This is a genomic window from Phreatobacter sp., from assembly GCF_016793595.1.
Classification (GTDB): domain Bacteria; phylum Pseudomonadota; class Alphaproteobacteria; order Rhizobiales; family Phreatobacteraceae; genus Phreatobacter.
In genome coordinates this window covers 337100-390989 of sequence record NZ_JAEULY010000002.1, presented here as the reverse complement: position 1 = coordinate 390989, position 53890 = coordinate 337100, and the positions used below count along the sequence as shown (strand labels likewise).

Below are 53890 nucleotides of genomic sequence, written 5' to 3'. Positions count from 1 at the left end.
GCGCGCGCCAACTGGCCGCCCATCTTTTGAATGATCGGGACAACGATCATGTCACGGTGCAGGAGCTTCGCGGTTTCGCATCGGGCGATCTGTTCGGCGCGATGGCGGAAGTCGAGGCGATCTGCAAAGGCACGAAGGCGAAGCAGCCGGTTTTCTCGCTCAGCCTGAACCCGCCGAAGAACGCGGTCATAGACGTGGCGACCCTTGTTGCCGCTGCCGACCGCGCGGAAGCTGCTCTTGGTCTTTCGGGACAGCCACGCGCGATCGTCGTCCACGAGAAGGCCGGACGCAGGCACGCACATGTCGTCTGGTCGCGGCTCGACGCCGACACGATGACGGCGATCAACATGCCGTTCTTCAAGACGAAGCTCATGGGTCTGGCCAAGGAGCTGTATCTCGAACACGGCTGGGATTTGCCGGACGGCTACAAGACGCAGGGCTGGAAGAATCCCCTGAACTTCACCCTGGCCGAATGGCAGCAGGCACAGCGGACGGGCCTCGATCCCCGCGAAATCAAGCAGATGTTCCGCGAAGCGTGGGAACAGAGCGACGGTCAGGCCAGCCTTGCCGCTGCGCTGGAAGACCATGGCTTCTATCTGGCGCGGGGCGACCGGCGCGGCGTGGTGGCAGTCGATGCGCATGGCGAAGTCTATGCGCTGGCCCGCTGGACCGGCCTGCGCACGAAGGATTTGGCCGGAAAGGTCAAGCATCCGGAGACACTGCCCGACGTCGCCGCCACGAAGGCTAAAATCCAAAGCCTGATGTCCCGGCAGTTGCGCGGCTTTCTGCGCGAAGACCGCGAAGCCAAGGACCGCGAACTCAAGCCGCTTGCCGATCGGGCCAAAGCGATAGTGGCCAGCCAGCGGGCCGAACGGGTCAGGCTGGATCAGGGCCAGCGCAGACGCTTCGACGCCGAAGCCAAGGATCGCGCGGGCCGCTTCCGCACCGGTCTTGGGGCACTGCTGGATTTTCTGAGCGGCAAGAGCGCGCGCATCCGGCGCGAGAACGAACACGACGCCTACCGGGGCTATCTGCGCGACCGCGCGCAGCGGGAAGCCCTGTTCCGGGATCAGGCGAAGGAACGGCAGGCTTTGCAGGTTCAGCTCGACCGCATGCGCCAGCGCCACCGGGACGAGCGCCGCCAACTGGCCCGCCAGCTCGCGGCGGCATGGCGCGGGATCGGCGAGGAGCGTCAGCAGTCGCAGGAACGCACCCGACAACGCGGTCGCGGTCCCGGTCTCGAACTATAGGAGGCACCGATGAGTGTTCCGGCCGTTCCGGAAGACAGAATGCAGCCCGTGCCCATCACGGAGCGCGTGTCGGACGTGCCGCTCGGCTCGGCCGCATGGTGCCGCTGGCGCGACATCAATCCCAATCCTTTCAACGCGGGCGATTTCTGGCTCGGGCGCGACGACAGGGGACAGACGGCGGGGTTGGCCGACGACCGCCATGTCCTCGTGGTCGGCGGCAGCCGGACGGGCAAGGGTGTCGGCCTGCTGGTCAACAACGTTGCGCTTTGGGCCGGAAGCCTGCTGGTGGTCGATCCCAAGGGCGAAAACGCCATGGTCGCGGCCCGCAGGCGCGGCAACGGTTCACCGTATTGCGTGGGCATGGGCCAGCGGGTGCATATCCTCGATCCCTTCGACATCGTGAAGGGTCCGGAGGATGATTTCGCGGACGTGAAGGCCTGCTTCAATCCGCTGGACGGCCTAAGCGCCGAACGCGAAGACTCCATTGACGAAGCAGCCCGGATCGCGGAAGCGCTGATCGTGTCCGAGAACGCGGCCGATCCCTTCTGGGACGATTCCGCGCGCGGTTTCGTCAAGTTCATCATCCTGCATCTGGTCACGTCGCAGGACTACGCGCCGAAAGACCGCACGCTGGTGACGCTGCGCCGCCTTCTGATGGCGGGCAATGCGGATGCCCAGCGTCTGGCCGCTCTGTCCGCAGGCGACAAACCGCCACCGTCCGGCCTGAAGCTGCTGTTCGGCGCGATGAAGCGCAACCGGGCCTTCGGCGGGATCATCGCCCATGCGGGCGAGATGTTCGAGAATGCCGAAAAGACCGCGCCGCGTCTGCTCGGCAGCATGGTGCAGGTGGCGGTCACCAACACGGATTTCATCGACAGCCCCGGCATGCGCCGCTGCCTGTCGAAATCGGATTTCGCCTTGAGCGATCTGAAAACCGATCCACGCGGGACATCCATCTTCATCAGCCTGCCGCAGCGCTATGCCGAGACGCATTTCCGATGGGTGCGAATGCTGGTCAACCTGACAATCGGCGAAATGGAGCGGGTGCGCGGCCGTCCGGCATCAGGTCATCAGGTCATGGCCCTGCTGGACGAGTTTGCGTCCCTGCGCCGGATGAAGAGCGTCGAGACAGCCGTCGCGCAAAGCGCCGGACAGGGGCTGAAGCTGGTCATGGCGGTGCAGTCGCTGGCCCAGCTCAAGGATGTCTACAAGGACAGCTTCGAGACGTTCATCGCGAACAGCGGTCTGAAGGTCTTTTTCGGCCTTGAGGACAATTTCACCCGCGACTACGTGTCGAAGCTGGCGGGCGAACAGGAGGTCTATCGGCGCAGCGATAGCGACAGTGCGACGGACGGCAGTTCGCGCACCCATTCGACGGCCTTCACGGAGGGCTGGACGACGGGGGGATCGTCGGGCGGCGGATCGTCCGGCATCAGCAACGGTTCGACGTGGAGCTACAGTTCTTCAACCACGGAAACGTTCGGGCAGACGCAAAGCCGGTCGCGCACGCGCGGCACGTCCGACGCCCCGCATAAGCGTCCGCTGGTCACGCCGGACGAGGTGGGCCGTCTGTTCGGCGACCGCCGCAATCCGTTGGCGCTGGTGATGGTGTCCGGCTATCAGCCGACCATCGTGCGGCGGGTGACGTATTTTGCGGACAAGGGGTTCGCGGGGTATTTCGACCCGCATACCGATCACCCGAAACCGCCGACGCTGGCCGAGCGGGCAAGGGCGGCCAAAGCCGTTCCGCTCGTAAAGGCTTCGCCCCGGCTGCCGCAGCCGGAACCGCCAACTGCGCCCCCGCCGGAAAAGGCATCGGCCGTCATGGCGGCTTTCGTACTGGGGACGGTCGGAGCCTTGGGCATCCTGTCGGTCATATGGCCGGACATCCTGCGCCATATGGCGCCCGAACATCGACCGTTGGCGGTGATGCAGGAAAGACCGCAACCACGCCCTGCCGCAAAGCCCCGCCCAAATGTGGAAACGGGAAAGGATGATTTCGACCGTCGCCTTCGCTAAGGCCGGGAAGCACGGCGGACCGCGCTCCCCGGCCGGCATCAGCTTCGCGCCGCCGCGCTATCGTCGGGATCGTAGGCCCGCAGCACCGTGCGGCCGGTCAGGGGGATCGCGTCGTATTTGAGGGAATAACCGCGCCGATCGGCGTTCTCCCACGATGCGCCGATGCGGGTCCAGCGGGCATTGTCGCCTTCGCCGATAACCTGCCAGAGGATGTGGGTGGGACGTTTGCCGGATTCAGTGGTCATGATGGGCTCCTTTCGCTTAAGGGCGGCACCGCGCCGTCCTCATGGGAGCCAGAAAGGCCGGGGCCATCGGGACAGGGATCACACCCCGCGCGCCAGCGCGCCGGAACGGGGCGGAGCTGCACAAGCGACCGTCAGGGAGCGCGGAAGCGAGCCGGGTTGAAGCCTGTCCGGACCCGGCCAGCAATCCCATGGTGAGGACGGAAGGGAATACGGTCGCCTAGCGCAAAGGTGATGACCCCCACATGCGCGCGGCAATCTCGCGCTCGTCCGGCCCCATCACGTCGAGATAGATCGCGGTGGTGGCCATGGAGGCATGGCCCAGCCAGCGCTGGACAAGGCTCAACGGCACACCGCTGCGCACGGCATTGATCCCGAAGGCATGGCGCAGCCCCTTGGGCGACGCATGCAGGCCCGGTCCGATCCCGGCTTCGCGCATGATGCGCTTGACGATCTGCCACGCCCGGCTGCGGGTGATCGGCCACAGGCGTTTGTCGGGCTGCCCGGCGTCGAACGCCGATCCGGTTTCGATGGCCCCGAACAGGGGAAAGGGCACCGGCACGTCGCGGAACTTCAAGGCCTTGCGCTTCTTCAGGCTGCGGATGGTGATGAAGCCTTCCATCGCATGCAGCGTTGCTGCGGTCAGCGCCAGCACTTCCGACACCCGCGCGCCCGTATAGGCCAGCGTCAGACACAGTGCCCGGTCACGGGGCGGCGCTGCATTGGCGGCGGCGATGAACCGTCTGCGCTCGTCGGCATCGAGATATTTGCGCTGGCCGGTGGGACCATACAGACAGCCGGTTTCGATGCGTCGCGCGCCCATGACAACCTCCTTCCCGGCTGACGCCGGAAGCGGTCCGCGCGACCGTATGACCGATTGTGTTGAATCCCCGCTAAGCCTTTGGAGCGCTGCCGTCTTTGCGGCACTCGCAGGTTGAATCTAGCAACCCCACCTGCCACGGGCAACAGAAAAACTCTGCGTGATCAGGCCGATTCTACAGTTTCGGTCAAACCGTCAAATAATTCCCGCAGCCCCCGATCAGAAAAAACAGGTCCAGATCACGGCAATTGTTCCAGAAGGAGCGATGAATGCTCTCCGATGACGATAAGAAGCGCATCGAAGCGGAGGAAGCCTACCGCGCATCGCTGCGTGCGCCGCCGCCGCAACCCCAGCCTTCCGAATTTTCAACCGGCGCGAAACGCGAGGCGGGCGCGGTGATGACCAAAGCCATCGGGCTAACGGTCGTCCTGCTGGTCGGCCTTGTCGGCTGCGCGTTGCTCTCTGCCGGCGGGCGCTGAAACAGCCTCGACCCACCCCAATCGACCCCACCCATCCTTTGGAGCGTCCCATGACGCAGAACCTGTCCCGGCGTCTTCGCCTGTCCATGCTTGCTGTTTCCGCCCTTGGCCTGTCCGGCTGCTTCGGCGGCGGGCCAGTGATGACGGATTTCGACAGCGAGAAATCCCGCATCCGCAAGGCCCTGTCTTCGTCCATTCCGTGCATGGAACGTCCCGGTCAGGGCAACACCAAAGACCTCATATGCGGCGCAGGCAGTATGAGGGTTACCCTGACGCAAGAGCCGGGAACTCTTCGGTTCTATGCGGTCTACAACGACCACGGCGACAGCGGCAGGCAGTTGTATGCCGAATTCCAAAAGCTGATGAGCGCCTACGAGTTCACCGCAGACGATCTGAGCCGGTGCGGCAGCCAGCGCTCGTCGCGCAGGCAGCTCGAAGGGCACATCGTGTCATGCACCAACGCCTCGATGATGCGAGGCGTCGATCTGAACGTGTCGATCACCAGCGCGCGTCGGGTGTAACGCATCTAAACTGCTAGCTATTGCCGATATGCGCCCCATATCTCACGAGCAGCATGGGGAGGTCACCAATGGCAAACGATGAAAAGCTAACTGATCTTCTGGTCCAGTTGAAATCGCATCTAGACCCCCAAGAATTTGAGCGGGTCGTGGTTTTCGGCTCTTCTGCAATAGCGCTCCATGGTGTCCCGCTAGGCCGTGACATTGACGATCTGGACGTTTTTGTATCACCCGACACTTTTTCTCTGCTGGCCAAGCGTCTGCCGGTCAGCGAGAAAAACGCCAGCGAAGGCGGCACCATACAGACGATCAAGATTGGAAAAATCGAGATACTGCAATCGTTTCCCGGTGTTGAGTTTGAACCTGTTTTTGCGGCAGCGCTTCCGACCGCAAGCTCCCACGGATTTAGGGTTGGGTCGCTGGACGCGCTGACGGCTTGGAAAACGGTCCAAGGCCGGGAAAAAGATCGAAAAGATCTCGAAGCGATCGAGCGCTACAAGGCCGGCCCTAGCTGACCTTCGTTACGCTCTCTTTCCAATTCGCTTTCAATCTGTTCGTGAACGCAGCCTCTTTAGCTGTCTTGTCGGCGGGACCGGCTGATTCAAATTCCGCAATCACCCAGTTCGTGACGGCCTTCAATTGATCCGTCGTTGCCTTCGATGTGTCGAGGTGGGGCATCTTCAACGCTGGCAACGTCGTGCCACCATTGAGCGCCCACCCCAAAACCATCAGCGTATGAAAGCGCAGATTGTTTCTGTGTATCTGCGCCGTCGTGCCCGCGAGTGATTTGAAATACTCATCTACAGCCGATAACAGCTTCGTTGCTACGCCGTAGAGCGGTAACGGATGCTGGGCCTTGTCGCCGGAAAAAATCCGTTTGTAGTCGGCATCATCGCGAATGGCAGTTGTAGGGCGGGCACGGGCTGTGTGGGGTTCTTGAAGCAAGACGGCCAGAACGGCTTGGGCCAGTCGATCGATCCCGATGATCTTGTCCGCAGGTTTACCTTCCCGTTTGTAATGGTTGCGGCGTCGATCATAAAAATATCCCTGCGTCAGGAAATAATCTTCGATCTCTTTGTGGACAGGCTCGGTCGCCCGGAAGGAGGAATGTTTTAGACCTGTCTGGCGATTGGTCGCCCTGATAATCTCGTCACGCTTTATCTGATCATTCTCAACGATAACACGCACAAGAACCATTCTTTCGTCGGTATCGACAATTGATTTTCCATTATTATATAGCTCATACGATGTTTGAAGACCGTTGACGATCAAAGGATTTTCAATAACCAGTCGATTGCTCATGAAAGTGGCCTTATCTGCCACTATCGTGACGCCATTGTTGAGCCACCAAAAATCAACGCCTGCGCTCGGCTCCTTTACTGACTTGGCGATCTCTTTATTCACTTCAACGCCGCCCTGATAGGCGCGCACATTGGCGTCGAATATGCGGGAGATAAGCTCCCCTTTTGCATCAGAGATAAAATCCACGTAGTTCTTCAATCGGCAAAGCGTGACGTAAGAGTTTGTCCCTGACATCGGGCTGCCGACGGTGGGAAGCTCTTTAACAAGACGCTTTTGCGCGCCTGATCTTTCATAAAGTTGCTGCGCGCCCAGTGTGGAGAATTCGACATTCTTAAAGCTGGTGCCTAGGTTCGCTGCCAGTGCGTCTGCCTTCGTCGTTACAGCGACTGGCACAGCATCACCCTTGCAACAGTAATAGATGCGGATGCCCACGGTCGGGAACTCACCTGCCAACTGATGCATCGCATCCAAGAACGACCGAAATATCTTTATCACTTCGGGCTTGAAGGTCGCTTCGAGGTCTTTTGGGTCTACGTCATGGCTTAAGAGCAAAGGGACTGACGCGGTCAGCTTATCTACCGGCGCTTCTTTGAAATTCGCAACATTCTTGGCCTGAATAACAATGAGTTCAATCTCCACAGGCCCCTTAATCGTATCAAATTTAAAATCTTCTGTAAGGAGTATGCGATTTACGAAGACATACGCCGCATCAATGCCGCCGTCCTGCGATCCATCGACAATGCCCGACTGGACTTCGGTATGATCAAGATCATAGTTGGCAAGGATATTGTCTGCGCAATAGAATTCAAAAAGATCGTCATCCGAAAGCCCAGACGGATAACTTGGGGCCAATTTTTCCAAAACAGAGTTTAGAAGGATCATACTGCTCACAATACATCTCCCTTGGCCCGCTTACTACCGACGAATTCAATCAACCGGCTGCGGACGCTTTGCTTATCCCGTAGCTCGCACTCCCAGATGATTTCAGCGCGCCATCCAGCCGCTTCGAAAGCCGCGGCTGTTTTTCCGTCGCGGGCCTTGTTTTTCTCAATCTTGGACTGCCAGTAATCTGCATTCGCCTTTGGCTTTCTAGCCCCCCGCGCGCAGTCGTGGCCGTGCCAAAAGCACCCATGCACAAAAATCGCCTTTTTCCTCCCCGGAAATACGATGTCCGGACATCCCGGAAGCTCGCGGACATGCAATCGATATCGATAGCCGGAAGCGTAAAGGATACGGCGGACGATCAGCTCTGCGCTCGTATCTTTTGAGCGCACGGCCCGCATAGTTCGACTGCGCAATTCATTCTTCATCAGACTCGCCGGGCGCGCGCACAACAGGAGCGCCTTGCTGCAAGAAGGCCACCCGATACGCATCCAATCGCTCGAAATGAGCGGCCAAGGATCGACGAAGCTGTTCGGAATCTTTGACGCTGAGGATATGATCGACCAAGCGGCCTATATGCTCGATTTGGCGCGGCAAACGAAGCATAGGATCACGCCGAACACGGATGTCATCATCTGACATGACCTGCACCGTTTGGGCCGGAGCTGGCAAACTGGTCGGCATGGTCCCGGTGAGGCGCGGGATGGAGCCGTTCATCAGCGTTTTGGATTGATTGAAGCCTTGAAAAAGAACAGCTTCCAGATGCGGAATGTCTTCAGCACCTCGGACCGGCCACGCCTTCACGAAGGCGATTTCCCAGACATCGATCTGACGGTTTGCAATAATGTCTGAACGGGCGGACGTCAGATGGCGGTTAACCCGGGAGCGGATTCCATCAACGCTCTGCCCGACATAGATCGGCACCTCATCAAGATCGCACAGTGCATAGACCCCAATGTCAGTCGTAAGCGCTGACAGGGCTTTCTTGCGAAAGGCCAAGCTGGTTTGGCGGGCGGCGGCAGGCTTCTTGGTCATGTCCGTCGAATAGGGGTTGCTCGCGATTCTTGCACAGTTCCCCCATTGCGCCGGATTCGCGTTGTCCTGACAGTTTCCGCCCCCCGATAATCCACAACAAAATCGACGAAGTTCACTTCTTCATCGCGACCGCCGAAGCATCGAAACAGCGCGTCCATGAACTGAACGTCCTGAAGCGGTTGCGCGACGGGAGCCGGGTTGTTTCGCGGGCTCGGAACGGTCGACGGAAAAAGGTAGAGGCACGGCGGCGGGAGTTGGTGCTGTCCGACTAGGGTATGACGGGCTGGGTCGGCAACGAGCTTAGGACAGGGCCGCCCAATCGTTCCGCACACCATGTCCCAGATGATAACGCCGTCAACCACCTGCTGGCGCGAGATAATATCAGCGCTCAGGCGAGTGTGAATGCCGGACCAAGCGTTGTGGCGCGGATCGGCGCCCGGATTGGTGCACACGCTCCAGATGATGAATTCGTTCGCGTGCGGAGGCCGCTCGAAGATGTTGGTGTTGTTGCCGTCAAGACAGCCCTTCAACTCGATGACAGCAATCCGGCCAGACGGCATACGGATGGAATAATCATGACGGTTCGCGTCACCAGCGGACTGCCAATCCGCGACAAATCCCCGATCCTGCATGTGATTTAGGACAAGCCGGAGAAATTCCCGCTTAGGCCTTAGCGTGGCGATGAACTCGCCGCGTAGCAATTCAATCGCGCCACGCAGAACGCCGCTATCGTAGAACTCGGCTTCGTCCAGGCCGTGTTCGCCCAGCGTGTGCGCTTCGACTCGCAGGACATTAGCAAACTCGCGAATTTTGTTGCGCAGGGCAGCGCTACGTTCGCAAGGCGTAATGGTCATGCGGCCGCGCGAACCATCAAAGGATCATGATCGAGAAGCGGTTCTAGAATTTCAGAAGCCAGATGCCTGACCACCGGAACGACCACGCCGTCGCCGGTCAAATGATAGGCTTCATTATAGTTCTCGGGCAGAATGTAGCTATCTGACAGTCCCATAAGGCGGGCCGTTTCACGGCTTGAGATAAGCCGCGACCGCACTTTGTCGCCATCCACAACCACGATCAGTTGGCGGCTCGATCCGCCGGCAGGCGTGCGCAGGCATCCGGCGATGTCATCAAAGCGAACCTCTGCCCTTTGCACTTTGAAGCCATCGGCGTCGAAGCGCGTCCTCTTATAGACGCCGCCGATCAGTCGCTTACCCGCTTTCTTGGCCTGCTGAATTTTCTTGCGATGGACCGGTCCCATCATATCGAGGAGACGTTTGGTTTCCTCGCTCGAATGCCAAGCGACGCTGGATGGATTTTCCTCGATCAGGTCCGCAAATGTCGAATTGCGACGCGACGGGGCCTTGAGATTCCACCACACCCAGTTGGCCTGCACATTCGCTGGAAGCCGCTCGTAAGCCGTCACCAATCCCTTGGTTGACCAAGGGGCGATCGCCTTATCGGCGACAAGCTCCGCCGGAATGTCCATATCGCCACGCACGGCCACGATGAACAAACGAGGCCGGGAGTGCGGAACGAACAGCGACGCGTCGATGACCATCGCGCCGAACTGATATTTCGCGTCATTCAGCGCCTTGCAGATGGCGACAAAATCCTGCCCCCCATGCGAAGTCAGGGTGCCGCAGACATTCTCGAGAACCACCAGCTTAGGGGCGCGGCCTTCCGCGGCGACGGCTTTCATCAGATTCCAGAAAGGCCAGAACGTGCCCGAACGGTCGCCCCGGAGCCCAGCTCCGCCACCGGCCAGCGACAAATCTTGGCAAGGGAATGACCCCCAGACCAAATCAGCATGATCGGGCAAATCCGCCGGAGTCACCTGACGGACATCGGCTGTACGCAGTTCGCTGTCGCCCCAGTTGGCGCGATAGACGGCGCTTTTTTTATGGTCGAAGTCATTGGCGAACAAGCATTGCCAGTTTGGCCCCAAGCCTGATCGGGCCATCCCTCCCCCGGCGAAAAACTCGTAGAACTTATGCATGTCGGCCGCCGCGGAGGGGTATGTTGTTTTCGTTCGCCTCTCGATCCAGTTTTTCCTGTATCGCTTCCGTGATCCACGTATTTCTAGAAATTGTCCCCGGCCTTATTTGGCGCGCCCGATCGATGGCCTCCCAGCAATCAGGAGCCAAGCGAAGGCTTTGGCGCGCGCGGTCGGATTTGGACAGTGAATCACCCATGCCCACAGTAGGCGCCGCTTTGGCGCCAGAATCAAGAACTTTTGTAGAACAAACCGCTTAAGAATGCGTTATCGAAAATCCGCTCGAAATCGATTTCAGCCTTCGCGCCGACAGGTCGCTTGCGATTTGCAACGCGGGGCTCATCGATGGGTGAAGGGAGAGCGAAATCGCCCTTCGCGTGGTTCAACGGCAAGACGGTGACCATGGGGTTCTTAGGGGAGCAGGGACGCTTCCGTAAGCGCGGTGGAGCGGCGGACGCTCCTCCATGGTCCGGTGCCGGTGGAGCGGGAAGGCTTCGGGTCTGGCGAGTGATTGACCGGCGATACGGTCTGCTGGCGCGGTAAGGCTCGATGCCGAAACCGCGCTATAGCTTGAGGGATGCAACGGGAGAGCGCAGCGTCTCCCTTGCCAAGTTTGTGCGGGTACTACCCAGCACACAACTTGCGATCGGTTTGCGATCGGTTTGGCGATCTGTCCTGCGTTTGCTTGCGGCCGTGTGCGGCACGATTTTGCTTCCGCAACCTAACATGCTGGTTGCCTCAATCAGGTGGCCCAGCGCGCTCGCGGTTGGTAGCCTGCTATCCATCGAGAACGCGCACTGACGGTCCTTGCAATGGCATCATCTGACAACGAAAGCGCTGATCGATGGGCTGAAGCCCCAGATGACCTTCGACTTCCGACCAAGCGTTGGTCGTCCAAGACGCGTCTGCTTCTGGACGGCTGGGCGCGGGCGGAGGGGCTTTTCGATTCGCCGGCAGTAGCGCCCGTCCTTCAAAGGATGCTGGACGCACAAGCCGGCAGCCACCGGCCTGCGCTATCAGCGATCGAGGAAGCAGTCCAACGATGCCTGACGATCGTATTCATGGGGTCATTCACAGAATTATCGGACATGTGCGCCAAATGGTTGAGCGCGCTGAAGTCACTGGACGCCGATCGGCCAGATATAGAGTCTGTTAAAATTGACTTCGTTACAGTTCTTTCGATAGAAACAGAATACGATTTTATAATCACAGAAAGCGCTCGCGATAGTTTTCGTCGCCAAACGCGAAAACAACTTACCGATATTGGGACTGCCATCAAGAAGGACGAAGAACTCAAGGGTGAGTTCGAAAAGCACAGTCTGATAAAACCATATGCCGATCCGTCGCCGGATCGCGTTCGCGAACTTGCGGACGCAAAACTGGATGCGGCCGCTTTCGCGGAGGGGTTGATCCTCAAGCTGCTGGCGCTGTCTCCGCAAGAGCGGGCCGCCATGATTCAGCGGGTCGTTGCCGCTGCCGAAGCACCTGTGTCCATCACACTCACTGAGACACTGCCGCCCCTTTCACCGGAGGAACGTCGGACGCCCGGTAAGGTGCTTTGGCGTGATCGGGCAGCCGATCCCGAACTGGCCAGCATGAGCCCCCCGCAGTTCATCCTAAAATTCTATCAGGATCGAATGGGCAGATTCTCGACCACAGACCTAACGGCTGCGGACCCCGGCTTAGCCGGGGCGCTTTACCGTTGGCTCAAACAGCCCTCAACCGAAGGCGACGGCACGAACCGACTACCGAAAGACGTGTATTTCCTGTTGGAGCGGCAGCCCAGAGTGCGAAGGACCGGCTTAGCGGAGTCTATATCTGCCACCAAGATCGTCAATCCGAATGACCGCCACGAGCGCTACTTAGAGCGGCAGGCAGTTACGCTGTCAAAGAGTCGGTCAAAGCGTCTTAGATTTGATCGCTAGCTACTTGACATAACAGCATCGGCAAAACACCCTGCCTTAGTTCCGTGAAACAGCGGGACTACGCGCGGCCCGTCCGCGCCTCCATCACCGTTGGGGGTGACGCATGTCAGTCCGAATTATCGCTGCCATTCTTTTGGTGCTGGTGCTGGCCAACTTATTCCGGACGCTTTTTCCTCCGATCCGCGAAGAGTTTCTAATGATGAAAAGCTGTCTTCGGGCAGGCGATAACGCCGCTGCATTTCTGTCGGCGAGCCGTGTCGTGCTTATGAGCGCTCTCCCTAGCTACGTTGCTTTCCTGCTGTTGAACGTCGTTCTGGCATGACGTGAACTAGACGTTGGGCAGCAAGGAGAATTTTGTTACTAGGACTAAATTCCTTGATTGAGCGTAGATGTTCATGATATGTTCTATCCGAAAGCGAGGACTAAAAAGTTGACCGACCAGCCCAAATTCCCCGAAACTTCTTCGCAGATGGTGCCTCTCGCGCCTGCGGTTTCGGCAGGGTCCGCGTCGGATGTGCGTCTCGAAGCTCTGGTCAGGTTGATGGCGCGCCGCGCCGCTGAAGAAGACTTTGCCCGCGCGGTGCGGCGCGAAGCGCAAACAACAAACAAAAGGCCACCCGAATGAGCCGCGTTGCGATTTATGCCCGATACTCCTCCGACCTTCAGTCGCCCAGTTCAGTCGATGACCAAATCCGGGTTCTTCGCGAAAAGGCCGCAAAGGAAGGATGGACCATCGTAGGCATCCACGCCGACCGGGCAATTTCCGGCGCCTCCCTGTTGCTGCGGCCGGGAATGCAGCAGCTTATGCAGGACGTGATCGGTCGCCGCGTCGATATCGTTCTGAGCGAGGCGCTGGATCGTTTCAGTCGGGATCAGGAAGATATTGCTGGCTTCTTTAAGCGCGCGGAATTCGCGCAGGTCCGGCTTCACACGCTGAGCGAGGGGGACATCAACCACCTGCATATCGGCCTGAAAGGGACGATGAACGCGCTGTATCTCAAGGACATGAAGGACAAGGTAAAGCGTGGCCAGCGTGGCCGCGTCGAGAATGGCAAGATGGGCGGCGGGAACTGCTTTGGATACGACGTTCTTCGGCGGCTGGACTCGCGCGGCGAGATCATACGCGGTGAGCGCGCGATCAACGGCGGTCAGGCGGCTGTGGTCGAACGCATTTTTCGGGAGTATGCCGATGGCAAATCACCAAAGGCCATTGCAGCCCAACTGAACCGCGAAGGCGTTCATGCGCCCACGCAGTCGGCATGGCAGCCGAGCACGATCTACGGCAACTGGCAGCGCGGCGCGGGGATTCTGAACAATGAACTGTATGTGGGGCAGATCGTCTGGAACAAGGTGAGCTACCCCAAAGACCCAGACACCGGGAAGCATGTGACGCGTCGGAATCCACCTTCCGAGTGGGTGCGCAAGGAAGTGCCGGAGCTACGGATCATCGATCAGGAACTTTGGGATCGTGTGAAGGAGCGGCAGCTTGCCACCCGGCACAGTCACAAGCTGTTCTGGCAGCATCAGCGGCCGCGCAATCTGCTGTCGCATCTTTTGAAATGCGGCATGTGCGGCGGAGGCATGTCGAAGGTGTCGTCAGGCCATTTCGCTTGCTCGACGGCGCGAAACAAGGGCGAGGCGTTGTGCACGAACAAGCGCACGGTCCGACAGGATGCGCTTGAACACACCGTGCTTGAAATCATCCAGAACAATCTCATGGACGAGAAGCTGGTCGCGGCGTTCTGCGAGGAATACACGGCGCACATCAACCGCCTGCGCATGCAGCATAACGCCACGATCAGCAGCTATCGGGCGGAACTCGAACGACTGGCGCGGCGTCAGAAGAGGCTGATCGACATCATGGTGGAGGGGGTCGTCACGCCTGCCCTGCGTGAAGAATCCAATGGTATTGCGGCGCGCGAGGCCGAATTGAGCGCGTTGCTGTCCACGACGAAGGACGCGCCCGTGCTGTTTCATCCCAACATGGCGAGTCGCTACCGCCGCGAAGTGACCGAACTGGTTGCTACCTTGAAGGACGAATCCCACCGCGCAGAAGTATCCAAGATCATACGTGGGCTGATCGAGAGGATCGTTCTAACGCCCGATCCGGTGTTGAACAGTCTACGCGTGAATCTCTATGGCGACTTGGCAGGCATCCTGAACATCGCGCTCGGCAAGCAGGGGGTCAAAACATCGCAAGAGGCTGATTTCAAAGAAATAAAACTTGTAGTGGGACTGAATGGACCGGTGACGCTCGAGCGTTCTGTTAAGGTGGTGGGCCCGGCAGGACTCGAACCTGCAACCAAGCGGTTATGAGCCGCCGGCTCTAACCATTGAGCTACAGGCCCACCGTGCCGGCGCTCTTGTCGCACGGCCTGCCCCGAAATGGCTGCAAATCCGCCGTCGCGCAGGCAGGATGCGGTGATGGCATCCGTTGACCCGCGCCGTCAATCCTCGGCGCGCCCAGAAACCGCAAGAGACCAGCATGACCAGGACCCGTCCGAACCAACTCCCCTCCAAGCGCCAGGCCCTCCACGCCATCGCGCTGTCGCTCGCCGGCCTCGCCGCGCTCTCGGGCCCCGTGCTCGCGCAGGCCGCGCAACCGCCGGTGCAGCGTTCGATCACGCTGCAGGGCGAGGGGCAGGCAAGCGCCGCGCCGGACCTCGCCGTCATTTCCGGCGGCACGCAGGTGCAGGCCCGAACCGCCCGCGAGGCCATGGACGGCAATTCGCGCGCCATGCGGCAGGTGCAGCAGGCGCTGAAGGAGGTGGGCATCGCCGAGCGCGACGTCACCACCTCGGCGCTCAGCCTGCGGCCGGACATCGAATATCAGCAGAACACCCGTCGCCCGCGCGTCGTCGGCTACACGGCCGGCCACCAGTTGCAGGTGCGCGTGCGCGACCTCGGCAAGCTCGGCGACGTGCTCGACCGCATGGTCGCCGCCGGCGCCAATCAGGTCGACGGCCTGCAACTCACGGTCGACGACTGGTCGAAGAAGGTGGATGAGGCCCGCACCGCCGCCATCGAGGATGCCCGGCGCAAGGCCGAGATCCTCGCGCGCGCGGCAGGCGCGCGTCTCGGCAAGGTGCTGACCATCGAGGAACAGGGCGGCTCGCCGCCGGTTCCGGTCATGCGCCGGGCCGCGCCCATGGCGGCGTCCGCCGAGCCGGTGCCGGTCGCGACCGGCGACCAGACCTTCCGCATCGGCGTCAACGTCACCTGGGAACTGGTGGACTGACGGCGCGTCCAGCGGCGCGGCTATTCCGCCGCGTCGCTCCGGTCGCCGAACTGGATCGAGACGTAGTGGGCATAGAGCCCGTTGCGGGCGATCAGTTCGGCATGGGTGCCGGTCTCGACCACACGTCCGCCCTCGATCACCAGGATGCGGTCGGCATTCATTACCGTCGACAGCCGGTGCGCGATGACCAGCGAGGTGCGGCCGGTCATCAGTTCGTCCAGCGCCCGCTGAACCTCGAACTCGCTCTCCGAATCGAGTGCCGAGGTCGCCTCGTCCAGCAGCATGATCGGGGCGTTCTTGAGGATCGCGCGCGCGATGGCGACACGCTGGCGCTGTCCGCCGGACAGGCCCTGCCCGTGTTCGCCGATCGCGGTCTCGTAGCCGTCCGGCAGGCCGGTGATGAAGTCGTGGGCGTGAGCCGCCCGCGCCGCCGCGAATATCTCTTCCTCCGACGCTCCCGGGCGGCCGACCGCGATATTCTCGCGCACCGTGCCCTGGAACAGGAAGACGTCCTGGCTGACGAAGGCCATGGCGCCCCGCAGCGAGGCGACGGTGACGTCGCGCACGTCCTGCCCGTCCACCTTCACCGCACCCTGCGACACGTCGAAGAAGCGCTGCACCAGCGAGATGATGGTTGACTTGCCGCCGCCGGAAGGGCCGACCAGCGCGGTGGTCTTGCCGCCGGCAGCGACGAAGGACAGGTCGCGCAGCACCGGCTCGTCGCCGCGATAGCCGAAAGCGACGTTCTCGAAGGCGACCGTTCCCGCCTCGATGGCGAGCGGCTTGGCGTCGGGCTTTTCCTTCAGCGTCGGTTCGGTGTCGAGCAGTTCGTACATGAGCCTGACGCCGACGAGACCCTTTTCCACCTCGACGCCGAGACGGGCGAGCCGCTTGGCAGGGTCGTAGGCGAGCAGCAGGGCGGTGACGAAGGCGAAGAAGGCGCCGGCATCGACGCCCTGATGGATGACGCGCCAGGCGCCGTAGACGATGGCCGCCGAGATGGCGAGGCCGCCGAGCGTCTCCATGAGCGGGGCGGTGCGCGCGCCGAGCGTCGCGATCTTGTCGGCGCGCTGGCGGACGGCATCGATCGTCTCGTCCATGCGCGCCTGCATGCGCTCTTCCATGCCGAAGGACTTGACGATGCGGACGCCCTGCACGGTCTCCTGCACCACCGCCACCATGGAGGACAGCGACAGGAACTCGCTCTGGGCGAGGCGGCGGACGCGACGGCGCAGCCGGTTCACGCCATAAACCGCGACCGGCATCACCGCGCCGGAGACGATGAACATCAGGGGATCGGAGACCAGCATCACCGCGACGAGGCCGGCGACGGTGAGAAGGTCGCGCCCGACCGTCGTGACGATGTTCTGGAGCACGTCGCGCGCCGCCTGCGCGTTGTGGGTCACGCGGGTCACGAGATCGGCGGAGGCGTGCTGCTGGTAGAAGTCGACCCCCTGCCCCAGCAAATGGCGGAAGATGCGCTGCTGCTGGGCGGCGACGATGGCGTTGCCGATGCGCGCCAGAATGACGTTCGACAGATAGGCGGCGGCACCCTTGATCAGGAACACCGAGAAGACGGTGATGCCGAACCAGACGGCAAGTCCGAAATCGCGGTTCTGGAACACGCCATTGATCAGGTCGCGCATGATCCAGGCGGACATCGCCGTGCAGCCGGCGACGATCGCCATGCAGATGAAGGCGACGACATAGCGGCTGGCATAGGTGCGCAGGCTTTCGGCGACGAGGCGCTTCAGCGTCTCGCCCTTCTGCACGTCAACTTTCAGGATTCGGCTGAGGAGCCTCATTGCGGGGCGGCTCTCGAACGGGATTGTTGCAAGCGCGAATATCAGGTTTGCCGCGCAATACCAAGGTCGGGCTGGCACCGTCAGTGTCGACTGGAGCGGTATCCTGTTGCCGTATCGCGTGATCGTGAAAAGGCGCAGTCGTCCAAGACTGACGTGCCACGGCATGACGCCGAACCTTGCCGGCCCGCCAGCGACCTGCGACAAGCCGTTCCATGGCACCTGTTGAAGCGACCGCCTCCGTCGAAACACTCTTCGCCACCAAGCTCTACCGGGCCGGGCTCGGCGCGCCCCCGGCCTTCCTCGACGAGATCGAGCAGGCCTGTCGGTCGCTCGCCATCGACGACACGGCCGGCATCCGCTGGTGCGCGAAGAACGGCTATCCCGGCTATACCAGCTACGCCTCGCTGAACGACCTGCCCTGGCGGTTCCCGACCTTCAAGACGCTGGCGCGCCATCTCGACCGCCATGTCGCGACCTTCGCGAAGGAACTCGCGCTCGACCTTGGCGGGCGCAAGCTGGTCCTCGATTCGCTCTGGGTGAACGTGTTGCCCGAAGGCGGCTCGCACGCCTCCCACATCCACCCGCACAGCGTCGTCTCCGGCACTTTCTATGTCGCCATGCCCAGGGGCGCCTCGGCCCTGAAACTGGAGGACCCGCGCCTCGCGATGATGATGGCGCATCCGCCGCGCCGCAAAGCCGCGCCGCGCGAGCTGCAGGCTTTCGTCTCGGTCGGCCCGGAGCCCGGCGCGGTGCTGCTCTGGGAGAGCTTCGTGCGGCACGAGGTGCCAGTGAACCAGAGCCCCGACGAGCGGATCAGCGTCAGCTTCAACTACCGCTGGGACTGAACACCTGGTTGCCGCGGTTGCTTCTCGAAGCCCAGCCTGCATCGACAGCCGACAGGCTGCGCAGCAGGAATGCGCTCCTGATCGATGGCGATACTGGCCGGCGAATGCTCGGAAATTCTGGCGCTGACAAGCTTCGGGACACTGATTGCGCCGGCGCCGGCAGGATCATCGCCGGATTCGCCAGAGCGGCGGTCGTGTTCAATCGGCCGCCGGCGGCACGGGTCGCGGCCGGCCGTCCTCGTCGATGGCCACGAAGGCGAAGGTCGCCTCGGTCACCTTCTCCCGGTTCACCGTGCGGAATCGCTGCGCCCAGGCCTCGACATGGATCTTCATGGAGGTGCGGCCGACGTGGAAGACCTCCGTATAGACCTCCAGCACGTCGCCGACGCGCACCGGTCGTATGAAGGTCATCGCCTCCACGGCGATGGTGACGACGCGCCCCTGCGCCCGCTCCACCCCGGCAATGCCGCCCGCCTGGTCCATCCGCGCCATCACCCAGCCGCCGAAAATGTCGCCATTGGCGTTGGTGTCGGCGGGCATGGCGCTGATCCGCACCGTCAGGAGGCCGCGAGGCACGGCATCGGTTGGCCTGATTGTCGTGGGCATGGGAATTTCCGGCGGCGGGTTGCCGGCCAAGTCATGCAGCAATCGCGCCGAGACGCAATATCGCCCGCCGGAGGAGTGGGCTGGAGCGCCTGGCATCCGCATGCAGGCGCCAGAAAACCGCTTCAATGCTGGCTTTCCCCGGCTCCAGGCGGCATGGTGGACAGCCGCCGGTCATCTCGTCCTTGCAATCCGCGGCCGAAGCGAGTATCTAGCATCGACGTTTCGGCCGTTCTTTATTGGCCCGGCGCCCGCTGTCTGGGCGTTCAGCTGACGAAAAATCTTCGAAAACGTGAGCCCGAACTACTCGTGCATGACGCGAGTGATTTGTCTTTGCTCGCTTTGCGCGAAAGGATACTTCCATGCAGACCGGAACCGTGAAGTGGTTCAATTCCCAGAAGGGCTTCGGCTTCATCCAGCCGGATGGCGGCGGAACCGATGTGTTCGTTCACATCAGCGCCGTTGAGCGCGCCGGCCTCTACGGCCTTAACGAGGGTCAGAAGATCTCCTTCGAGATCGTCGCCGACCGTCGCTCGGGCAAGTCCGCTGCGGACAACCTGAAGGCCGTCGACTGATCCAGCCGATCTGTTCCACGCTGCCGACCGCGGATGAACCGGCGGCGGGCGTGGAACGCGGCTTTTCTGCGCAGAAGTGAAGTGCCGGTCAGGCCGGGCTTCTCTTCCCGTCCAACCATTTGCGAGGAGACGACATGCAGGTTCTCGTCCGCGACAACAATGTCGATCAGGCGCTCCGCGTCCTGAAGAAGAAGATGCAGCGTGAAGGCATCTTCCGCGAGATGAAGCAGCGCAAGTCTTTCGAGAAGCCTTCCGAGCGCAAGAACCGCGAGAAGGCCGAAGCGATTCGCCGTGCCCGCAAGGCGGCGCGCAAGCAGGCTCAGCGCGACGGGCTCCTGCCCGCTCCCAAGCCGAAGGCCCGTCCCGAGCGCCGTCCGCGTCCGGGTGCCCCTGCTGGTGCGCCCTCCGCGGCAGGCGCCGCCGAGGCCACGACGCAGCGCTGACTTCGCCGGTTTCCTATCGGCGGACAAACGCAAAGGGCTCCGTTTCGGAGCCCTTTTTCGTTGCGCGCGCGGGGTCTCGAGCGTCGCTGCGATTCGAAGAAAGAGAAAGCCGCCAGAGGCGAGGATTCAGCGTCTCAGTCCACCCATGACATCGCCGCGCGACAAGGCGATCTCGCGCGTCTCGCAGAGGTTCTGACCCGACATGGTCGCCGCCTCCGGGCCACGCACCGAGAAGACGCTCTTCAGATCGAAGAAACAGGACGGCCCGGACGGCGCCCGGCCGGTATAGTGCATCTCCTCGCCCATCACCCAGGCGCCAAGGACATCGCCCTGTTCGGGCCCGTCCGCCGGCGAGACGTGGAGCGCCACGACCGGCGCGCCCGTGCGGTTCACCGCCCGGAACAGAGTCACGCCGGCGCGCGCCTCGGGCAGCGGCGTATCCGTGTCGGAATCGCTCAGAGCGATATCGGGGTTCTGGCACAGGTCGAGATCGAATCGCGTGACCTCGCGACCGTTGGCGAAAGTGGCGCGCAGATCGAAGCGGCACTGGCCGGTTGCGCCCAGCCGCAAAAGCCCGCGCGCGCCGGGCGCCAGCGAGCCGCTGCCGAGCCGGTCGCCGCCCCATGAGGTCGCATCGACCGGCGTCACCTGCAACACCCAGAGCGGTTTCGAACCGTGGTTGGCGATCATGGCCATGCCGGTGCGCACCGGCTGAGCCAGCCTCGCCGCCGACGTGTCGAGGCGCGCGAGCGGGCGCGCAAAAACCTCCACGGTCGACCAGAACCCAAGCGCGATCAGGATGGCGGCGGCGAAACGGGCAGGCATGAGCGATCCGGGGATGAGGCTGGCAGCCTCCTCCTCGCAAGCGCCGGTGTCGACGTCATGTCAGATGACGCCGCCCTATGTTTCCGCTCTCTCAGCGGAAGATGCGATCGCCCTGTTCGTCGACGATCTGCCGGCCCTTGGTGAGGGAGAATTCCACCGCATCCTCCAGCGAGGCATGCCGGTCGGCGCGGATGAAGCGATGCTCCTTCATTTCGCCGTCGATCTCCTTGGTCACGGTCCCGGCTGTCTGGAACTGCCCCTCGTTGCGGAACGGCGCGGCGGTGATCGTGAAGCCCTTGTGCGCGATTGACGCCGCCGGTGCCGGTTCCGCCTCGGCGGCCGGCTTGCCCAAGCCAAACAGGGATTTCAGGAACGACATGGCGGCACCGCTGATCAGGTTTGAGGCCGGGAACCTAGCGCGTCCGGCCGGTGCCGGAAATCCCTCGCTCCAGGTTTCAGACGGGCGCGCGCATCAGCCGTTTCTGTAGCGTCCGCAGTTCCTGCACTTCCCCGAAGGCGATGGCGAAGCCTTCCGCGAAATGCCGGCGCACCCGGCCGATGACGGAGCCGACCGCGACTGCCGCCCCGACCGGCGGCATGACGTCGGCGGATACCGCCGCGCCCGAAATCGACAGGTCGATGACGAGGCAGGTGTAGGTTGCGCCGTTCGCCAGGGTCAGAATCGAGATGGGCCGGCGCGGCACGATCCGCTTGTGGCCGCGGACGTCGGGCGTGTCGTGGTTGCGATGATCCTCGATCCACGCGAGCTTGGCCGCGATCTTGTCGCGCAGGATGTCGCTACCCTCGACGCTCATGACGAAGCCGCGCTCGAAAGTCCGGATGATCTTGCCGTCGATCGTGCCGAACTCGCCGAAATAGGCGATGACACGCTCGCCCACCGGTCCGAGCACCGGCGCGAGCAGGAGCAGCGCGCGCGTCGACATGTCGGCGGCGCGGCAGGCATATTCCCGCCGGTTGCCCTGACTGTCCCGGCGCGATGCCAGCATGTAGCGGCCACCCATGTTCAGGATGACGCGCATGGTGTCGCGGCGGTCGATGACCGCCGCGTCTGCTTGACGTTCGAGAGAAGCGATAGCGGACAACATGAGGGGATGCCGAGTGACAATTTAACGGGATTGCCGGCATTCAGGTCTAATTCGCAGCTCTTTTTGTCGGAACTAACGGCATTACTAAATTTTTAACTGTTCAGTTCATGGCGGTTCATAGGTCGTTCATCCCGCCCGGCCCAGAGTACCGGTAGAGAGGAACCGGAAGCGGAACCTTTTGCTGGCGGCGTCGTTCCCGATCCGGTCGGAGCGTCGCGCGCGACAGGAGTTCGATGATGAGTTGGAGACCGCCGAAAGGCTTGATTCTCGCGGGAGCGCTGGTGGCGGGGCTGCTCGCGCCGGCCGCCGCCATGGCGCAGAACGCCTACACGACCGATGACGTCAACATGCGTTCCGGCCCCGGCACGCAATATCCGCGCGTCGCCACGCTCGCCGAGGGGACCGGCGTCAACGTCGAGGATTGCGACGGCGCCTGGTGCCGCGTGGTCTATCGCGGCCTCGAGGGCTACGTCTCACAGTCCTATCTCGATGGCGCTTCAGGGGGGCGGCCGACGGTCGTCGTTCCGCCGCCGGTCTATGTCGAGCCGCCCTATGTCTATCCGCCCTACCGGCCGGGCTGGCGCCCGCCTTACCGGCCGCCGCATCCCGGCTGGAGGCCGCCGCCCCGTCCGCCTGGCTGGGTCGGCCCCGGCCCGCGTCCGCCGATCGTCCGCCCGCCCCCGATCCGCCCGCCGGGTGGCCCCGGCTGGGTGCGTCCGCCCGGTGGTGGCCGGCCTGACTGGGGACGTCCGCCGCCGGATGGTGGCCGCCCGCCGATCACGCGTCCGCCCGGTGGCGGCCGACCCGACTGGGGACGCCCTCCGCCAGATGGTGGCCGCCCGCCGATCACGCGTCCGCCCGGTGGCGGCGGTCCGGGCTGGGTGCGCCCGCCGAGCGGCGGTCCGCCTCCGATCACCCGTCCGCCCGGTGGCGGTGGCGGCAGGCCGGACTTCAACCGGCCCTCCGGTCCTCGCCCCGGCATGGGTGGCAGGCCGGGCGGCGACCGGCAGGGCAACTAGGTTGCGCGCCAGCAAATGCTGCCTGCGGCGGGCTTCGGCCCGCCGCTTCGCGTTTCACTTCTCCTGCAGTGCCAGCCGCGCGCCGAGCGCCACGAAGGCGGCCGCGAAGGTGCGCCGCATCCAGGCCATCACCGATGGACGCGAAATGATCCTGTCGCGCATGGCCGCGGCAAACAGGCCATAGACCGCGAAGACCGCAAAGGTCATGGCCATGAACACGCCCGACAGCTCCAGCATGCGCGCCATCGGGGCAGCCTCGTTCGCTGCGATGAACTGCGGCAGGAAGGCCACGAAGAAGATCGAGAGCTTCGGGTTCAGCACGTTGATCGCGACGCCATCGACGATGACCCGCCAGGACGAGCGCCGGTCCTCTGACGTCTCGACCTTGAGCGCGCCGTCCTCGCGCAGCGTCTGCCAGGCCATCCAGAGCAGATAGGCGACGCCGGCATATTTCACGAGGTTATAGGCGACCGCGCTCGTGTGCAGCAGCGCCGCCAGTCCCATCATGGCGGCAAGCAGGTGAGGCACGATGCCGAGCGTGCAGGCGAAGGCGGCAAGCACGCTCGCCCGGCCGCCGCGCGAGAGGCCCGCTGCCAGCGTGTAGATGACGCCCGTGCCGGGCGAGGCCACGATGATCAGGGTGGTCAGCAGAAATTCCGGGGACATGAGCAAACCTTGCGACGACGGGCGTCCAGAAGGGCCCGCCGCGCCGGCTTTGGCAAGGCGGGTGCGCGCTCATCCAGAATATAATAGTTAGCCATTGACCTAACTATTATCGCTCGCTATATCGCCACCATGGCCCACTTTCAGACCGCCCTCGACGGAACCTTCCGCGCCCTCGCGGACCCGACGCGCCGCGCCGTGGTCGAGGCGCTGGGACGAGGTCCCGCTTCGGTCAGCGATCTGGCGAGGCCCTTCGCCATGGCGATGCCGAGTTTCCTCCAGCACCTCAGGGTCCTGGAGGAAAGCGGCCTCGTCGCAAGCGAGAAGGTCGGCCGGGTGCGCACCTGCACCCTGCGGACGGAACCGCTGGCCGCGGCTAATCACTGGCTGGAGGCGCAGCGCCGGTTCTGGGAGCAGCGGCTCGACCAGCTCGACGCGTTTCTCATGCAGATGAAGTCCGACGAGGAGCAATCATGACCATCCCGCACACCGTCTTCGATCCCACGCTCGATCTCGAACTGAAGCGGGAGGTGGACGTCTCGCCTCACCTCGTCTGGCGCGCCTGGACCGAGCCGGAGCTGCTGATGAAGTGGTTCACGCCCGCTCCCTGGCGGACCACTGCCTGCGAGCTCGATCTGCGTCCGGGCGGCAAGTTCCGCACCGTGATGGAAGGCCCGGCGGGCGAGAGGCACGACAATACCGGCTGCGTCCTGGCCGTGGTGCCGCAGCAGCTTCTGGTCTTCACCGACGCTCTCGGACCGGGCTACCGGCCCACCGGCAGCGCCTTCATGACCGGCTCGGTGTCGATCACGCCGGCCGGCAAGGGCACGCTCTACATCGCCCGGGCCATCCACAAGGACGTCGACGCGAAGAAGCAGCACGAGGAGATGGGCTTCCATCAGGGATGGGCGACCGCGCTGGATCAGTTGGTGGCGCTGGCGAAAACGCTTTGAACAGCGCGAACTCGGAACGAAGAGAAAGGCGGGATTCGGCCCGCCTTTTCCGTTGCGCGGCTATCGGGCCGCCAGCAGATCGGCGATCCGCCAATCGTCGTGCCAGATGACATCGACGGTCGTGAAAGCGGCCTGCGCGAGACAGGTTCCGATGACGTCGTCACGCGCCAGACCCTTGCGGCAAGCGCCGGCAACCTTCGCATGGCGAGATGCGACGTCGATCACCATGAAGCTGCCTTCGGAACGACGGAACGCCATCGAAATGAGAGCGCGGTCATCGGGCGTCGTGCCATCGCCCCAAGGCCCCAGTATGAGGTCGACATTCGCATCGTGTTCGGGGCCCTCGACCGTCCACTGGCAATAGTAGACGACGGCGTCACCGGCCACGTCATGAACCTCGCCCCAGATCGTGCGCGAAAGCCGGCCGCAGCACTCGCAGTCATAAGTCGACTGACCCTGAGGGTACGCGGTGATGCGCGTGAGCTTCCGCATGGCGTCGTCCATGGTGGCGGAACCCGCCCACCATGCGCGTGCAAACCTGACCCTCCAATCTTCGCGCGAATACGGATGCCGTCCCGTCAAGGCGAATGCAGTACCTCTCGTCTCGGCCCGGCGACGCTCTCGTCCGTTACTGATTGATCTCCGGCTCGACGAGCCGCGCGAGATTGCGCAGGCATTCCTGCCAGCCGAGATAGCAGGCCTCCACCGGGATGAGGTCGGGAATGCCCTCCTGCACGATGCTGATCTCCGTGCCGCAGAAGACCTTTTTCAACTCCACCGTCACGCGGATTTCACCCGGCAGGTTCGGATCGTCGAAGCGGTCCGTGTAGCGGAGCCGCTCGCCCGGGACGAGTTCCAGATATTCGCCCCCGAAGGAATGGCTATGGCCGGTGGTGAAGTTGCGGAACGAAGCCCGGTGCTTGCCGCCGACTTTGGCGTCGAGTTCATGCACGGTGCAGGTGAAGCCGTTGGGCGGCAGCCACTTGGCGAGGGCATCGGCCTCGATGAAGGCGCGATAGACTTTGTCGGGCCTGGCGGTGAGGACGCGGTGCAGGCGGACGGTGCCGGGCATGGGCATGTCTCCAGAGCGGAGTTCAAAGGAGCGGGATGGGCCATTCCGCCAGCCCCGGCGCATTGACGCGCGGGGGTGGGTCATGGCCACTTCACGGGAGGTATAGGCCCGAAATGGGGCCTGAGCAGAGCCTGACGCACCGCTGTTGCCCATGTCTGGCAGCAGCGGCGTTGAGGGCCTGCCGCTCGCGACTCGCACCGCAAAAAGAAAACGGCGAGCCGAAGCCCGCCGCACTCAAACTCAAAAAGGCCGAGATAATCCTCAATTATCCAGGAAGCTCCTGAGCTTCCTCGACCGCGACGGATGCTTCAGCTTGCGAAGCGCCTTCGCCTCGATCTGACGGATACGCTCGCGGGTCACCGAGAACTGCTGGCCGACTTCCTCCAGCGTGTGGTCGGTGTTCATGCCGATGCCGAAGCGCATGCGCAGCACGCGTTCCTCGCGGGGCGTGAGCGAGGCGAGCACCCGCGTCGTGGTCTCGCGCAGGTTCGACTGGATCGCCGCATCGATCGGCAGAATGGCGTTCTTGTCCTCGATGAAGTCGCCGAGATGGCTGTCTTCCTCGTCGCCGATCGGCGTTTCGAGGGAGATCGGCTCCTTGGCGATCTTCAGGACCTTGCGGACCTTCTCCAGCGGCATGCCGAGCTTCTCGGCAAGCTCCTCCGGCGTCGGCTCGCGGCCGATCTCGTGGAGCATCTGCCGGCTCGTGCGGACGATCTTGTTGATCGTCTCGATCATGTGCACGGGGATGCGGATGGTGCGCGCCTGGTCCGCGATCGAGCGGGTGATCGCCTGCCGGATCCACCAGGTCGCATAGGTCGAGAACTTGTAGCCGCGACGGTACTCGAATTTGTCGACCGCCTTCATCAGGCCGATATTCCCCTCCTGGATGAGGTCGAGGAACTGCAGGCCGCGGTTCGTGTACTTCTTGGCGATGGAGATGACGAGGCGCAGGTTGGCCTCGACCATTTCCTTCTTCGCCTGCCGGGCCTCGCGCTCGCCCTTCTGCACCATCTGGACGATCTTGCGGAACTCGCCGATCTCCAGCGCGGTTTCGGTCGCCAGCGCCTGAATCTCGGCGCGGATTTCCTTCACCGTGTCCTTTTCCTCGGCCACGAAGCTCTTCCAGCCGCGCGCGCCGAGCGAGGCCACGCGCCGGATCCAGTTCGGATCGAGTTCGGAGCCCTGATATTCCTTCAGGAACGACATGCGGTCGACGCCATAGCTCTCGGCGAGACGCAGCAGACGCCCCTCGTAGCCCACGAGGCGCTTGTTGATGTCGTAGAGCTGCTCGACCAGTGCCTCGATGCGCGCGGTGTTCAGGGACAGCGACTTGACGTGCTGGACGAGGTCCTCGCGCAGCTTCTTGGCCCGCCGCTCCTGGCTCGGCGACAGCTTGGTGTCGTTCAGCCGGTTCTCGACGTTCTGGTCCTGCAGGCGGCGCAGCTTCTTGTACTCGTCGGCGATGGTGTCGAAAATTTCGAGCACCTTCGGCTTCAGCTCGGCCTCCATGGCGGCGAGCGACACGGCGTTCTCCATGTCGTCCTCGTCCATGTCGCCCTCGGCGCCGGGCGGCAGGCCCTCGCCTTCGCCCTCGGGGGCGATGGGAGCTTCACCCTCGGTCACCATCGGCGCGTTCTTGGCGTCGGGGCCGGCATAGGTCGCTTCGAGGTCGATGATGTCGCGGAGGTAGATTTTCCCCTCGTTGAGCTCGTCGCGCCAGATGATGATGGCCTGGAAGGTCAGCGGGCTCTCGCAGAGGCCCGCGATCATGGCCTCGCGGCCGGCCTCGATGCGCTTGGCGATGGCGATCTCGCCCTCGCGGGACAGGAGCTCCACAGAGCCCATCTCGCGCAGATACATGCGGACGGGGTCGTCGGTGCGGTCGAGCGGCTCTGAGGCGCGCTCGGACTTGACCACGGCGCGGGGCGTCGCCTCCTGCAGCTCGTTGTCCGGCTCCTCGGCCTCGCCGCTGGCCTCCTCCTCGCCGTCCTCGGCGGCATCGTCATTGTCGACGACGTTGATGCCCATCTCGGACAGCATCGAGTTCATGTCCTCGATCTGGTCGGAGGTGAACGAGGCCGCCGGCATCACCGAGTTGATCTCGTCGATGGTCACATAGCCGCGCTTCTTGGCGCGCTTGATCATCGCCCGAACGCCGGCATCGGAGAGGTCCAGGAGCGGGCCATCCGGGCCTTCCGTCTCCTGATCCGCGCCTTCCGGTTTCTCGGTTGCCTTGGTTGCCATCTAGACCGTCCATCGCTCGCAACGGGCAAGACCCGCTGCCTCACGCGCCGGGAGCGGGTTCAAGGCCCGCCTCAACGCCAAAAAAGGGGCTGCGCCCGACCGCTGGCGCGCCCCTGTCACACCTGACTTTTATCCCCTAAGGCCCGCGTCCTTAAGACCTTATGAACCATGAGCTTGCGCCTCGTCTCCGCTGCGCGGCCATGACCCCCTGATACATCCACCCGCCTGCAATTCCCAATCGGTTCCGCTCACCCCTTGCGCGAACCCCGCCCGGAAGCCGCCCCGAAGCCCTCGATCAGGGCTTCGGTGCCAACAAGCTCCGCCTCGCGCCGCTTGGCGTCGAGAAGCCAGTGCTCGTTTGCTTCGGTCGGGTCCTCGCCGAAGGCGCGTTCGGCATCCCGGATTTCCTTAATTAGCGCTTGCTTCTTGCGATGCAAGGCCATGAGCTGCCCGAATGTCACCTCGACGTCGTTTTTTGCCGCCCCCGGCATGGCGCCCCAGACCGCGTGGACCGCAACGGTGCCCCTGACCTGGCCGACCAGCCCGTCATGGCCGGCCGCTGCGAGCGCGGCCGCATAGGCCTCGGCCTCGCCCTCGATACCCTGCGCGTGGAGGTCCAGCAGCGCCAGTTTGAGGCTTTCCGCCTGCGGATGGCGCAGGTCCAGCGCCGCAATGTCCTCCTCGGCCCCGTCTACCAGCCAGGGATGGTTGAGCAGGGCGGTCAGGATCAGTGCTTCGCGCATGGGCAGCGCCGCGCGCGGCCCCCGAACGAGCGCGCTCGCCGCCAGCGCCGGCGAGGGCCGGTGATCTGGTACGCCAAAGGCCGAACCGCCGCGGAAACCACCCGCCTGTCCCCTGCCGGGGCCGCGTCGCTCCCGCTGCATCGGCCGGAACAGGTCCGACAGGCGGCCGAACACGTCGTCGCGGTAGTGACGGCGCACATTCTCGTCGCCGATCGTCGCGACGACCTCGGCAAAGCGCGCCTCCAGCGCCGCCCGCTTCTCCGGCGTGCCGAAGACGCCGGCCTCCGTCTCGCGCTGCCAGAGCATGCTGGCGAGCGGCTGGGCCTGCGCCAGAACCGCGTCCATGGCCTCGCGGCCCGACGAGCGGATCAAATCGTCCGGATCCTGCCCCTCGGGGAGCGCCGCGAACAGAAGGCTGCGGCCGGGCTTCAAGAGCGGCAGGGCAATGTCCACGGCGCGATAGGCCGCGCGGCGGCCGGCCTTGTCGCCGTCGAACAGCAGGACCGGGTCCGGCGCCATGCGCCAGAGCAGTTCGAGCTGGCCTTCGGTCAGCGCCGTGCCGAGCGGGGCGACGGTCTCGCCGATCCCCGCCATGACCATGGCGATGACGTCGACATAGCCCTCGACCGCGATGACCCGATTGGTCTTGTGGGATGGCTCGCGCGCGCCGAACGCGTTGTAGAGCAGGGAACCCTTGTGGAAGAGATCGGTCTCCGGCGAGTTCAGATATTTGGCCGGAACGTCCTTCTCCAGCGCCCGGCCGCCGAAGGCGACCACGCGACCACGCAGGTCGGTGATCGGGAACATCACCCGGTCCCGGAACCGGTCGTAGGGCACCGGGATGCCCTCGCCATGGACCAGGAGCCCGGCCGCGACCATATCGGCCACCGGCACGCCCTTGGCGCCGAGATGCTCCTTCAGCGCGAAGCGCTCGGGCGGGGCATAGCCGAGACGGAATTTCACCTGCGTCGGGGCGCGCAGGTCACGGCCGGCGAGATAGCCGCGCGCCTTTGCGCCGGCGCGGTCCTGCAACTGCGCCTCGAAGAATTTCGCGGCGAGTTCCATCACCTCGTAGAGGGTCTTGGCCTTCTCGGCCCGCTGCACCTCCTCGGCCGTCACTTTCGGCATGGGCACGCCGGCCTGCGAGGCGAGCTGCTCCACCGCCTCGGGGAAACTCAGCCCTTCCGTCTCCATCAGGAAGCGGAAGATGTCGCCGTGCTTGGCGGACGAGAAGCAGTGGTAGAAGCCCTTCTGGTCGTTGACGTAGAAGGACGGCGTCTTCTCGGCGTTGAACGGCGACAGGCCGCGCCATTCCCTGCCCTGCTTCTTCAGCTTGACGCGCCGGCCCACCACCTCCGACACGGGGAGGCGTTGCCGGATTTCGTCCAGGAACGAAGGCGGAAAGCGCATTAGGCAGATATAGGCGATGTCCGATCATCGGACATCGCCTGACTTGGCCAGCCTGTGGACAAGACCAGCCGCGACCTCCCCTACCGCACCACCACCTTGCGATAGAGGTGCCAGGTCGCGTGCCCCAACACCGGCACGACCACGGCCAGCCCGACGAAGAGCGGTATGGAGCCGATCACCAGCAGGGCCGCGACAATCAGCCCCCAAAGCGCCATCGGGCCGGGATTGGCCGCTACCGCCCTGATCGACGCGCCCATGGCGCTGAAAGCGTTGACATGCCGGTCGAGCAGCAGCGGGAACGAAATGACGCTCGTGGTCAGCGCAACCAGTGCGAACAGGAAGCCGGCGGCGTTGCCGACGAGGATCAGCGCCCAGCCCTCGCCCGTGGTCAGCACCCGATACATGAAGTCGGTCTGGCCGGCCGGAACGAAGTCGCCGAACGCCCAGCGATAGATCGCCATGGCGCTCGCCAGCCAGGCGACGAACAGCACCATGAGTATCGCCCCGACCAGCAGGATCGACCAGCGCGCCGGCGATCGGAGCACGTCGAAGGCATGGCTCCAGGCCGTGTCCAGCCCCTGCTCGCGCCGTCGCGAAATCTCATAGATGCCGATGGCCGCGAAAGGCCCGATCAGCGCGAAGCCCGCCATGATCGGAAAGAGCAGCATGACCCATTCGGCATCCATGGCCGCCCGCCCGATGAGCAGGCCCACGATCGGATAGATGAGCCCGAGGAAGACGAGATGGCTCGGCTGCCGTGAGAAATCGTCGAAGCCCTGCGCCAGGGCCTGGCGAATGTCCTCGGTACCGATCCGGCGAATGGTGATGGGTTCGTGGTCGGCATCCTCGCCGACGCGCATCGTGCCTGTCTGGAAGGAATCTGCCTGCGGATAGGATGCCTGTGCCATGGCGACCGTCCGTTGTCGTGGCCGTTCGAGGCCCGGCAGCGCCGCGGAGGTCGGTTCACGATGGCCGCCGCGAGGCGTCAGACCTGAACATCGATTAGGTCACCCTACACCCGCATGAGCCATTTGTCGCGAAGGTCGTCCGACACAATGGCGCGAGTGGCGGCGCGCACTTCGGCGCATTCCGACATGATCACCGGATACTCCGCGACGATATGGTCGATCAGGGCCCTCACCGCCGGCAGGAGCCCGCGCCGCGTGCCGAAGACCATGTGAATCGTTCCGAACGGCGCCGTCCATTCGGGAAGGAGCTGGACGAGGCGGCCCGCCTCGACCTCGTCGCGGCACACCTGATCGGGCAGCAGGGCCATGCCGAGCCCGGCCAGAGCCGCATTGCGCAGGATGGTGAAATCGCTGCAGGCGAGGATCGGCTCGTGGACGATGTCGCGGGATTGGCCGTCGGGACCGGTCAGCTGCCAGCGGTCGTGCAGCACGCCCTCGGCATGGGTCAGCGTCGGCAGTCCTCCGATCCGGTCGATGTCGATGGTGCCGCCATGCGCCGCCACGAAGGCGGGGCTGGCGACGATCAGGCTGCGGCTCTGCCCGAGCACCCGCATGGTCAGGTCCGGTTCGGTGTCGAGCCTGGTGCGCACGCGCAAGGCGATATCGACTCGCTCCTCGATCAGGTCGACCCGCCGGTTGGAGACGTTGAGCTGAACCCTCACGGCCGGATGGCGCTTCATGAAGCCCGGCAGGATAACGGCCATCAGGTTGTAGCCGAAGTCCGGCGGACAGGCGACACGCACCACGCCGCTCGGTTCCGCCCGCGCCCTGAGCGCGGCTGCCTCGGCGGCCTCGGCGCCGGCCAGCATGGCCTGGCACTGCTGGTAGACCTCCTCGCCCGTCTCGGTGACACGGAAACGGCGGGTCGAACGCTCGATGAGCCGCACCCCCAGCCGTTCCTCCAACCGCGCGACATGCTTGCTGAGCTTCGATTTCGGCACCTGCAACGCGCGCGCTGCTGGCGAGAAGCCCTGATGCCGCACCACAGCCGCGAAGAGGGAGAGGTCGTTGAGGTCCAGCATTGGCGTTTCCCAGGAGAAACGATCAGTTCGAATATTGCTGACTACAGGTCGATCGTTCGCGATTCTAGATAAGCGGCCGGCCCCAATTCACGCAAGGACCCGCGCCATGAAACTCCTGCACATCGATTCCGGCATCCTCGGCGACAATTCGGTTTCGCGCCGTCTGTCCGCCGCCACCGTCGCCGAACTGAAGGCTCGCCATCCCGGCCTGGCCGTCACCTATCGCGACCTCGTCGCCAACCCGATCGCCCATCTCACCGGCGCGCATCTCGCGGCCGGCTCCATTGATGCCAGCCAGCACGACGCACAGATGCGCAAGGACCTTGCCGATGCCGCCGAGGCTCTCGACCAGTTCCTCGCCGCCGACATCGTGATCGTCGGCGCGCCCATGTACAACTTCTCGATCCCCTCGCAGCTGAAAGCCTGGATCGATCGCCTTGCAGTCGCCGGCAAGACCTTCCGCTACACCGAGAAGGGCCCGGAAGGGCTCGCAGGGGCGAAGAAGGTGATCATCGCCTCCTCTCGCGGCGGCTTCTACGGCGCCGGCACGCCTCTGGCGGCCATCGACCACCAGGAAAACTACCTGCGCGCGGTGTTCGGCTTCTTCGGCATCACCGATCTGACCTTCGTTCGGGCCGAGGGCGTCAATATCAGCGCCGAGCAGAAGGCAAAGTCGATCGCCGAGGCCGAGCGCGGCATTCCCGCTCTCGACATCGGACTTGCCCAGGCGGCGTGACGCCTGGGGCCGGATGTCCGGCGGTGCGTGGGGCGGCTTCCGCCAGTCGCCTCACGCCCGCCGGATGTTCCAGAAGACCGGGTTGCCGTTCAGCATGCCCGTGAGGTTGCTGCGGAACGCGGTCGGGAAGAAGCGCTGCCCGAGCGGGATATAGGGCACTTCCCGGAAGGCCAGTTCCTGCATCTGCCGGGCGACGGCCACCTGAGCCGCCATGTCCGGCGCCCTGAACCAATCGTCGCGCATCCGCTCCAGCCCGGGAATGTCCGGCCAGCCGGGCCCGGCATTGCGCCCGTGCGCGCGCAGGAAGGCATGGCCCGCCGGCGTGAACTGATCGGTGCCGCTCCAGAACGTGTGGTAGACGTTCCAGCCGCCCTGATCGACTGGGTCTGTCTTGGCGCGGCGCTGCACCACCGTCCCCCAGTCCGACAGCTGGTAGTCGACGTTGAAACCTAGCTTCCTCAAGAGGTCGGCCCCGACATCCGAGAGCGCCTTGGAGCTGGCGATCTCGGCTGCACCGAGCACCACCACCTTCTCGCCCTTGTAGCCGGCGGCGATGATCGCGGCCTTGGCCTTGTCGAGATCGCGCTGACTGGCGAGCGCCGCCATGCCGGCATCGGTCGCCATCGGCGTGCCGGGGCAGAAAATGCCGACACCGTCCTTCCACAGCTCCTTGTCGCTCGTCTGGGCCTCCATGAAATCGGCCTGGCTGACCGCTGAAAGGACGGCCCGGCGGATCGCCGGATTGTCGAAGGGCGGCACCAGATGGTTGAGCCGCATGGTGGAGATCCACCCCGTCGGATCGATCACCTTGGTCGAGACACCGCGCATGCCCTTGAGCGCCGGCAGGAGGTCGGCGTCGGGTGAATACCACCAGTCGATCTCGCCCGCGCGCAGCGCGCCCATCGCGGTGTTCGGATCCGGCATGATGCGCCATTCGATCCGCTCGAAATGGGCGACCTTCGGCCCGGCCGTCCAGTCCGGCGTACCGCCGGAGCGCGGCACGTAGCCGTCGAACTTCGCATAAGCAATCAGCGCGCCGGGAACCCGCTCGCCGGCGAGGAACCGGTAGGGGCCTGAGCCGACCATCTCGGTCACGCGCTCCATCGGCGAAGTGTTGGCGAGGCGTTCCGGCATGATCGCGCACATGTTGGGCGAGGCCTTGCCCAGCGCGTCCGGCAACAGCGGGAAGGCGTGCTTCAGGCGGAAGCGGATCGTCTTGTCGTCCGGCGCGGAGAGTTCGTCGGTCGCCGCCATCAGCACCTGACCGAAAGCGTCCCGCGCACCCCAGCGCTTGATCGAGGCGACGCAGTCGCGCGCGAGCACGGGCGCGCCGTCATGGAACTTCAGCCCGTCGCGCAGCGTCAGGTTCCAGACGCGCCCCTCGTTCTCAGTGACAGCGCCCGCCAGCATCTGCGGCTGCATCTTGTACTGGCCGTCTATGCCGAACAGCGTGTCGAAGACGAGATAGCCGTGGTCGCGGGTCGGATAGGTCGTGGTCCAGACGGGATCGAGCACGGCGACATCGGTCTGCGGCACGAATTTCAGCACATTGGCGCCCTGCGCGAGGGAGAGGCGCGGCGCGGCGAGAACCGCGGCTGAACCGCCAAGAAACAGGCGACGAGATGGGCGGAGGGTCATGGCAGTCCCCTTTGCAATCGATTGACGCGGCAGAATGGGAAGCACATCGCCGCCTGTAAAGCGGCCTGCCGATGGGACAATGCGATATCGGCGCGCGCTATCGCGGCGCGTTCCACCGGTCGGCGGCGGCATCGTCCGCGGCCTTGGCGTCCACCCAGCCGCCGCCCGCTCCGGTTTCCTCGAACTTCCAGAACGGCGCATTGGTCTTGAGGAAGTCCATGAGGAATTCGGCGGCCGCGAAGGCTGCCTGCCGGTGCTCGGACAGCGCCACCACCAGCACGATATTGTCACCCGGCTCCAGCCGCCCGTAGCGATGCACGACCAGCACGTCCTGCAGCGGCCAGCGCACCCGCGCCTCCGCCTCGATGCGCGAGAGTTCGGCCAGCGCCATGGCCTCGTAGGTCTCCAGCGTCATCGCGCCGATGCGCTCGTCGCCGGTCGCGCCGCGGCACAGGCCCGTGAAGGTCGCGACGGCGCCGACATCGACGCGGCCGGCCGTCAGGCGCTTCACCTCGGCCCCGAGATCGAAATCCTCACGCTGAACCCGAACCGCCATAGCCGATCCTAGGCCGCGACCAGTTCGGGGCGCCAGTCCATGTCGATATGGCCCGGCAGGGCCGCCACCCGTGCGACCCAGTCCCTGACGGCGGGGAAGAGGGCAAGGTCGAGATCCGCCTCGTGGGCGAGATGGGTATTGGCGTAGAGCGCGATGTCGGCGAGCGTGAAGCTCTCCCCCGCGATGAAGGGAGAGGCGACGAGTTGCGCCTCCATGCGGGCCAGCGCGCCCTCGCCCTGCTCCATCCAGTCGTCGATCAGGTCGCGCTTCAGTTCCCGCCCTCCGGGGATCAGCGACAGCCAGAAGCGCGCCTCGCCGATGGAGGGATGGTGCGAGTTCTGCTCGAAGAACAGCCAGGCCATCATCCTGGCACGCTCGACCTTGTCCTCGGGGACGAGGCGCGTGTCCTCGCCGAGATACATCAGGATGGCGTTCGACTCGATCAGGATGGTGCCGTCGCCAAGCTGGAGCACCGGCACCCGCCCACGCGGGTTCATCGCCAGGAATTCGGGCGTGCGGGTGTCGCCACGCAGGATGTCGACATCCTTCAGCACGAATGGAATGCCCAGCTGCGCCAGCGCGAGGCGCACCTTGTAGCAGTTCGCCGAGCGCTGCATGGCGTGAAGGGTCAGGTTCATACGTTCGATATAGCGAACGTTCCGGCCGAAGTCAGCCGATCGGGCGAACGAAACGGCACTCGCCGCTCAGCGCGGCGCGTCCGGGGCCGCCGCCGCCTTCAATTCCAGATAGCGCATCCGCTTCATCTCGCGCCGGCCGCCGGAAATGGCGTCCACCACCAGTCCGCAGACCAGCATGAGGAAGGCGAGCTGCATGATCGCCGCCGACAGGATGGCGGTCGGGAAGCGCGGCACCAGGCCAGTGTCGAGATAGGTGGCGACGATGGGTGCGGCGAGGCCGAGGCTCGTCCCCACCAGAACCAGCGCAATCAGCCCGTAGAAGCGGAACGGCTGAACGGTCCGGTACATATTGACCAGCGTCCACAGGATGCGCGCGCCGTCGCGATAGGTCTTTAGCTTGGAATGCGAATTCTCGGGGCGGCGGCCATAGGGCAGCGACACCTCGTCGGTGCGCAGCTTGAGGTCGAGCGCATGGACCGTCAGCTCAGCCTCGATCTCGAAGCCCGAGGACGACGCCGGAAACGACTTGGCGAAGCGCCGCGAGAACACCCGGTAGCCCGAGAAGATGTCCTTGAACGGTGACTTGAACATCGCGAGGGTGATGCGGTTGAACAGCGCATTGCCGAAGCGGTGACCGCGCCGGTAGGCCGCCTCCTCGCTGTCGACCCGGGCACCGACCACCATGTCGAGCTGGTCGCGCATCAGCAGCGCGACGAGATCGGGCGCCGCGGTCGGGTCGTAGGTCATGTCGCCATCGGCCATGACATAGATGTCGGCATCGATATCCGCGAACATGCGGCGCACCACGTTGCCCTTGCCCTGATAGGGCTCGCGCCTGACCGTCGCTCCGGCGGCGCGGGCGATGTCGGTGGTGCCGTCCGTGGAATTGTTGTCATAGACGTAAACGGTCGCGCCGGGCAGCGAGGCCCTGAAGGCCGCCACCGTTTCGGCGATGGTCGTCGCCTCGTTGTAGCAGGGCAGCAGCACCGCCACGTCGGGCAGGCCGGCGGCCGCGCCGAGCTTCTTCGCGAGATCGTCGATCAGCGCCCGCGCCGGACTTTCGGCGGCAGCGGCGGGAGAATGGGCGGCAAGCGCCTTCCTCGGCTCAGCCACGGGCGAACCTCCATGGGGCCGCGAGAATGTCGGGCTTCTCAGCGAGCGCCCGCGCCGCGAGGAAGCCGAAGAACAGGGCCATGACCATGACGCCGAGCGGCACGCCGGTAGTCATCATGGTGGCGCGCGCCATGAGCGGCACGATCCAGACCAGCGCGAGGAGGCTCTTTTCATAAGGAGCAAAGCCCCTCTCGACGCCGTGGGCTGCGGTGAAGGCTATGGCCACGCCGAGAATGGTCATGTCGTAGTCGAGACAATAGGGCGTCGCGAGCAGCGCGCCGGTGGCGGCCATGGCCGCGAGAAGCCGCCGGTCGGCGCCGCGAAACGCCATCAGCGCCAGTACGGCAAGCACCGCGCCGGTCACCGCGAACTGCGCGCCATAGGCGAGCGGCAGCGGTGCGCCGAACGAGCGGAAGGCGGAGAAGGTCGACTGGATCTTGTGCCAGCCGGTGATGCCGTCTTCGAGGATCACCGCGCGCGTGAAGCTCGCGCCCTTCAGGAAGGCGAGCCAGACCTCCGGGCCGAGCCAGAGCGTGACCCCGACACTCATGGCAGCGACCGTCGCGGCGGCGGCCGCGACCGCGCGCCAGTGGCCACCGAGCACCATGATCACGGGCAGGATCAGGCCGAATTGCGGCTTGTAGGCAAGCAGCCCGATGCAGATTCCCGCGATGACCGGCCTCCGGTCGAGCAGCAGCAGGCCGAAGCCGAGCAACCCCGCCGTGAGGAAAGCGTTATGGCCGTGGCCGAGCGTGACGAACACCGCGGGGAAGCCGATGGCGACGACGATCAGCAGGCGGTGGGCCGGCGCAATCGCCCGGATCGCGGCGAGGTAAAGCGCGAAGGTCGACGCCTGCCAGACAGCCAGCGCCGGCACATAGGGCATGGTCGCCAGCAGCGCCGCGACGGTGAGGAAGAACGGCGGATAGTGCCAGCCATAGACCTCGACATTGGGGTCGCTGAAGGCCCGGCGCTGGAAGGCGAAATGGGTCCAGGGGTCGAACAGCCCGGCGGCATCGCCCGACAACAGCATGCGCCCGGCCGTCCAGACACCCGAGAAGTCAGTGGCGATCGGCCGGCCGAAACGGTCGGTCATCGGGCCGCCGCCGATCCAGATCAGCGCCAGCCCGCCAAGGCCGATGACCGCGACGATCAGCGCATAGGCGCGCGCGCGATCCTCGGTCAGCCAGTCGCCTGAACGGATGGTCTCCAGCATGCGCGCCCCGGATCGAGTTCCGGGGCACCATGGCAGCAAGGGCCGAAGAAAAGGTTAGCCTGAAAGGTTAGCCCGAAAGGTTAGCCCGACAGGCGAACTGCGCCAGCGGCTTCAGCCGGCCGGCTGGATGTTCGCCGCCTTGATGATCTCCGCCCAGGTCTGCATCTCGCGGGCGTGATAGGGCCGGAATTCCTCCGGGTTGCGCGCGGTGATGGTGAAGCCGAGCTTGGTGATGGCTTCGACCACCGAGGGCTTCGCCAGCGAGGCGAGGATTTCCTTCGACAGCCGGTCGAGTGCCGCCGCCGGTGTCGCGGCGGGCGCGAAGAACCCGGTCCAGCTCTCGGCGTCCGCGTCGGTCACGCCCTGCTCGCGCAGCGTCGGGATGTTCGGCAGCTGGGCGTTGCGCTTCGGCGAGCCGATGGCGATGCCGCGCATCAGGCCGCCATTGATCTGCGTGAACACGCTGGCCATGGTCGAATTGGCGACGTCGATGCGGCCGCCGACGATGTCCTGCACCAGCGGCGCCGCGCCGCGATAGGGCACATGCGTCATCTTGGTGCCGGTGCGGACCATGAAAAGCTCGGTGGACAGGTGCGAGCCCGAGCCGACGCCGGTCGAGCCATAGTTCAGCTCGCCGGGCTTCTCCTTGGCGAGCGCGATCAGCTCCTGGATCGTCTTGGCCGGCGACTCGTTCTTGACGACGAAAATGTGCTCGAACGCACCCGCGCCCGCGAGCGGGGCGAAATCCTTCACGGCGTCGTAGCCCGGCTCCTTCATCAGGAACATGTTGTTGCCGTGCGTCTGGTTGTTGCCGAAGGTGATGGTGTGGCCGTCCGGCTCGGAACGCGCGACCTGCCGGGTGCCGATGGCGCCGGACGCGCCGCCAAGGTTCTCGACCACGACCTGCTGGCCAAGCACGCCGGAAATGTCCTGCGCCACGATGCGGGCGATGCCGTCCGTCGGTCCGCCGGCCGGATAGGCGACGACCATCTTGATCGGCCGGGACGGTGCCCAGGTGCCCTGCGCCGACGCGCTGCGCACGAAGGCCGGCGCGGCAAGCGCCGAGCCGATGCCGAGAAGAACGTTGCGCCGCGAGCTCATGCCGGTGCCAGCCATTGGATGCCTCCCAAAAATGATGGCTTCTATGAACGATTTGCGCTTGTTCGGCCCGTGGGGCGCGACTAAACGTCCCGCCGGACTGCCGAGGGCGTCCGCGGGAAATTTTACCGTGGTCTTAGCCCGCCTTCGGAGAATTTCAAACCCGGAGCCCACCGATGGCCTTTCTTGCCGATGCCCTCCAGCGCGTGAAGCCCTCCGCGACCATCGCCATGGCGCAGAAGGCCCGTGACCTGAATGCGCAGGGCAAAAAGGTGATCTCACTCTCAGCCGGCGAGCCCGATTTCGACACGCCGGACAACATCAAGATGGCCGCCGTCAAGGCGATCGCCGACGGCAAGACCAAGTACACGGCCGTTTCCGGCATCACGGAACTGCGTCAGGCCATCGTCGCCAAGTTCAAGCGCGAGAACGGCCTCGACTACAAGTGGCAGCAGGCCATCGTCTGCACCGGCGGCAAGCAGGTCCTGTTCAACGCCTTCATGGCGACGCTGAATGCCGGCGACGAGGTGCTGATCCCGGCCCCCTACTGGGTCAGCTATCCGGAAATGGTGGCGCTCTGCGGCGGCACCCCGACCTTCGTCTCGGCCGGCCCCGAGACCAACTACAAGCTGACCGCCGAGGCGCTCGACAAGGCGATCACGCCGAAGACGAAGTGGTTCCTGTTCAATTCGCCGTCGAACCCGACGGGCGCGGCCTATACCCGCGAGGAGCTGAAGGCGCTGACCGACGTGCTGGTGAAGCATCCCCATGTCTGGGTCCTCACCGACGACATGTACGAGCACCTCGTCTATGGCGACTTCACCTTCACCACGCCGGCTCAGGTCGAGCCGCGGCTCTACGAGCGCACGCTCACCATGAACGGCCTGTCCAAGGCCTATGCGATGACCGGCTGGCGCATCGGCTACGCCGCCGGCCCCGAGCAGCTGATCAAGGCCATGGACCTCGTCCAGGGCCAGCAGACCTCGGGCGCCAACACCATCGCCCAGTGGGCCGGCGTCGAGGCGCTGAACGGCACGCAGGATTACATCCCCGAGCGCCGCAAGGCCTTCGAACAGCGCCGCGATCTCGTCGTGTCGATGCTCAACCAGGCAAACGGCCTGTCCTGCCCGACGCCGGAGGGTGCCTTCTACGTCTATCCCTCGCTCAAGGGCGTGATCGGCAAGAAGACGTCCGCCGGCAAGACCATCGCCACCGACGAGGACTTCGCGATGGAACTGGTCGAGAGCGAGGGCGTCGCCATCGTTCACGGCTCGGCCTTTGGCCTCGGCCCGGCCTTCCGCCTGTCCTATGCGGAATCGACCGAGACGCTGACCAAGGCTTGCGAGAAGATCCAGAAGTTCTGCGCCGAACTGCGCTGAGCAGGTAACGCAACACCCATTTGCCCGGACGGCGCGACGGCTGACTGCCGCTGCGCCGTTCGTGCATGGTGGCTTGCGTTCGAAAATCGCCTATGCGTCATTTGACATGGCCGCTGCGGCCGCAACCGCCTAGGAGTGGCCTGTTCCCCGGAGAACCGTATCCCGCATGGTGCTCGGCCGAGAATTGCCCTTCCACGTCGCATTGCGCGGCGTCTCGGCACCGACGCTTGCCATCGGCGCGATCATCGCCACGGTCATCCTCGCCGCCTGGGTGAACTTCCGAGGCGCGGAATCAGCGCGCCTTGCCACCCATTCCCTCGATATCCGGGCCAATGCAGAGCGCGTCCTCGGCCAGATCCGCGACGCGGAGACCGGCCAGCGCGGCTATCTCCTCACGGGCGACCGCAAATTTCTCGAACCCTACGAAGCGGCCGTCCGGGTGGCGCCCATCGAGATCGATTCCCTCGCGCGTCTGGTCGCCGACAATCCCGAGCAGGCCGGGCGCGTCGCGGAGATGAGGCAGGTCATCGACGAGAAGATGGCGGAGCTTCGGGCCGCCATCGACGCCTTCAATCGCTCGGAGCGGGCATCCGCGGTCGCCATCATCGCCCGGGGCACCGGCAAGGTCGCCATGGACCGCATCCGCGACATCATCCGCGACATGAAGATCGCCGAGGACGAGTTGCGGGCGCGCCGGGACGAAAACGCGCAGCAGCGCCGCCTGATCGGCTCCATCCTCAGCATCGCCATCCTGTCGCTGCTGGTCTTCCTGGGCTGGCGGCAGATCAGCGTCACCATCCAGCGCAACCGCGAACTCGACGAGGCCAATGTCGCGCTGGAAGAACGCGTCGAGGCGCGCACTGCCGAGCTCTCCTCCGAAAAGCTCCGTGTCGAGGCGCTGCTGAGCGATGTCAGCCATCGCGTCGGCAACAATCTCGCCATGGTCTCGGCGCTGATCAGCCTCCAGGCGCGTCAGTCGGACAGCCCTCAGGTCAAGCAGGAACTCGAAAAGGCGCAGTTGCGCATCCAGGCGATCGCCGCCGGTCAGCGTCGCCTGCGCCTCCATGTCGAAACCGACGAGGTCGATGCCCGCCCCTATCTGGAAGATGTCCTGGCCGAGATCAGCCGCGCGATGGGCGAGCGCGCGGTCTCCATCAGCCTCGACATGGAGGACATCCGCCTGTCGGGCCGCGAGGCGGTGTCCTATGTCGTGCTGGTCAACGAACTTGTGACCAACGCGCTGAAACACGCTTTCCCGAATGGGATGGCTGGCACTATCCGCGTCGGCCTGCACCGGTCGGGCGACACGACGGGCGGGCTCATCCTGTCCGTTGAGGATGACGGCGTCGGCCAGGCCCCGGCCAAGCCATCGACCGGCCTCGGCAGCCAGGTCATTGCCAGCATGACCCGCAGCATGCGCGGCGAAGCAGCCAGCGGTCCGGCCCATCCCGGCGCGGAACGGCAGGGTTGGCGCACCACGATCCGCTTCGCGCCGCGCACGGAGGCAGCACCCGCCGCGTGATTTTTCGCGACCCGCTTGAACCTTTCCACCCGAATCGCCGACCCATGAGCAAGTGAGCGGCTTCAGGGCCACTCTTCGCGGCAGTCTCCGGCGACTTGGTACCTCTCGCCGGGATGTCCAACCACTTCGGAATGCCGCCCGGCAGGCTGCCGGTCACCGGCCGATCGATCCCGGGAGCACCCCATGCCTCTCCCGCTGCCAGCCTCGATGCTGACCGGCACGCTGATGCTGGCCGGGCTCTCCGGACTTGCCGGCGATCAGGCGCAACCGGCGCCAAACGATCACGTCCTCTACTGTTCCGGCTGCCTCTGCGACACGCAGCGGCCGGTCATGTCCGTTCCCGGCGCGTGGGTGCCGAGCGGCACGATGGGCACGCGCACGACCCTGCGCTTCGTGCCGACCGACCCCAACCGCCGCACCGCCTCGTCCTGCCGCCCGCCGGCGCGCGGATAATCGCCGTGGCGCGCGTCCGCTGAACCTTTCCGTCGCCGGCGGCGACCCATGGTCAAGTTCACGGCAACAGGACGCCACCGACCGCGTCCCACCATGGAGACCTCGCCATGACCCTCCGCACCGCGCTTTCAGCCCTGGTCCTCGCCGCCGGTTTCGCCGCCTCGGCGGAGGCCTCCAGCGCCGGCCTCTCGCCTGCCCAGTCGCTCGGCGCGCGTCCGGTGACCTATTGCGGCCCGTGCCTGTGCACCGCCAATCCGCCGCAGATGACCTCGGCCGGCGACTGGGTGCCGAACGGCCAGATCCTCGCAGGCTCGACCGTGCTGAAGTTCCGCCCGGCCGGTCAGGCGGTGTCCGCCCCGACCGCCTGCCTCGGCGCGAACTGAACCGGGCGGCCGTTCAGGCCGACATGGCCGTGAGCGTCGCCCGCATGTGCTCGAACACCATGTTGATGGCCTTCAGCGGCCGGATCATCACCTTGAAATTGACGATGCGATCATTGGCATCCCAGGTGATGATATCGACGCCGTTGACCTCGATGCCGTCGACGACGGTCTCGAATTCCAGCACGGCGGAGTTCGGCCCGAACCACTCGTTCCGATAGCGGAAGTGCCCGTTATTGAGCACCTGGAACGCCGCCGTCAGGTAGCGCGCCGTGATCGCCTTGCCGACCTGCGGCGTATGGACCACCGGCGACTGGAACACCGCCTCGTCCGCCAGCAGCGCGTTGAGGCCGGCAATGTCGCGGGCTTCGGCGACCTCGTGCCAGCGGCGGATGGCAGCGGGAACGGCTGCGGCGGTCGATGCGGACATGGCGGCTCCTCCGGAAGGCCGCCACGCTAGGGCAGCGCCGCCCGGCCGGGAAGGCGCCGCGCCTCGCTCCAGCCTCCGTCAGACGACCGATAGCTGCCAGGCATACTGGTAGCGGCCGTATTCCGTGCTGGTCACGCCGTTGCGCGTCGTTCCGGGAAAACTGTCCGGCGGATCGACAACCGCCACACGGAGCAGCTTGGTCTCGCCGGGCTTCATCAGGCCCTGATGGACCGCCGCCGCGCCGATCGTGGAATCGCCGCTATAGATGTCGGTACCCCAGAGCTGCCCCTCGGTGACGCCGGTGACACGGAAATAGTAGATGACGCCGACCTTCTCGCAGAGCCCGTGCATGGTGGCCGGGGCGTCGGTCGCGACGTAGTTCCTGTCAAGGAGATCGCGGAGCTGCCGGCGCGACAGCTTCCCGCGCCGGTCGAAGTAGGACACCAGTTCCTGCACGACTTTCATGGCTTGTCCCCTCGCTGCATGGTGACGACCCGACCATAGGGCGGCTGGAAGCTCGGATAGCTGCGCGGCAGGGCCCAGAGCACCGCACAGGGCGGCCTCTCCTGCGGGTAGGAAATCTCGCCGTCCGTGATGACCACGACCGCGTTGACGCGCGGGTCTTCCGCCAGCGCGGCCAGCGCGGGCGTCATGTCGCTGCCGCCATAGCCGGAGACCGAATATTCGGCGAGCTCGGCGGCGGAGAGCTCCTCGTCGGAGGTGACCGCCATGTCGCACTGGACGAGGCGGATGACGTCGATGCCGGCGGCCTCCGAGAAGTCGGCTATGGCGCCGAGCGCGACGGGAATGTCGTCGGTCATCGAGGCCGAGGTGTCGAGCACCACGTTCAACGCCCACGAATGCCGCCGGCGGCCGGGAAGCACCATGTCGCCGAGATCGTCCGCGCCGCGCCGGGAAGCGCGCGTGAAGGTCCGCTCGCCCGGCGAGACGCCTTCGAGCCAGGTCTGCATCGCCGCCTGCCAGGGCGCATGGGTCAGCCCGCGCAGTGCCCGGACGTTCTGCTGCTCGCCGCACGGCATATGGCCCCGGCCGCGGAGCGAGCCCATGGCCTTCGCCAGCGCCATGCCCCTGACGGCGAGATCGCGGATCGCGCGGGCGCGCTCGGCAGCATCCTCCGCATCTCCCGGGAACATCTCGCGCTCCCGCGCCGCGTCCAGCACGTCGCCGGCAGAGCCAGATGGCGCCTGCGACGCAGCGTCGAGCAGTTCGCCGACCGAGATGGCCCTCCCCTCCCAGACCTGGCTGCGCGACGACATGAAGCGACCGCTGCGCCGCATCTCGAGGACGATCTCCTCGGCCGACTTCTCGCGCGCGCCCGGCATGTCGAGGCCGCCGGCGGGGATGGCGGCGACGCCCAGCGCGTGCCTGAGCGTATCGTTGATGATGTAGTCGTGGGCGTAGTTGAACTCGAGCTGGCCGGAGCCCTTCGCGCGCTCGTGCGTGCGCAGCGCGAGGTGCAGCAGTTCGTGCGCCAGCACGAAGACGAGATCGTCTTCCGACAGCCGCGCGGTGAAATCGGGATTGGCGACCAGCCGCCCCGAGGCGAAGACGCCCATGGTCGGCACGCGCGTGTCGATCTCGACGCGCACGGCCGCCGCAAGGCCCGACAGATGCGGCAGCGGCACCGTCACCATGCGCAGCCCCCGCGCGATGCGCGTCAGCGTCGCACGTTCGCCCGGCATCATGGGGACCGCGGCACTCATGCCGCCGTGACCTTGCGCAGGAGATCGAACAGGGCGCGGTCGGCACCAAGTGCTCCCCACTTCTCGACCATGTCGGCGACCAGCGTCAGCTGATGCTCCGACGACAGGCTTTTGAGAAAGCGGTTGACCACCGCCGGCTTCAGATGATCGGCGCGGCCGTCACGCACATGCTGGCGGATGCAGTCGAGCACGAACCAGCGGGCGGAATCGCCCTTGGGCAACAGATCAGGCTGGCGCAGGTAGTCGTCGAGCGGCCGGATCGCGCCTATCGCCTCCTCGGCCAGCGCGCAGAACACCACAGCGTCCTCCGGCGAGAGCCGGCCGAAGGCCAGCGCCCGGCGCGTGTCGTTGCCGAGCAGGTTGGACTTCTCGGCGAGATCCAGCGCCCGCGACAGCTGCGCCCAGGCGCGCGGGGTCGAGAACGGCACCGGGTCCGCCGGCACCGGGCGCATCAGCGCATCGGGGATGGTGCGGACGAAGCTGCGGATCTCCGCGCGGATGCCGCGCTGCTGGGCCCAGACCAGCCATTCATCGACATCGATCTTCAGTTGCAGGATCGTGACGCGGTTGACCAGCGCCGAGCTCATGGCCCGGACCAGAGCGCGGTCCTGCAGGCGGTTGCCGGCGGCGACGACCCAGGTTCCGGGCGGCAGCGCGTGCTCGCCGAGCCGGCGCTCCAGCAGCAGCGAGTAGAACGCCTTCTGGACATCCGGCGCGCAGGCCGGCAGCTCGTCGAGGAACAGGCAGAACGGCTCGGGCTTCTCCGGCAGCAGAAGGCGCGGCGGACAGAAGACCGAGCGCTCGCCGACGATGCGCGGCACGCCGCTGACGTCCTCGGGCGCGATCTGCGTGCCCAGCAACGAGCGGCACGGCAGTCCAGCCTCGCGCGCTGCCTCGTAGACCATCTCGGACTTGCCCATGCCTGGTGCGGAGAGCAGCAGGAAGCTCTGCTCGTGGGCCATGCACTGGATCAGTTTCTTCGCCTGCCGGAGCGTGACGGCCTCGTCGAATGCGGCGCGGATGCCTTCCATGGACCCCTCCCGACATGGCGAATGCACGCCATGACATCGGCATCTAGGAGAAGCCGGAAAACAGCGCCAGAGCTGGCCTGGAACATTATTTTTCGGTCATTTTCGCCCTGTTATGGCAGCGTTCAGGAAAGACAGGCCGCATCCCGCAAACCGCACGCCATGCGCGTATCAGGAGCGCGAAGCGCGCATTTGGAGACGCTTGTTAACCAACTTTTAACCTTGTCGTTGCCGTGCCCCCGCGCCGCTCCCTAGTGTCGGGATGGGGACGTGGAGACATGGCAATGCGCCGCCTGGTGATGACCTTCTGCGGGATCTATCTCGCCGCCGCCGCGCTTGCCGCGGCGACCACGGGCCATGGCCTGATCGAGCCCGTGCCCGGCTATCGCCTCTCGATCTTCTGGATGTCGCCGGACACGCTGGAGGCGCGGATCGACGCCCTCGTCGCCGCCGGCCGCATCTTCGAGGCGCAGGTCTATGCCGGCACCCACGCCGTTTCCTGGGCGGTGATCCTGACGCTGGTCCTGGTCGGGGCGCTGCGCGCCTTCATCGGCCCCAGCGTGCCACTGGCCAACATTCGCTCTTCCGCCGTGGTGCTCGGCGGTCTCGCGGGGCTGGTTCTGCTGGCCGCCGTGGCGCAGCCCCTTCTCGATGAGGCCAGCCGCATCCCCTCGGCTTCGACGACATTCTCCTCGATGCCCGCCTACTGGCTGTTCGGGATGGCGCTCTCGGCGGCCATCGTCGCGGCGCATCTGTCGCTGCTCGCCCACGACATCGCGCTCCTCGCGCGCCGCCGCCTGTTCGGCGAGGCGATCGCCGAGCCGCTGGAAGCCTAGATCGGCACGCGCACCGTCGCCCGGAGGCCGCCGAGCGGGCTGTCCGACAGGGTGATGTCGCCGCCATGCGACCGGGCGATGTCACGGGCGATGGCCAGCCCCAGCCCCGAGCCGCCCTCGTCGACGTTGCGCGCATCGTCCAGCCGCAGGAACGGCTTGAACACGTCCTCGCGCCGGTCGGCGGGAATACCCGGCCCGTCATCGTCCACCGTGACGGTCAGCCAGCGGTGGTCGCGATGGCCGACAATGGCGATGGCGTCGCCATAGCGCGCGGCATTGCCGACGAGGTTGGCGAGGCAGCGGCGGAAGGCGTCGGGCCTCACCGTCACGATCGGCTCGCCGTGGAAATCGGCCGAGACCTTGTGGCCGGAGCGCTCGGCATCGGCGGCGAGCTCCCTGAGGAAGGCTTCCATGTCGGTCGGCGCCGGCGGCTCGCCGGAATCGCCGCGCGCGAAGGCGAGATAGCCCTCGACCATGCGGCCCATTTCATCGACGTCGCGGCGCAGCGCCTCCGTCTCCGGCCCTTCGGACAGCAGCGCCAGTTCCAGCTTGAAGCGCGTCAGCACGGTCCTCAGGTCATGGCTGACGCCGGCCAGCATGGTCGTGCGCTGGTCGATCTGCCGCTCGATGCGCCGGCGCATCTCGATGAAGGCCTGCGCCGCCGCCCTCACCTCGCTGGCGCCACGCGGGCGGAAGCCGACCACCTCGCGGCCCTTGCCAAAATCCTCGGCGGCCGCCGCCAATGCCTGGATCGGCCGGATCTGGTTGCGCAGAAACAGGATGGCGATGCCGATCAGCACCAGCGAGGCGATCACCATCCAGACCAGGAAGATGTGGCTGTTCGAGGCATAGGCCATGCCGCGCCGGGCGAAGACCTTCATGACCGAATTGTCTTCGAGCTGGATGCGGATCTCGACCAGCGCCGAATTGCCCACCGTATCGATCCAGAACGGCCTGCCGACCTGCAGCGCGATCTCGCGGGACAGCGCGCCGTCCAGCACGTCGAAGAACGGCTTTGGGCCGGAGATCGGCAGCGGCTCCGGCGGCAGGATCTCGACCATCAGGTTCAGCCGGTCGCGCGCGATGCGCCGCAGCGTCTCGTAATCGCGGTCCTGCGGATAGGTCTTCTGGATGTCGATGAGCGCAGCGATGTCCTGCGTCACCGCCGCCGACAGGCGGTGCGTCACGAGCTGCCAGTGCCGCTCCATGAACACATAGGCGACGACCGACTGGAGGATCACGATCGGCGCGATGACGATGATCAGGGAACGGGCATAGAGCCCCTTCGGCATCAGGTCGTTGAATCGGCGCCCGGCCGCCTCCCCCAACCCCGAAAAACGGGTGGCGAAGTTGGCGATCAGGCCGCGAAGGCCGCCATAGGTCGATTGCGGGCGCTCGATGGTCGACATGGACGGAGCCTATCACGCCGCCGCCGAAGCCGCGAAACGGTGGCCTCGCGCATGCCTCCCTCGGGGCAATCGCCGCAATTCGCCACTGATCCGGTCACAATGCCGCGGCCAATCCGCCGCAGTTCAGACGGAAACGTCTTTAGAACCATACAATTCGCTTGAAAAAGGCGAAACTTCACGATTCAGTGATCCACATAGGGGAGGCGTCGTTCACGCCTCAGGGGGATTGAGTTGGCTGTCGATGATGCGGGTCGCGCGCCCTTTGCGCGCGCGCGGTCTCATGTGTTTGCCGGCCCATGGCTGGAGCGCTTGCGTACTGCACTGTCGCGGCCGGCCGCGACTCTCATTCTGACCCTTGCGGCCATCACGCTGGTCTGGACCGCCGCGTGGATGCAGTGGTGGCTGAACGATCTCGTCGTTCCCTGGGATTCCAAGAACCAGTTCTACGCGTTCTTTCGCTTTCTCGCGGGCACGATCCATGATGGCGGGACGCCCTTCTGGAATCCCTACCACTATGCCGGACACCCGAGCATCGCCGACCCGCAGTCGCTGATCTTCTCGCCGCCCTTCCTGGTCTGGGCGCTGTTCGATCCCTCGCCGTCGCTCTTCGCTTTCGACTTCATCGTCTTCGCCCACCTGCTGGTCGGCGGCCTCGCCCTTGGCGTCTATGGTCACCGCCATGGCTGGCCGGCCGCCGCATCGGTGCTCGCCGCCGCGATCTTCATGCTCGGCGGCGTTGTCGCCGGTCGCATGAACCATGTCGGCATCATCACATCCTTCGGCCTGTTCCCACTGGCCTGGCTGCTGCTGGAGGCCTCCCTCGACCGGCGCTCGTTCCTTGCCGCCATCGGCTTTGCCGTCATCGCCGTGATCATCGCGCTCGGCCGCACGCAAACGCCCCTGCTGCTGTGCTTCGTGCTGGTCGTGCTCGCCGCGCGGCATATTCTCAACCAGCCCTCGCCGGCCCGCTTCGCGCTGAGCCGCCTGCCGCTATTCATCGTCATGGGCCTGACCGGCGTCGCGCTGATGGCGGTGCCACTGCTTCTGACCGCACAGTTCGCCGCCTTCTCGAACCGCCCGGCCATCGACCTCCAGAACGCGCTGCTCTCCTCCTGGTATCCGGTGAACGCCGCGAATTTCATCGTTCCGAACATCTTCGGCTCGATCCAACAGGCGGTGCTTGGCGACTGGGGCCCGGGCCACGGCACCCGCCCCGGCCTCGACGGCACCGACCGGGCCTTCAACTACCTGTTCGCGGGTAGCTTCACGGCCCTGCTCGTGCTGTGGCACGGCCTTGCCGGCGGGCGTCTCTGGGCCTCGGGCCGGCGGGTCATGGCCGCCGTCGCCGTTGGCGCCCTCGTCTATGCGCTCGGCCGCTACACGCCGATCTTCCCCTGGCTGTTCGAGCACGTTCCGGGCATCTCGCAGTTTCGCCGACCGGTCGGCGGCCTGTTCATCCTCGTTCTCGCGCTGGCCTACCTCACGGGGCACCTGCTCTCCGACTATGTCCGCAAGGGCCTGCCCCGGGTGCCGCCGGTCGTCCTCGCCGTCGGCACGCTGGCGGTGGCGGGCCTGCTCGGCTGGGCCGTCCATTTCTCGGCGGGCTCCGGCAAGGCGGTCGACGCGATGATCGCCATCGCCAAGGTCGCGCCCATCTACGTCGGACTGATCGCCCTGCTGCTCCTCGCCCGCGCGCCGCGCGCCCGCCTTGCGGCGGCAACGCTCGCGACGGTGTTCACCGCCGGCGAGCTGGTCCTGCTCAATGCCGGATCCTCGCTCAACGCCGAACCGCGCACCAACTACGCCTTCCTCGAGCGGCCGAGTGGCCGCGACGGCTCGATCATCGCCACGCTCACCCGCGAGATGAAGCGCCAGCCGCACGGCGCCGTCCGTCCGCGCGTCGAGATCGTCGGGCTCGGCGGACCCTGGCAGAATGCCGCGATGGTCTATGGCTTCGAGGCCACCAACGGCTACAACCCCCTGCGCATCGGCTCCTACGACCGGCTCGTCGCGCCGGGCGAAAGCCCCTACACGGTGTTCCACCGCCGCTTCCCCGCCTCGTTCTCCAGCTATAGCTGCGACCTGTCGCGGGCGCTCGGCCTCGAATACATCGTCCTCGACCGGCCGATCGAGCTGATGCCGCACCTGCGCCAGTGGCAGACGATCGAAACCATCATGGATGGCCCGCAGGCCTGGATCTATCGCCTGCCGCAGGCCGAGCCGCGTGTGGTCCTGTCGGGTGTCGTGCGTGTCGCGGATGCCGACGCCTTCGTCGATGCTGGCCGCTTTCCGTCCGTCTCCGGCTCGGAGGTCATGGTCGATGACGACGACGACCTGAGCCAGACCTATGCGGCCTCGCAAACTTCGCCTCCCGCAGCCGATACCGCCGGCAATCCGCGGCCGGTCACGGCTCAGGCCAGACCGACCGGCCCGCTGGCCGCGCTGGTCGCTCCCGTTCCGACACGGCCGCCCGGCCGCGCGGAGATCGTGTCCTGGCGCCCGGACCGGGTCGAGGTGTCCGTCGAGAGCCGGCTGACCGCTGTCCTGACGCTGCACGAGCCCTGGTATCCCGGCTGGCAGGTCGAGGTGGACGGCGTCCGCAAGCCGCTCCTGCGCACCGACGTCCTGTTCCGCGGCGTCGAAGTGCCGGCCGGCGCAAGCCGCGTCGTCTTCACCTATCGGCCGCTATCCCTCGAAAACCTGAAGGCCGCCCTCGACGGCGTCCTCGGCCGCGAGGAGGAATAGCGTACGGCCTCCGGAGTTCTCTGATGCTCCACGCATTCAACATCAAGAATGTCCGGCGGGTCCTTCATGACCGACCAGGCGAGCACAAGAACGCGAAGAACGAGGATGCAGTGACATCCATGGTGTTCACGCCTCTTGTCTTCATGACGACAAGCGAAGCCTCCCGTTGCCTGGCCCTCGCTCTGGGGCCGGGCTTCACAGCGGTAGCAGGCGAGATGAACTTCGCGTCGCACCACGTGGATTTCTGGCCATCCGACCTCAGCGCGTCGTCATGGAACCAGCGGCAAGACGCAAGCAGATGCGAGCCAGACGTCGTGGTCCGATTCCGGAATGGCGACGGCGCCTACCTGGCCGTGCTCATTGAAATGAAATGGGACTGGAAAGTCACCGACGAGCACCTGACGCGAGAAGTCGCCCGGCAGCGCGCGGCGATCCGAGAGGATCACCGGTGGGCGAACGCGACAATCGTGACCGCAACTGTCGCGAAACACTACCCCGGACGGCCGGCCGGAATTGATGTCGCAACCACCTGGATCGATATCCTGGCGCGACTGAAAGATCTTCAGAGGCGCACCGGAACACTAGCCGACGGCCGTCCGTTGCACGTCTGGGCGGAGCTGGTTGGGAACTTCCTTGAGCGAGTAGACATTCGAGCGTTCCAGGGGTTCGCCGACTGGGCGGGACTTCAACCGACTTTTCCGCAATCTCCTGTCTTCTACAGGAGCGCGTCATGACCGCGCGTGTCCCGTGCCCTATTGCAGCGGCTTTTTCCAACTCGCGGCGGGCAGGCGTGGAAATCGAGCGCCTGATCGATGACTTTCGAAGTCTGCTGCGAGAGCGGGTCCCGGCCGCTTTCGATCTGGAATATCAAGACAATGAAGAAGAGCCAGATTGGGACTGGAGTTGCTTTCAATACACTGAGCATTGCTCATTCAGCTTGCCCGTGCGCGGTCGCAGGCGCGCCACGCAGATCGCCCTGCATTTTGACCTGGCAAGGCGGCAGGATGACAGGGCGAACTGGGCATGGGCTGACTGCGCGCTGCTCGCGGTAGCCTACGCTCCCCTGCCCTTCGGCAATGAAGACGCCTGGGATCTCGACAGCCTGGCGGTAGGTGCGACGGGCTTGCCTGGTTTTGCGAGCAACCCGCGCTACCAGAACCTTTATGAGCTCCACGCTGGCGGGCGGGTTTTCTCAGCCCGAAGCGGGTCGCCGTCGCCGACATGGATGCAACGGAGCTGGGGATTCGGCGTGCCCCTCATGGCGCTCTCCGATCGAACCGAACTGGTCCGTCATGCTGTTGATCCGTTCACGCGCATCCTAATCGACGATCAGGATGCCGAGCAGGCATTGGCTGGCACCGCAGCGGTCATCTGGTCATCACCGGGCTCGCCCTCACCGGCACGCCGATAGCGGCGCCGGGCGGAGCAGGAACACCCGGTCGTCGCTCGCCGCGAGATCGGGGCTCGATCCGTGCGCGCCCTCGACCTCCAGCCGTTCCACGGAAACGCGAACATCGTCACCGCGCAGTTCCAGCTGGAATTCGCCGGCATCGCCCTCGCCGGCGCAGTCGGCGGCCGCCCCGTTGGTCGTACAGATGCCGTTGACGGCATAGGCGTCACCATCGCCGCGCAAGCGGAAGCCGATCCTCACCGTAAACCGCTCCGCGCCGTTCTCATCCGGCACCGACACACGCTCGCGACGCAGATGGATGCGCGTCACCTTCTGGCGCGGATTGCGGCGCAGATGCGCCTCGTCATAGCTGCGGCCAAGGCAGGGATCGCTCGCCGGCGCGCGGCCGGACAGACGGAAATAGACCTGACCGGCATGGGCGGGAGCCGCGAGGAGCATTACGGCGAGGCAGGCATTCACCGAAACACGCACGGGCTGTCTCCTTCGTATCCCGATCGCCATCCACCGGCCTCCCAGCATTCCAGAGCCTGCGCAGGTTGACCACGCCACCGACCGGGCCCCTGCCGCGCAGTGTCGCGACAAGCCGGGCCGGTGCAACGACGCGCCGGACAATTGCTAGCCAGCGGATGTTTCGCCTCCGCGCCGCGAAAACCGGCGGCGCGGGTTTCACGGTCCCAGCCCCGTGTCAGGCAGTCTTGACTTTCATTGCAAGCAAATAAAAAGTGCCTGTTATGAACATTGCCAATCAAACGGCCCCCCGAAACGCCGAGCAGGAATCGTTGCGCCGCATTGGCGAACGCATCCGCGAGGCACGCCAGGGCCTCCGCATGACACTGGACGATCTCGGCAGGGCCGCCGGCCTGTCGACGACCTTCCTGTCGCGCCTGGAGCGCGGTCAGGTCGCCTGCTCCATCGGCAATCTGTTGCAGATTGCCGGCGCGCTCGATCTGGCTCCGGCCGCCTTGTTCGATAGCGAGGCACCGCAGCGTGCGCCGTTCCGCGTGGTTCGCGCGGGCGAGACGGAGACGCCGGCTGCCCACTCGGGCAAGGATGGCGATGGTTATGCATGGACGCAGCTCGCCTCGGGACGCCGCGACCATCTGATGGAAGCCTTCCGCCTGCGCTTTCCGCAGGGCGGCGCCCACGGTCCGCTGGTGTCGCATCCGGGCGAGGAATTCTGCTTTGTGCTGTCCGGCACCGTCGCTTTCCAGATCGGTGACGAAGTGGTGACGCTGGCCGCCGGCGATTCCATCCATCTCCAGTCGACCACGCCGCACATGGCCTGGAGCGCCGGGGCGAACGAAGCCGAAATCCTGATGATCACGGCCATGGAGCACGAAAGCGCCATGGCGGTCGAATGGTGGGCGCGGCACGGCGCCGCGATCCCACGCCAGGGTCCGCCGGGCGCGGCGGACAATTGAAGCGCCGACGCCCGTCAAGGGCGCGGCATCACGGAGGAAGCCATGAGCGAAGCAGCCCGGACCGGGGCAGGACGACACCTGCCCTACGAGGTGAAGCACGTCGACGATGTCGAATGGGAAACGATCCGCTGGCCGGGCGAGACCGGCAAGATGCT

General features: G+C 65.0%; 58 protein-coding genes and 1 tRNA gene (2 of these 59 cut by a window edge). 27 read left to right on the top strand and 32 right to left on the bottom strand.

Annotation, left to right across the window (positions count from 1 at the left end; translation table 11 throughout):
* On the top strand, positions 1-1250 hold the 3' portion of the coding sequence (locus JNK84_RS02560; protein WP_293420197.1) for a relaxase/mobilization nuclease domain-containing protein. It extends 28 nt beyond the left edge of the window; 1250 of the gene's 1278 nt are visible here — the last part of the coding sequence; its start codon lies beyond the left edge, outside the window; it ends in the stop codon at positions 1248-1250.
* Between the two features lie 9 nt (positions 1251-1259).
* A complete protein-coding gene (locus JNK84_RS02555) occupies positions 1260-3269 on the top strand; it encodes a type IV secretory system conjugative DNA transfer family protein (protein WP_293420196.1) in 2010 nt (669 codons plus the stop codon).
* Between the two features lie 38 nt (positions 3270-3307).
* On the opposite strand, the gene JNK84_RS02550 is transcribed toward JNK84_RS02555, so the two are convergent.
* On the bottom strand, positions 3308-3514 hold the full coding sequence (locus tag JNK84_RS02550; RefSeq protein WP_293420195.1) for a hypothetical protein: 207 nt from the start codon (positions 3512-3514) through the stop codon (positions 3308-3310).
* A gap of 217 nt (positions 3515-3731) precedes the next feature.
* Complete coding sequence (locus JNK84_RS02545) at positions 3732-4334, bottom strand: tyrosine-type recombinase/integrase (protein WP_293420194.1); 603 nt, start codon at positions 4332-4334, stop codon at positions 3732-3734.
* Positions 4335-4600: 266 nt separating this feature from the next.
* Between JNK84_RS02545 and JNK84_RS02540 the strand changes: the two genes are divergently transcribed.
* The 3 genes from JNK84_RS02540 to JNK84_RS02530 all read left to right on the top strand — a co-directional run bounded on the left by JNK84_RS02540 (position 4601) and on the right by JNK84_RS02530 (position 5843).
* Positions 4601-4810 (top strand): hypothetical protein, encoded by a 210-nt coding sequence (locus tag JNK84_RS02540; protein ID WP_293420193.1) that lies wholly within the window; start codon positions 4601-4603, stop codon positions 4808-4810.
* 50 nt (positions 4811-4860) lie between these two features.
* Positions 4861-5331 (top strand): hypothetical protein, encoded by a 471-nt coding sequence (locus JNK84_RS02535; protein ID WP_293420192.1) that lies wholly within the window; start codon positions 4861-4863, stop codon positions 5329-5331.
* Between the two features lie 68 nt (positions 5332-5399).
* On the top strand, positions 5400-5843 hold the full coding sequence (locus JNK84_RS02530) for a hypothetical protein (RefSeq protein ID WP_293420191.1): 444 nt from the start codon (positions 5400-5402) through the stop codon (positions 5841-5843).
* Here JNK84_RS02530 and JNK84_RS02525 read toward each other — a convergent pair.
* The 5 genes from JNK84_RS02525 to JNK84_RS02505 are packed head-to-tail and all read right to left on the bottom strand — an operon-like array spanning position 5836 to position 10543.
* On the bottom strand, positions 5836-7512 hold the full coding sequence (locus JNK84_RS02525; protein WP_293420361.1) for an AIPR family protein: 1677 nt from the start codon (positions 7510-7512) through the stop codon (positions 5836-5838). The two genes, JNK84_RS02530 and JNK84_RS02525, sit on opposite strands and share 8 nt — an antisense overlap.
* Positions 7513-7517: 5 nt before the next feature.
* Entirely contained in the window at positions 7518-7940 is a 423-nt protein-coding gene (locus JNK84_RS02520; RefSeq protein WP_293420190.1) for a very short patch repair endonuclease, read from the bottom strand.
* Positions 7930-8547 (bottom strand): GIY-YIG nuclease family protein, encoded by a 618-nt coding sequence (locus JNK84_RS02515; RefSeq protein WP_293420189.1) that lies wholly within the window; start codon positions 8545-8547, stop codon positions 7930-7932. The genes JNK84_RS02520 and JNK84_RS02515 overlap by 11 nt, the downstream gene beginning before the upstream one ends.
* Complete coding sequence (locus JNK84_RS02510) at positions 8544-9401, bottom strand: hypothetical protein (protein WP_293420188.1); 858 nt, start codon at positions 9399-9401, stop codon at positions 8544-8546. Before JNK84_RS02510 ends, JNK84_RS02515 begins: the two co-directional genes overlap by 4 nt.
* Positions 9398-10543, bottom strand: a complete 1146-nt coding sequence (locus JNK84_RS02505) for a DNA cytosine methyltransferase (protein WP_293420187.1) — start codon at positions 10541-10543, stop codon at positions 9398-9400. The genes JNK84_RS02510 and JNK84_RS02505 overlap by 4 nt, the downstream gene beginning before the upstream one ends.
* An 809-nt stretch (positions 10544-11352) precedes the next feature.
* Between JNK84_RS02505 and JNK84_RS02500 the strand changes: the two genes are divergently transcribed.
* The 4 genes from JNK84_RS02500 (at position 11353) to JNK84_RS23450 (ending at position 14781) form a co-directional block, all read left to right on the top strand.
* Entirely contained in the window at positions 11353-12465 is a 1113-nt protein-coding gene (locus JNK84_RS02500) for a hypothetical protein (RefSeq protein ID WP_293420186.1), read from the top strand.
* A 103-nt stretch (positions 12466-12568) separates the two neighbouring features.
* Positions 12569-12787 carry a hypothetical protein gene (locus tag JNK84_RS02495; RefSeq protein WP_293420185.1) on the top strand — a complete coding sequence of 73 codons (219 nt, stop codon included), beginning with the start codon at positions 12569-12571 and terminating at the stop codon, positions 12785-12787.
* A 108-nt stretch (positions 12788-12895) separates the two neighbouring features.
* On the top strand, positions 12896-13090 hold the full coding sequence (locus JNK84_RS02490; RefSeq protein WP_293420184.1) for a hypothetical protein: 195 nt from the start codon (positions 12896-12898) through the stop codon (positions 13088-13090).
* Positions 13087-14781: a recombinase family protein gene (locus tag JNK84_RS23450; RefSeq protein ID WP_367272204.1), complete on the top strand. Its 1695-nt coding sequence runs from the start codon at positions 13087-13089 to the stop codon at positions 14779-14781. The genes JNK84_RS02490 and JNK84_RS23450 overlap by 4 nt, the downstream gene beginning before the upstream one ends.
* Here JNK84_RS23450 and JNK84_RS02475 read toward each other — a convergent pair.
* Positions 14738-14813, bottom strand: a tRNA-Ile gene (locus JNK84_RS02475). The genes JNK84_RS23450 and JNK84_RS02475 overlap by 44 nt on opposite strands.
* A gap of 137 nt (positions 14814-14950) precedes the next feature.
* On the opposite strand from JNK84_RS02475, the gene JNK84_RS02470 reads away from it, so the two are divergent.
* Complete coding sequence (locus JNK84_RS02470; protein ID WP_293420181.1) at positions 14951-15703, top strand: SIMPL domain-containing protein; 753 nt, start codon at positions 14951-14953, stop codon at positions 15701-15703.
* Positions 15704-15723: 20 nt separating this feature from the next.
* Here JNK84_RS02470 and JNK84_RS02465 read toward each other — a convergent pair whose 3' ends face one another.
* Positions 15724-17508 carry an ABC transporter ATP-binding protein gene (locus JNK84_RS02465; RefSeq protein ID WP_293420180.1) on the bottom strand — a complete coding sequence of 595 codons (1785 nt, stop codon included), beginning with the start codon at positions 17506-17508 and terminating at the stop codon, positions 15724-15726.
* A 212-nt stretch (positions 17509-17720) separates the two neighbouring features.
* Here JNK84_RS02465 and JNK84_RS02460 point away from each other — a divergent pair, with 212 nt between their 5' ends.
* The gene (locus tag JNK84_RS02460) at positions 17721-18353 is read left to right on the top strand and encodes a TIGR02466 family protein (protein ID WP_293420179.1); all 633 of its coding nucleotides are present in this window, start codon (positions 17721-17723) and stop codon (positions 18351-18353) included.
* 198 nt (positions 18354-18551) lie between these two features.
* On the opposite strand, the gene JNK84_RS02455 is transcribed toward JNK84_RS02460, so the two are convergent.
* Positions 18552-18959 carry an acyl-CoA thioesterase gene (locus JNK84_RS02455; protein WP_293420178.1) on the bottom strand — a complete coding sequence of 136 codons (408 nt, stop codon included), beginning with the start codon at positions 18957-18959 and terminating at the stop codon, positions 18552-18554.
* A 359-nt stretch (positions 18960-19318) separates the two neighbouring features.
* Here JNK84_RS02455 and JNK84_RS02450 point away from each other — a divergent pair, with 359 nt between their 5' ends.
* A complete protein-coding gene (locus tag JNK84_RS02450; RefSeq protein ID WP_293420177.1) occupies positions 19319-19531 on the top strand; it encodes a cold-shock protein in 213 nt (70 codons plus the stop codon).
* 134 nt (positions 19532-19665) lie between these two features.
* On the top strand, positions 19666-19974 hold the full coding sequence (rpsU, locus tag JNK84_RS02445; RefSeq protein WP_293420176.1) for a 30S ribosomal protein S21: 309 nt from the start codon (positions 19666-19668) through the stop codon (positions 19972-19974).
* Positions 19975-20100: 126 nt separating this feature from the next.
* Here rpsU and JNK84_RS02440 read toward each other — a convergent pair whose 3' ends face one another.
* From JNK84_RS02440 to JNK84_RS02430, 3 genes are all read right to left on the bottom strand, one after another.
* On the bottom strand, positions 20101-20799 hold the full coding sequence (locus JNK84_RS02440) for a hypothetical protein (protein WP_293420174.1): 699 nt from the start codon (positions 20797-20799) through the stop codon (positions 20101-20103).
* Positions 20800-20890: 91 nt separating this feature from the next.
* Positions 20891-21178, bottom strand: coding sequence for an HlyU family transcriptional regulator (locus JNK84_RS02435; protein ID WP_293420172.1), 288 nt, complete (start codon positions 21176-21178; stop codon positions 20891-20893).
* A gap of 76 nt (positions 21179-21254) precedes the next feature.
* Positions 21255-21905, bottom strand: a complete 651-nt coding sequence (locus JNK84_RS02430) for a PilZ domain-containing protein (RefSeq protein WP_293420170.1) — start codon at positions 21903-21905, stop codon at positions 21255-21257.
* Positions 21906-22165: 260 nt separating this feature from the next.
* On the opposite strand from JNK84_RS02430, the gene JNK84_RS02425 reads away from it, so the two are divergent.
* The gene (locus JNK84_RS02425) at positions 22166-22924 is read left to right on the top strand and encodes an SH3 domain-containing protein (protein ID WP_293420168.1); all 759 of its coding nucleotides are present in this window, start codon (positions 22166-22168) and stop codon (positions 22922-22924) included.
* A 54-nt stretch (positions 22925-22978) separates the two neighbouring features.
* Here the strand turns inward: JNK84_RS02425 and JNK84_RS02420 are convergent, their stop codons facing one another.
* The gene (locus JNK84_RS02420; protein WP_293420166.1) at positions 22979-23590 is read right to left on the bottom strand and encodes a LysE family translocator; all 612 of its coding nucleotides are present in this window, start codon (positions 23588-23590) and stop codon (positions 22979-22981) included.
* A 129-nt stretch (positions 23591-23719) separates the two neighbouring features.
* Here JNK84_RS02420 and JNK84_RS02415 point away from each other — a divergent pair, with 129 nt between their 5' ends.
* Both JNK84_RS02415 and JNK84_RS02410 read left to right on the top strand, forming a co-directional pair.
* Positions 23720-24064, top strand: coding sequence for an ArsR/SmtB family transcription factor (locus JNK84_RS02415; RefSeq protein WP_293420164.1), 345 nt, complete (start codon positions 23720-23722; stop codon positions 24062-24064).
* Complete coding sequence (locus JNK84_RS02410; RefSeq protein ID WP_293420162.1) at positions 24061-24540, top strand: SRPBCC family protein; 480 nt, start codon at positions 24061-24063, stop codon at positions 24538-24540. The genes JNK84_RS02415 and JNK84_RS02410 overlap by 4 nt, the downstream gene beginning before the upstream one ends.
* A gap of 60 nt (positions 24541-24600) precedes the next feature.
* Here the strand turns inward: JNK84_RS02410 and JNK84_RS02405 are convergent, their stop codons facing one another.
* The 6 genes from JNK84_RS02405 to JNK84_RS02380 form a co-directional block, all read right to left on the bottom strand.
* Complete coding sequence (locus tag JNK84_RS02405; protein ID WP_293420160.1) at positions 24601-25044, bottom strand: hypothetical protein; 444 nt, start codon at positions 25042-25044, stop codon at positions 24601-24603.
* Positions 25045-25168: 124 nt separating this feature from the next.
* Positions 25169-25612 (bottom strand): SRPBCC family protein, encoded by a 444-nt coding sequence (locus JNK84_RS02400; RefSeq protein ID WP_293420158.1) that lies wholly within the window; start codon positions 25610-25612, stop codon positions 25169-25171.
* Between the two features lie 261 nt (positions 25613-25873).
* A complete protein-coding gene (gene rpoD, locus JNK84_RS02395; RefSeq protein WP_293420156.1) occupies positions 25874-27859 on the bottom strand; it encodes an RNA polymerase sigma factor RpoD in 1986 nt (661 codons plus the stop codon).
* A gap of 248 nt (positions 27860-28107) precedes the next feature.
* Positions 28108-30012: a DNA primase gene (gene dnaG, locus JNK84_RS02390; protein ID WP_293420154.1), complete on the bottom strand. Its 1905-nt coding sequence runs from the start codon at positions 30010-30012 to the stop codon at positions 28108-28110.
* 80 nt (positions 30013-30092) lie between these two features.
* Positions 30093-30872, bottom strand: a complete 780-nt coding sequence (locus JNK84_RS02385; protein ID WP_293420359.1) for a DUF2189 domain-containing protein — start codon at positions 30870-30872, stop codon at positions 30093-30095.
* Between the two features lie 152 nt (positions 30873-31024).
* A complete protein-coding gene (locus JNK84_RS02380) occupies positions 31025-32002 on the bottom strand; it encodes a LysR family transcriptional regulator (RefSeq protein WP_293420152.1) in 978 nt (325 codons plus the stop codon).
* 106 nt (positions 32003-32108) lie between these two features.
* Here JNK84_RS02380 and JNK84_RS02375 point away from each other — a divergent pair, with 106 nt between their 5' ends.
* Positions 32109-32738 (top strand): FMN-dependent NADH-azoreductase, encoded by a 630-nt coding sequence (locus tag JNK84_RS02375; RefSeq protein ID WP_293420150.1) that lies wholly within the window; start codon positions 32109-32111, stop codon positions 32736-32738.
* A 51-nt stretch (positions 32739-32789) separates the two neighbouring features.
* Here JNK84_RS02375 and JNK84_RS02370 read toward each other — a convergent pair whose 3' ends face one another.
* The 6 genes from JNK84_RS02370 to JNK84_RS02345 form a co-directional block, all read right to left on the bottom strand.
* Positions 32790-34376 carry an ABC transporter substrate-binding protein gene (locus JNK84_RS02370; RefSeq protein WP_293420148.1) on the bottom strand — a complete coding sequence of 529 codons (1587 nt, stop codon included), beginning with the start codon at positions 34374-34376 and terminating at the stop codon, positions 32790-32792.
* A 97-nt stretch (positions 34377-34473) separates the two neighbouring features.
* Positions 34474-34932: a molybdenum cofactor biosynthesis protein MoaE gene (locus JNK84_RS02365; RefSeq protein ID WP_293420146.1), complete on the bottom strand. Its 459-nt coding sequence runs from the start codon at positions 34930-34932 to the stop codon at positions 34474-34476.
* 8 nt (positions 34933-34940) lie between these two features.
* Positions 34941-35570, bottom strand: a complete 630-nt coding sequence (locus tag JNK84_RS02360; RefSeq protein ID WP_293420144.1) for a glutathione S-transferase family protein — start codon at positions 35568-35570, stop codon at positions 34941-34943.
* 66 nt (positions 35571-35636) lie between these two features.
* Positions 35637-36683, bottom strand: a complete 1047-nt coding sequence (locus JNK84_RS02355) for a glycosyltransferase family 2 protein (RefSeq protein WP_367272198.1) — start codon at positions 36681-36683, stop codon at positions 35637-35639.
* On the bottom strand, positions 36676-37899 hold the full coding sequence (locus JNK84_RS02350) for a glycosyltransferase family 87 protein (RefSeq protein ID WP_293420141.1): 1224 nt from the start codon (positions 37897-37899) through the stop codon (positions 36676-36678). The genes JNK84_RS02355 and JNK84_RS02350 overlap by 8 nt, the downstream gene beginning before the upstream one ends.
* A 111-nt stretch (positions 37900-38010) precedes the next feature.
* Positions 38011-39015: a Bug family tripartite tricarboxylate transporter substrate binding protein gene (locus tag JNK84_RS02345; RefSeq protein WP_293420138.1), complete on the bottom strand. Its 1005-nt coding sequence runs from the start codon at positions 39013-39015 to the stop codon at positions 38011-38013.
* Positions 39016-39173: 158 nt separating this feature from the next.
* Between JNK84_RS02345 and JNK84_RS02340 the strand changes: the two genes are divergently transcribed.
* The 4 genes from JNK84_RS02340 to JNK84_RS02325 all read left to right on the top strand — a co-directional run bounded on the left by JNK84_RS02340 (position 39174) and on the right by JNK84_RS02325 (position 42734).
* On the top strand, positions 39174-40376 hold the full coding sequence (locus tag JNK84_RS02340) for a pyridoxal phosphate-dependent aminotransferase (protein ID WP_293420135.1): 1203 nt from the start codon (positions 39174-39176) through the stop codon (positions 40374-40376).
* A 166-nt stretch (positions 40377-40542) separates the two neighbouring features.
* Positions 40543-41898 carry a sensor histidine kinase gene (locus JNK84_RS02335; RefSeq protein ID WP_293420132.1) on the top strand — a complete coding sequence of 452 codons (1356 nt, stop codon included), beginning with the start codon at positions 40543-40545 and terminating at the stop codon, positions 41896-41898.
* 183 nt (positions 41899-42081) lie between these two features.
* Positions 42082-42351 carry a hypothetical protein gene (locus JNK84_RS02330; protein WP_293420129.1) on the top strand — a complete coding sequence of 90 codons (270 nt, stop codon included), beginning with the start codon at positions 42082-42084 and terminating at the stop codon, positions 42349-42351.
* Positions 42352-42458: 107 nt separating this feature from the next.
* Positions 42459-42734, top strand: coding sequence for a hypothetical protein (locus JNK84_RS02325; RefSeq protein ID WP_293420126.1), 276 nt, complete (start codon positions 42459-42461; stop codon positions 42732-42734).
* 13 nt (positions 42735-42747) lie between these two features.
* Here the strand turns inward: JNK84_RS02325 and JNK84_RS02320 are convergent, their stop codons facing one another.
* The 4 genes from JNK84_RS02320 to JNK84_RS02305 all read right to left on the bottom strand — a co-directional run bounded on the left by JNK84_RS02320 (position 42748) and on the right by JNK84_RS02305 (position 45916).
* Positions 42748-43161 carry a nuclear transport factor 2 family protein gene (locus tag JNK84_RS02320; protein ID WP_293420123.1) on the bottom strand — a complete coding sequence of 138 codons (414 nt, stop codon included), beginning with the start codon at positions 43159-43161 and terminating at the stop codon, positions 42748-42750.
* A gap of 78 nt (positions 43162-43239) precedes the next feature.
* Complete coding sequence (locus tag JNK84_RS02315) at positions 43240-43626, bottom strand: LCCL domain-containing protein (RefSeq protein WP_293420120.1); 387 nt, start codon at positions 43624-43626, stop codon at positions 43240-43242.
* Positions 43623-44885, bottom strand: a complete 1263-nt coding sequence (locus JNK84_RS02310) for a vWA domain-containing protein (protein ID WP_293420117.1) — start codon at positions 44883-44885, stop codon at positions 43623-43625. The genes JNK84_RS02315 and JNK84_RS02310 overlap by 4 nt, the downstream gene beginning before the upstream one ends.
* Positions 44882-45916 carry a hypothetical protein gene (locus JNK84_RS02305; protein WP_293420114.1) on the bottom strand — a complete coding sequence of 345 codons (1035 nt, stop codon included), beginning with the start codon at positions 45914-45916 and terminating at the stop codon, positions 44882-44884. Before JNK84_RS02305 ends, JNK84_RS02310 begins: the two co-directional genes overlap by 4 nt.
* A gap of 275 nt (positions 45917-46191) precedes the next feature.
* Here JNK84_RS02305 and JNK84_RS02300 point away from each other — a divergent pair, with 275 nt between their 5' ends.
* Entirely contained in the window at positions 46192-46749 is a 558-nt protein-coding gene (locus JNK84_RS02300; RefSeq protein ID WP_293420111.1) for a hypothetical protein, read from the top strand.
* On the opposite strand, the gene JNK84_RS02295 is transcribed toward JNK84_RS02300, so the two are convergent.
* A complete protein-coding gene (locus JNK84_RS02295; protein WP_293420108.1) occupies positions 46746-48158 on the bottom strand; it encodes an ATP-binding protein in 1413 nt (470 codons plus the stop codon). The genes JNK84_RS02300 and JNK84_RS02295 overlap by 4 nt on opposite strands.
* 309 nt (positions 48159-48467) lie before the next feature.
* Here JNK84_RS02295 and JNK84_RS02290 point away from each other — a divergent pair, with 309 nt between their 5' ends.
* The 3 genes from JNK84_RS02290 to JNK84_RS02280 are packed head-to-tail and all read left to right on the top strand — an operon-like array spanning position 48468 to position 52314.
* A complete protein-coding gene (locus JNK84_RS02290; RefSeq protein WP_293420105.1) occupies positions 48468-50903 on the top strand; it encodes a hypothetical protein in 2436 nt (811 codons plus the stop codon).
* Positions 50904-50926: 23 nt separating this feature from the next.
* Entirely contained in the window at positions 50927-51637 is a 711-nt protein-coding gene (locus JNK84_RS02285) for a hypothetical protein (RefSeq protein WP_293420102.1), read from the top strand.
* Entirely contained in the window at positions 51634-52314 is a 681-nt protein-coding gene (locus JNK84_RS02280) for a hypothetical protein (protein ID WP_293420099.1), read from the top strand. The genes JNK84_RS02285 and JNK84_RS02280 overlap by 4 nt, the downstream gene beginning before the upstream one ends.
* Here JNK84_RS02280 and JNK84_RS02275 read toward each other — a convergent pair.
* Positions 52297-52785, bottom strand: a complete 489-nt coding sequence (locus tag JNK84_RS02275; RefSeq protein WP_293420096.1) for a hypothetical protein — start codon at positions 52783-52785, stop codon at positions 52297-52299. The two genes, JNK84_RS02280 and JNK84_RS02275, sit on opposite strands and share 18 nt — an antisense overlap.
* Positions 52786-53045: 260 nt before the next feature.
* Between JNK84_RS02275 and JNK84_RS02270 the strand changes: the two genes are divergently transcribed.
* Positions 53046-53735 (top strand): helix-turn-helix domain-containing protein, encoded by a 690-nt coding sequence (locus JNK84_RS02270; protein WP_293420093.1) that lies wholly within the window; start codon positions 53046-53048, stop codon positions 53733-53735.
* Positions 53736-53777: 42 nt separating this feature from the next.
* Positions 53778-53890, top strand: partial view of a cupin domain-containing protein gene (locus JNK84_RS02265; protein WP_293420090.1) — the start only. 331 nt of this gene lie beyond the right edge of the window; 113 of the gene's 444 nt are visible here — the first part of the coding sequence; it begins with the start codon at positions 53778-53780; its stop codon lies off the right edge, out of view.

Coding starts and splice junctions, on each gene's coding strand:
- rpoD (WP_293420156.1), bottom strand. CDS start 27,859: ATGGCAACCAAGGCAACCGAGAAACCGGAAGGCGCGGATCAGGAGACG.
- JNK84_RS02330 (WP_293420129.1), top strand. CDS start 42,082: ATGCCTCTCCCGCTGCCAGCCTCGATGCTGACCGGCACGCTGATGCTG.
- JNK84_RS02540 (WP_293420193.1), top strand. CDS start 4,601: ATGCTCTCCGATGACGATAAGAAGCGCATCGAAGCGGAGGAAGCCTAC.
- rpsU (WP_293420176.1), top strand. CDS start 19,666: ATGCAGGTTCTCGTCCGCGACAACAATGTCGATCAGGCGCTCCGCGTC.
- JNK84_RS02470 (WP_293420181.1), top strand. CDS start 14,951: ATGACCAGGACCCGTCCGAACCAACTCCCCTCCAAGCGCCAGGCCCTC.
- JNK84_RS02435 (WP_293420172.1), bottom strand. CDS start 21,178: ATGTCGTTCCTGAAATCCCTGTTTGGCTTGGGCAAGCCGGCCGCCGAG.
- JNK84_RS02325 (WP_293420126.1), top strand. CDS start 42,459: ATGACCCTCCGCACCGCGCTTTCAGCCCTGGTCCTCGCCGCCGGTTTC.
- JNK84_RS02455 (WP_293420178.1), bottom strand. CDS start 18,959: ATGCCCACGACAATCAGGCCAACCGATGCCGTGCCTCGCGGCCTCCTG.
- JNK84_RS02545 (WP_293420194.1), bottom strand. CDS start 4,334: ATGGGCGCGCGACGCATCGAAACCGGCTGTCTGTATGGTCCCACCGGC.
- JNK84_RS02270 (WP_293420093.1), top strand. CDS start 53,046: ATGAACATTGCCAATCAAACGGCCCCCCGAAACGCCGAGCAGGAATCG.
- JNK84_RS02530 (WP_293420191.1), top strand. CDS start 5,400: ATGGCAAACGATGAAAAGCTAACTGATCTTCTGGTCCAGTTGAAATCG.
- JNK84_RS02465 (WP_293420180.1), bottom strand. CDS start 17,508: ATGAGGCTCCTCAGCCGAATCCTGAAAGTTGACGTGCAGAAGGGCGAG.
- JNK84_RS02430 (WP_293420170.1), bottom strand. CDS start 21,905: ATGTTGTCCGCTATCGCTTCTCTCGAACGTCAAGCAGACGCGGCGGTC.
- JNK84_RS02460 (WP_293420179.1), top strand. CDS start 17,721: ATGGCACCTGTTGAAGCGACCGCCTCCGTCGAAACACTCTTCGCCACC.
- JNK84_RS02505 (WP_293420187.1), bottom strand. CDS start 10,543: ATGCATAAGTTCTACGAGTTTTTCGCCGGGGGAGGGATGGCCCGATCA.
- JNK84_RS02440 (WP_293420174.1), bottom strand. CDS start 20,799: ATGCCTGCCCGTTTCGCCGCCGCCATCCTGATCGCGCTTGGGTTCTGG.
- JNK84_RS02365 (WP_293420146.1), bottom strand. CDS start 34,932: ATGGCGGTTCGGGTTCAGCGTGAGGATTTCGATCTCGGGGCCGAGGTG.
- JNK84_RS02405 (WP_293420160.1), bottom strand. CDS start 25,044: ATGGACGACGCCATGCGGAAGCTCACGCGCATCACCGCGTACCCTCAG.
- JNK84_RS02300 (WP_293420111.1), top strand. CDS start 46,192: ATGGCAATGCGCCGCCTGGTGATGACCTTCTGCGGGATCTATCTCGCC.
- JNK84_RS02320 (WP_293420123.1), bottom strand. CDS start 43,161: ATGTCCGCATCGACCGCCGCAGCCGTTCCCGCTGCCATCCGCCGCTGG.
- JNK84_RS02525 (WP_293420361.1), bottom strand. CDS start 7,512: ATGATCCTTCTAAACTCTGTTTTGGAAAAATTGGCCCCAAGTTATCCG.
- JNK84_RS02360 (WP_293420144.1), bottom strand. CDS start 35,570: ATGAACCTGACCCTTCACGCCATGCAGCGCTCGGCGAACTGCTACAAG.
- JNK84_RS02345 (WP_293420138.1), bottom strand. CDS start 39,015: ATGGCTGGCACCGGCATGAGCTCGCGGCGCAACGTTCTTCTCGGCATC.
- JNK84_RS02380 (WP_293420152.1), bottom strand. CDS start 32,002: ATGCTGGACCTCAACGACCTCTCCCTCTTCGCGGCTGTGGTGCGGCAT.
- JNK84_RS02375 (WP_293420150.1), top strand. CDS start 32,109: ATGAAACTCCTGCACATCGATTCCGGCATCCTCGGCGACAATTCGGTT.
- JNK84_RS02500 (WP_293420186.1), top strand. CDS start 11,353: ATGGCATCATCTGACAACGAAAGCGCTGATCGATGGGCTGAAGCCCCA.
- dnaG (WP_293420154.1), bottom strand. CDS start 30,012: ATGCGCTTTCCGCCTTCGTTCCTGGACGAAATCCGGCAACGCCTCCCC.
- JNK84_RS23450 (WP_367272204.1), top strand. CDS start 13,087: ATGAGCCGCGTTGCGATTTATGCCCGATACTCCTCCGACCTTCAGTCG.
- JNK84_RS02370 (WP_293420148.1), bottom strand. CDS start 34,376: ATGACCCTCCGCCCATCTCGTCGCCTGTTTCTTGGCGGTTCAGCCGCG.
- JNK84_RS02415 (WP_293420164.1), top strand. CDS start 23,720: ATGGCCCACTTTCAGACCGCCCTCGACGGAACCTTCCGCGCCCTCGCG.
- JNK84_RS02280 (WP_293420099.1), top strand. CDS start 51,634: ATGACCGCGCGTGTCCCGTGCCCTATTGCAGCGGCTTTTTCCAACTCG.
- JNK84_RS02520 (WP_293420190.1), bottom strand. CDS start 7,940: ATGAAGAATGAATTGCGCAGTCGAACTATGCGGGCCGTGCGCTCAAAA.
- JNK84_RS02335 (WP_293420132.1), top strand. CDS start 40,543: ATGGTGCTCGGCCGAGAATTGCCCTTCCACGTCGCATTGCGCGGCGTC.
- JNK84_RS02340 (WP_293420135.1), top strand. CDS start 39,174: ATGGCCTTTCTTGCCGATGCCCTCCAGCGCGTGAAGCCCTCCGCGACC.
- JNK84_RS02285 (WP_293420102.1), top strand. CDS start 50,927: ATGCTCCACGCATTCAACATCAAGAATGTCCGGCGGGTCCTTCATGAC.
- JNK84_RS02555 (WP_293420196.1), top strand. CDS start 1,260: ATGAGTGTTCCGGCCGTTCCGGAAGACAGAATGCAGCCCGTGCCCATC.
- JNK84_RS02315 (WP_293420120.1), bottom strand. CDS start 43,626: ATGAAAGTCGTGCAGGAACTGGTGTCCTACTTCGACCGGCGCGGGAAG.
- JNK84_RS02550 (WP_293420195.1), bottom strand. CDS start 3,514: ATGACCACTGAATCCGGCAAACGTCCCACCCACATCCTCTGGCAGGTT.
- JNK84_RS02450 (WP_293420177.1), top strand. CDS start 19,319: ATGCAGACCGGAACCGTGAAGTGGTTCAATTCCCAGAAGGGCTTCGGC.
- JNK84_RS02420 (WP_293420166.1), bottom strand. CDS start 23,590: ATGTCCCCGGAATTTCTGCTGACCACCCTGATCATCGTGGCCTCGCCC.
- JNK84_RS02410 (WP_293420162.1), top strand. CDS start 24,061: ATGACCATCCCGCACACCGTCTTCGATCCCACGCTCGATCTCGAACTG.
- JNK84_RS02515 (WP_293420189.1), bottom strand. CDS start 8,547: ATGACCAAGAAGCCTGCCGCCGCCCGCCAAACCAGCTTGGCCTTTCGC.
- JNK84_RS02510 (WP_293420188.1), bottom strand. CDS start 9,401: ATGACCATTACGCCTTGCGAACGTAGCGCTGCCCTGCGCAACAAAATT.
- JNK84_RS02305 (WP_293420114.1), bottom strand. CDS start 45,916: ATGGAAGGCATCCGCGCCGCATTCGACGAGGCCGTCACGCTCCGGCAG.
- JNK84_RS02495 (WP_293420185.1), top strand. CDS start 12,569: ATGTCAGTCCGAATTATCGCTGCCATTCTTTTGGTGCTGGTGCTGGCC.
- JNK84_RS02310 (WP_293420117.1), bottom strand. CDS start 44,885: ATGAGTGCCGCGGTCCCCATGATGCCGGGCGAACGTGCGACGCTGACG.
- JNK84_RS02350 (WP_293420141.1), bottom strand. CDS start 37,899: ATGCTGGAGACCATCCGTTCAGGCGACTGGCTGACCGAGGATCGCGCG.
- JNK84_RS02385 (WP_293420359.1), bottom strand. CDS start 30,872: ATGCGCGTCGGCGAGGATGCCGACCACGAACCCATCACCATTCGCCGG.
- JNK84_RS02535 (WP_293420192.1), top strand. CDS start 4,861: ATGACGCAGAACCTGTCCCGGCGTCTTCGCCTGTCCATGCTTGCTGTT.
- JNK84_RS02400 (WP_293420158.1), bottom strand. CDS start 25,612: ATGCCCGGCACCGTCCGCCTGCACCGCGTCCTCACCGCCAGGCCCGAC.
- JNK84_RS02295 (WP_293420108.1), bottom strand. CDS start 48,158: ATGTCGACCATCGAGCGCCCGCAATCGACCTATGGCGGCCTTCGCGGC.